The following is a 56,362-nucleotide window of genomic DNA, read 5'->3' as shown; positions in this document are numbered from 1 at the left end:
AACTCGTCCACGAAGCCGCGCATCAGCTCGGTCGGCTGTCCGTCGGTCGCCGGTTCGGCGGGCCGAGTCGGCTTGCGCCGGCGAGCACGGTGACGGGCGGTCTCCTGCGCGTGGTCGGCCAGGTACGCGCTGGGCGCGCCGTTGCGTGTCACCTCGCGGCTGATTGTGGACGTCGGCCTGCCGAGTCGTCGTCCGATCTCGGCGTACCCGAGCCCGTCGGCCAGCCAGGCCGCGATCAGCCGGCGGTCCTCGTGGGTCAACCTGCCTCCTGGCACCGGCGCACCTCCTCCTTTTGCGTTCATCAACATACATTGCAACGGCCGATAGGGAGAGTTGCATTCACCCACAATGTCATTGCAACGAATGCGCTGTTCAGAGCCCTTTCAGGGTCGTCATTTCATTGACGCATGTTGAAACGCAACGTAGCTTTCTCTCGTCGGAAAGAGGAGGAACGCTGATGATGCATGTGATGGCCATGTCGACCGTCTCGGACGAAGGCAAGTTCTGGAGCGGCTTGAAGAAGGCCCACGCCAAGCTCCCCAAGGGCGCCGAGTGGAAGGTGGCGGTCGCGAGCAAGGACGGGACCAGGGCGGTGAACATCATCACCTACGACTCGATCGACGGTGTTCGGGACTTCTTCGAGGTGCACGGCGGCGCCTACGCCACGACGGAGTACTTCGAAGCGGATGCCGCGAACGCGGTCGGTCTCCCGCGATGACGCTCGACGTGCCGCGGATCCAGGCCCGGGTCCGCGGGCTCCTGGCGGAGTACGGCATCCCGGGCGCCTCGATCGGTGTGCTCCGCGAGGGGAAGCCGGCCGAGTTCGCGGTCGGCGTCAAGAACGTGGAAACGCGGGAGCCCGCGACCGTGGACACCGTCTACCAGTGCGGCTCCATGACCAAGACCTGGACCGCGCTGGCTTTCATGCAGCTCGTCGACGAAGGCAAAGTCGGCTTGGACGAGCCGGTGCGGACCTACCTGCCCGGTTTCACGGTCGCCGACCCCGAGGCAAGCGCCGAGGTCACCCCTCGTCACCTGCTGTGCCACACCGACGGCATCGAGGAAGCCTACGGGGATCCCGGCGAAGGCGACGACGTCTACGAGCGCTTGGTCGAGAACCTCGCCGACGCACCCCAGGTTTTTCCGCTGGGCCACACACACGGTTACAGCGCGGCGCTCGGTTACGCGATTCTCGCGCGGATCCTGGAGGTGCACGACGGCAAACGCTGGGACGACCTCATGCGGGATCGTCTCTTCGACCCCATGGGCCTGACCAGCACGAGCAGTTGGCGTGAGCAGGTGGATGAATCCCGGGCCGCGACCGGACACCTGATCCGCTCTCCGGAAGAGGGCCCCGTCGTCACACCGGTGGACTACCTGCCGCGTGTCTTCGGCCCAGGCGGCAACATCACCTCGACGACCCGGGAGGTGCTCGCAATGGCACACGTCCTCCTCAACGAAGGCAGGGCGCCAACCGGAAGGCGAATGGTCTCGGCGGAAAGTGTCCGAGAGATGACGCGTTCACGTGTGCCCATACCGGATCCGTACATGTTCGGCCCGGAATGGGCGCTCGGTCTCATCGTGTGTGACTGGCACGGCGAAACCGTCTACGCGACCGATGGCAGCACGATCGGCCAGAACGCCCGGCTTCGGCTCCTGCCGGACTCGGACACCGCCATAGTGATGCTGACGAACGGCGGGCCACGGGAGAGCTTCTACCGCAGAGTATTCCGAGAGATCCTGGCCGGCCTGGGCACGGTCACCATCCCGGACCTGCCCGTACCGGATGTGACGCTGAACCTCGACCTGTCCGCATACGAAGGCGTCTACGAGCGGCCCGGCGCACGGTACGAGGTGTCAGCCGAAGGCGGAAAGCTGTACCTGACCTTGGACATCGACCCGATGCAGGCAGAGTTTCTCCAGAAACCGGACCGCATCGGATACGAGTTGCTTCCCGTGAGCAAGACGCATTTCCTGATGCCGCCGGCGGATCCGTCGGAGGACACCCAGACGGTCGCCATCTACGACTTCACGAACGGCGCTGCCCGCTACCTTCACACCAACTGCCGGGTGAACCCGCGATCAGAGTGACCGTGTGAACAGCCGTGCAGACGTCGACGCCGCCGGATCACCTCAGTGCCCGGCGGCAGCCGGCGAGACAACGAGGATGCGGCGACGAGCCCGGATCGCTCCCGCTGCGCCACCGTTGTTCACCCGGCGCCGTAGACGCTCAGCTCGCCGTGCTCGGCGAAGAGGCCGGGAAGGTCCGCCGGCCGGCCGCGAAGCTCGGCGTCGAGGAAGCCGATCGTCAACTCGGCGATGATGCGGTTGCCTTCGGTGCGCCCGAGGGTGCCCACCAGCGACGGCACCGGCGGCATCCACAGGGGCGCGTCGGTGAAGGCCGGGTGGGTCATCCCGGGGATGGTGAGCATGTAGCCGGTCGTCGTGCTGAGTTTGAGCATCCGCTCCAGAGCGGGGAGATATCTGGGATTGTCCTCCAGCCCGATCTTCTGGGTCAGCGCCAGCACTGGCTGGTCGTACGACCCGGGATCGCCGTCGTAGGGAAAGCCGTCGAGGGCGATCACCGCGGAGAAGCGCTCATCGGTGCGGGCCGCTTGGAAGGCACCGCCCACGCCGGCCGACATGCCGACGACCGCGGCGCGGTCGGTGTCCAGCCGGCCGGCGAGGACGCTCTTCACCTTGCCGCTGTCGAAGCGGCCGAGGTGGGTGAGGGCCGAACTGAGATCGCGGGCCTTCACCGCCGCCAACTCCTCGCCCAACCGGTAGCCTTCGGCGTCGGAGCTGACCCTGTGCTTCGCCCTGCGAACCGTCCGGCCGTCGGCGAACACGACCGCGGCCGTGTCGTAGGGGTGGTCGAGCGCGGCGACCACGTAGCCGTGGCTGGCCAACTCCTCGGCCCAGGCGGTGTTCGTGGTGCGCCCGACGCCCATACCCGGCGTGAACAGCACCACCGGGAATTGCTCCTTGCCGGAGGCGGCCGGGGCGTCGGGCACCGCGTTGGTGCGGGCCGTCACGGAGCCGTCCAAGATGAACCGGGGGAACCCGAGGTAGTCCGCCTCGGCGTCGGCGGCGGCGTTCGCCTCGGCCTCCGAGCGGCCCATGTACCGCGCTCGCTCCACCTCGTCCGGACTCGCCTCGGCCGGGTACCAGATCTGGGCCTGCAGCGCACGCACGTCGTCGGGATCGGTCGTCCACGTCTCGGGCCGATCGGAATCGGTCCACTCGACGACGGAGGTGCCGACCGCGTACTTGCCGGTCGGCGCGGGGAAGTCCGGGACGGGGAAGGCGATCGCCGCGCCCACGCCGGCGACGATCGACAGGACGCCGGCGGCCGAACCCGGTCCGGCCAGCCACCAGCGGACCCGCCGACCGCCGGGCTTCCCCAGCATCGTCCGGGCCGTGAAGGGCAGCACCACCACGACCGCCGCCAGCACCGGGACCATCTGCCAGCGAAGACCGACCACCGCGAGCACCGCCGCTGACGCCGACGACACAGCGGCGGCGCCGATGGCGGCCCGGCGCCGGAAGCGCGGTGGCAGCCAGCGGGCCGACACCAGCGCGAGTGCGCCCACGACCAGGACCGCTTCGATCGGCGTCATGCCTATGCCGCTGATCATCTCGTTCACAGAGGCGGCGGCAAGGGAGGCCGGGTGACTACTGCTGCTCGATGCTTGCATGACGGCTCCAGAGCGTGCGGCGTCGAGGGCCGCCCGGGTAGGGGTTCTGTGGTGGAAGCCCAGCGCCTGGGCGACCATGGGTGGTGGGCCTGGAGGAAGTGCCGGCACCGCGCGGCGGTCCGTCCGCCCTCATACGGGGCGGACGAGCCGGGTCTCGTAGGCGAAGACCACGGCCTGCACCCGGTCGCGCAGCTCCAACTTCGTCAGGATCCGGTTGAGATGGGTCTTGACGGTGGCCTCGGCGAGGTGGAGCGCGGCGGCGATCTCGACGTTCGACAGGCCGCCCGCCACCTCGATGAGCACTTCGCGCTCGCGTGCCGTAAGCCTCTCCAGCCGGTCGTCCTCCACCGTGCGGCGATCGGCGGGCAGTTGGTGGGCGAAGTTCTCCAGCAGACGGCGTGTGATCCGCGGGGAGACCACCGCGTCCCCCGCGGCGACGCTGCGGATCGCCGCGAGCAGCTCCTCGGGCAGTGCGTTCTTCAGGAGGAAGCCCGATGCCCCGGACTTGAGCCCCGTGAAGGCGTGTTCGTCGAGGTCGAAGGTGGTGAGGATGAGCACCCGGGCCTGTCGGCAGTCCCGGGTGATGCGTGCTGTCGCCTCGATTCCGTCGGTGCCGGGCATGCGTACGTCCATCAGCACGACATCGGGGTTCAACTGCCGTGCCAGGCGTACGGCTTCGGCGCCGTCACCGGCCTCGCCGACCGGTTCCATGTCCGGCTGTGCCTCCAGCACCATCGTGAACGCCATGCGCAGCAGCGGTTCGTCATCGGCGAGCAGGATGCGGATCGTCACGCGGTGCCGCCTCCCGTCGTGCCGAGGCCGGGCGTCGTGCCGAGGCCGAGGCGGGCCGACACCCGCCAACCACCGCCATGCGGGAGAGGGCCCGCCTCCAACGTCGCCCCGTACGCGGCCGCGCGCTCCCTCATGCCGGGTATCCCGTGCCCGGATCCTGGGTCGCCGGGGTGCGGGGCGGTGCGGTCGGTGCAGGTGCCGTCGTCGGTGACCTCGACGGCGACCGCCTCTGCGGAGCACCGGACCCGGACTTCGGCGCGAGTGCCTACCGGTGTGTGCTGGAGAGTGTTGGTCAACGCCTCCTGCACGAGGCGGTAGACGGTGAGCTGCGCGGCGGCGGAGACGGGAGACGGATCGCCCGTCTGATCGAGGCGGGTCGGCAGTCCGGCGGCGCGCACCTGATCGGCGAGGGACTCCAACTGCGCGATGCCGGGCATCGGATGCCGCAGGGCGTCCGGTTCGTCCGCCCGCAGGACTCCGAGGAACCGCCGCATGTCGGTGAGGGCTTGCCGTCCCGTACCGGAGATCTGCCGCATGGCGGCGGTCGTCGTATCGGGGGAGCGGAACTGGGCGAAGACCGCGCCGTCGGCGAGCGCGACCATCACGGACAGGTTGTGGCTGACGATGTCGTGCATCTCGCGGGCGATACGGGCCCGTTCGTCCGCGACCGCGAGCCGGGCCCGCTGGTCGCGTTCGCGCTCCAGACGTACGGCTCGGTTCTCCACGGACGCGAGGTAGGCGCGCCTGGTCCGGGCGCTCGTACCGATGACGGCGGCGGCGACGGCCATGGCGGTGAGGCTGATGATGTCGCCGACGACTCCGTCCTCGGGCGCCCAGCTCAGGGAGTTCAACACGATGCCCAGTTCGAGAACGGCACCGGCCAGCAATGTGCGGCGCCGGTCGCAGTACGCGGCCACCGTGTAGAGGGCGATCAACAGCGCTACGTCAGCCGAGAGTTGAACGTCGGCGAGCCACTGGACGAATGCCGTGGTGGCCACCGCACCGAACACTGCCAGCGGCGCCCGCCGACGCCACACCAAGGGAACCAGCAGCCCCGCCTGGAGGGCCAGGAACCATGGATGGTCGCTGAGGTCGTCGCGGATGACGACGGCGGCCGGGACGAAGAGCACGGCAACCAGCAGCGCGTCCACCGCCGTCGGCGACAGCCGGGCACGCGCCCGCAGCAGCGGAAGACATCCGGTCAGGGCGCCCCGCGACTGTACGGGCGGTATTGCCACCTTCATCACGCGTCCCGCCGTTTCAGCGCCACGGCGGCTGCGGCGAGCGCCACGGCCGCGTACAGGCACAAGACCGCGAAGCCGGTCCACGGGGCCAGCGAAGCGGGCCCCGGATCAAGGACGGCGACGGAGCGTCCGGCGTTGTTCGGCAGGTACTTGCCGATGCTCTCGGCCCAGGTGGCCGGGAGAGTCCTGACGACTTCCGGCACGACCAGCAGCATGGCGAAGACGGTGGTCGTGCCGCCCGCCGTATTGCGGATCAGCGCGCCGATGCCGACGCTCAGCAACCCCAGCATCGTCAGATACAGACCGTTGCCGAGGACGACACGGGCGACACCGGGATCGCCCAGTGAGGCCCCGATGCCCGTGGATTCGAGCAGGTCCTGGCTGACCAGGAAGGCCGCCAGGGACGCGGCAGTCATCAGGACCCAGACCACCGTTCCGTACACGGCGGCCTTGGCCCACAGGACCGGAAGACGGCGCGGCACCGCGGAGAGCGTGGCACGGATCATTCCGGTCGAGTACTCGCCCGTGATCACGAGAACACCCAGTACGCCGACTGCGAGTTGGGCCAGGTAGTAGCCGACCAGGCTCAGTGCGGCCGGTTCGTAGGCTGCCCGCTCGGCCGCGGTCAGGTCCGGCCAGCGGCCGGCGGTGACGGACGCGAAGAGAGGCCCCAGACCGGTCATCGCAATCGTCGCGGCGAACAGCGTCAAGAACGTCGAGCGCACGGAGCGGAGTTTGACCCATTCCGAAATCAGAACCCGGGCCTGCGTCACATGGCCGTGTGCGGCCCGGGGACGGGGGAGGACATCGGTGCTCATGCCGCACGTCCTCCGGTTCCGTTCCGGTCGGCCGCGCCCACCGGAACGGGCCGGGCAGCCGCGTACTCGACGGCGTCGCGGGTGAGTTCCATGAACGCCTCCTCCAACGACGCCCGCCTTGGCGTCAGTTCGGCGAGAGCGATCCCGTTGTCGGCGGCGATCCGGCCGATCCGCTCGCCGCTCAGGCCGGTCACTTCCAGCGCCCCGCGCTCCTGCGAGGTGACGACCACATCCGGACCTGCCAGCAAGGCACGCAGCCGGTCCGTCTCACCGGTGTGCACGTGCACCGAATTGCGCGCCGCCTTCCGCGTGAACTCCTCGACCGAGGTGTCCGCGATCAGCCGCCCCCGCCCCACCACGACGAGATGCTCGGCAGTCAGCGCCATCTCACTCATCAGATGCGAGGAGACCAGCACCGTGCGGCCCTCGGCTGCCAGCCTCTTGAGGAGGTTGCGGATCCACAGGATGCCCTCGGGGTCGAGGCCGTTCACCGGCTCGTCCAGGACCAGGGTTGCCGGGTCGCCGAGCAGGGCGCTCGCGATGCCGAGCCGCTGGCCCATGCCCAGCGAGAAGCCGCCGGCCCGCCTGCCGGCCGCCTCCCGCAGGCCCACGATGTCGATGACCTCCTCCACCCGGCTACGGGGTATGCCCGTGGTGGCCGCCAGGGAGAGCAGGTGATGGAACGCCGAACGGCCGGTGTGGACCGAGCGTGCCTCCAGCATCGCGCCGACCTCGTGCAGCGGTGCCCGGTGCGCGGCGTAGTGCTTTCCGTTGACCGTGACGTGACCCGCGGTCGGGGCGTCCAGGCCGAGGATCATCCGCATCGTGGTGGACTTCCCGGCGCCGTTCGGCCCGAGGAAGCCGGTGACGGCGCCGGGCCGTACGGTGAAGCTGAGATCGGCGACGGCGGTCTTGTCTCCGTAGCGCTTGGTGAGCGCGTGAGCTTCGATCATTGGATTCCTCGTCGAGGGTGGGAGCTGGACGACTCCCAAGCTAGATTTCGCAGCCCGACGAGCGCGTGAGCCCACAGACCGGACTCCCCATCGACAACGTGCATCCACAGGTGGATGCGGCTACGCCTTGAGGCGCAGCCGCAGCCGCAGCGCACCGACGGCTCACCTCCCTCGCCGTCCTCTGTGCACTCCGTCGACCCGGCGCGGCGTCACCCTGCCTGCTGCTCGATCACTTCGCCTCGGCGAGCCGGATCGCGTCGGGGCCGGCAGGGAATCGCAGCCGGTCGGTCGTGTCGTGCACGGCAAGCCACACGGTCTCGGCCACGTCGCTCTCCCTGGTGAACAGATCCTGGTTCATGAAACCGCTCATGACCTTCTCCGCCCAGGGAAGGTAGGGCTCCGGGACGGCCTCTTCCAGGGAGTCGCCGTCGAGCGCGGTCTCGCCGAAGTTCGTGGTCAGGCAGGCGCCCGGCTCGACGGTCTTCGCCTGCACTCCGAAGGCCGCGAGTTCGAGCGCGAGGGACGCGGTGAACCCCTCGACGGCCATCTTGCTCGCCTTGTAGACGGCGGTGAGCGGCATGTGGCCCAGCACCACGCTGGACGTCACGTTGACGACCACGCCGGAGCCGCGCTCACGGAACTGGGGCAGCACGGCCCGGGTCGTCGCCATCACGCCGAACGTGTTGGTCTCGAAGACCTCCCGCACCCGGGCCATGGACGTCCCCTCGAAAACGCCGATCGAGGGAACGCCCGCGTTGTTGACGAGCACGTCGACGGGCCCGGCCGCCTCCAGCGCCCCTTCGATGGTCTCGGGCCTCGTCACGTCGAGTTCGAGGACGCGGAGCCGGTCCGACTCCGGGAGGACGCCGGGACGCGGAGTCCGCATCGTCGCGATGACGTTCCACCCCTGTTCATGGAAGTAGCGGGCGGTCTCCCGGCCGTATCCGGACGACGTACCGGTGATCAGAACGGTCTTCATGGTGTGATCCTCGCGTTGTGGTCGGATCCACGAAGCGGCATCTTCCTGCTCCGCAGAAGAACTCCTGATCCCAGTGAACCGCTCTGACCTGCGCAAATGATAGAAGGATCCTCGCTCGCCCTTGCACAATCCTCCTTCTCCACTCGTCCTCGCTCCGCCTCGCCGCTGCACGCCCCGCTCAGGTCAGGACGCCCGCCGGAGTGCGTGCCGTGTTCCGCAGGCGGGCGGCGTCCCGGCTCGGGGGTTCGCCGAACTGGCGGCGGTACTCGCGGCTGAACTGCGAGGGGTTGTCGTAGCCGACACGGTGACCCACCCCCGTCACGTCGCCCGGGTGGGTGGCGAGCAGCAGCCGTGCCTCCTGGAGCCGGATCTGCTTCTGGAACTGGATGGGGCTCATGGCGGTCACCGCCTGGAAGTTGCGGTAGAAGGCGGAGACGCTCATCCCGGACAGGCGTGCCACGTCCTCGACCCGGAAGGGCTCGGCGTAGTGCTCGCGAATCCACCGCACGGCCCGGGAGACATGACTGAGGCCGCTGTCGGCAAGGCCGAGCTGGCGCACCGCCGCGCCCTGCTCGCCGGTGACCAGGCGCCACAGGATCTCGCGCTTGATCAGAGGGGCCAGTACGGCGCGGTCGCGGGGCTCGTCGAGCAGCCGAAGCAGGCGGACCACCGCGTCGAGCATCGCGGGCGGGGCGTCGCTGACGGCGATCCCCGACGGTGCACCGGTGCCGGAGCGGGGGATGTCTCCGGGACCGGCCTGAAGCAGCAACTCGGCGACGGCGGACGGTTCCAGCACGAGACCGAAGCCCAGCGCCGGCTGCTCCGGGGCGGCCTGGAGGAACTGCCCGGTGACGGGCAGGTCGACGGAGGCGACCAGGTACTGCCCGGCCCCGTACTCGTAGACCCGGTCGCCCAGTGCGAGGTGCTTGGCGCCCTGCGCGATGACCGCAAGCACAGTCCCGGACATGGAGGGCTCCGGAGGGTCCGGACGGTCGACCTTCGAGATCAGGACGCCGTCGATGGCGGTGGTCCAGTCGGGGCGGACATGCCTGGCCAGCAGCGTGCGTAGCTCATCGAGGTACATGCCTCCAGTGCAGCAGACATCCGGACCAGTGCTCCCCATACTGCGAGGATCGTGCAAGTGCCCGCGAGTGCAGCGAGTGGGGTGGCTCGGGCATGTATCCGGGTCTACGAGGTGCCGGGCGGACCTCGTAGACCCGGCTGGACGGGGCGGACCTCTCGACGGTCGACGATGTGACCGTGGAGCACGGTGAGTTCGGAGTTCCAGCGGCTGCGACTGGCGGTGAACTTCAGCTGGCCGGTGTGGTTCTGGTGTTCACTGCCGCGCTTGCCGGCGTGATGCTCCGGTACTCCCGTCGTAGGTCGTCATGTGACCTGGTCCTGGGGTGTCAGCCGCCGGCGGATATTCCGGTGGCCTCAGCGCACCGTCTGACTAGAGTCGGCCCGTGCCCGAGCTGAAGCGGCTGCATGCTGCGCATGCCCCAGCGGTGCTGGCCTTCGAGCTGGCGAATCGCGCCTACTTCGCTGCCTCGGTCCCCGACCGTGGCGACGAGTTCTACGCCCAGTACGCCGACCGGCACAGCGCCTTGCTGGCTGAACAGGAGGCCGGCATCTGCGCTTTCTACGTGCTCGTCGTCGATGATGGCTCGGTTCTGGGCCGGTTCAACCTGTACGACTTCGAAGACGGCGCTGCCGAACTCGGTTACCGGGTTGCGCAGCACGTCACCGGCCGCGGCGTGGCGACCGCGACCGTCCGGGAGTTGTGCCGGCTTGCCGCGGCGCGGCACGGGCTGCGCACACTGCGGGCGGCCACCTCCCGCGAGAATGCCGCGTCCCAGAAGGTGCTGACCAAGGCCGGGTTCGTCCCGGTCGGTCCGGCCGGCCCGGCCGACCTCGGCGGTGAGCCAGGCACCTGGTACCAGCGTGACCTGGGTGTTGCAGGTCATGACGTCGTGGCCGCCGGGGCCGGCACGTAAGGGGCAGGTCCCCGGGCGGCAGGATGAGAACTGCCAAGTCACCCGACCACGTTGCGGATCGTCAATCGGTCCGGGTGCGGAGGCTCCGCGCCATGGTGGGGATCATCACCGCCGCAGGGACGAGGTGCAACGCGACGAGGGCGGTGATGGTGGCGGTGTTCGCCGCGGAGAGGAAGGGCGGGACCAAGGAGATCGCGGTCAGCGACACTGCCGTCCACACGAATCGCTCGGCGGGGCGAGCGCTCCAACGAAGCAGAGCGGCGGCAATGACGATGCCCACGACGGAGAAGAAGCCGGTCACGACGGCGAACCCGGACAGCGGGATCGTCTCGCCACCATCGGGGACCTCGAAGTCGACGCCGACGGCCTGGGCGAGGGCAGCGCCGAGGGTGGTGGCCACGACCGCTGCGAGCGTGGCGATGAAGCCGGTGACGGCGAGCCCGCGGAGTCGGCGGGTGTGGCTGGTCCGGCCCGATGCCGGGCCTGCCACGACCCTGTCGTCATTGCTGTTCATGTCGGTCCTCCATTTTTCGGTGACTGGCGTGCGGGGTGCGCCGACTGTCATGTGACGGTCGGCCCTGGGGGTGATGACGAGCACTCTCGCCGTGTGACGGCCGGGGTTCCGCAGGGCGCGGACGCCGGTGCCGCGGAGCCAGAACCCGGCGTCGCGTCCGAGGACGGGCCCGGGTTCGCCGTCGCGCAGCTCCAGCTCCACCCGCCCGCGGGTGACGACGCCGAACGCGTCGCACCACTCCTCCGCGACCACCGCGACACGCGCGCCGGCGCGCAGCGCGAGCGTCCACACCGGGACTACTCCGTGCCCTCCGGCGGCAGGCGTTCCGGCAGCCCGAGCCGCGGGAACTGGTCGTCGTGGAAGGTCACGATCTCGGTGATCGCACCGCCGGTGACGCGCAGGACGTCGATCGTCAGCGGCAGGTACGCGCCCCTGTCCTTCCGCCAGAGGTAGAAGGCGACGGCGGGCTGCCGGTTCACCGCGGTCCGGACGGCGCGCAGTCCCGTCATGCCCTCGAAGCCGTCCTCGACCCAGCTGTTCACGACCGTGTCGCGGCCGATGTACAGCCCAGGGGTGGGTGGCATCGAGCAGCGGACGTCGTCGCGCAGCATCGAGGCGAGCGCCGGGATGTCCGTGGCGACGCTGGCGTCGGTGAAGCGGCGCACCAGCTCCCGCGTCCCGGCGTCCTCCTCGCCGCCGGTCCAGTCCTGCCGCTCGGCGGGCAGGTGCTCCCGCATGCCGGCGCGGGCCCGCTGCAGCGCGCTGTTCACGGAGTTGACGGAGTCCCCGAGGAGCTCCGCGACGTCCTTCGCCTGCCAGCCGAGCACGTCCCGCAGGATCAGCACAGCCCGCGGGCGCGGCGCGAGGTGCTGGACCGCGACCAGGTACGCCAGCTCGATCGTCTCCCGCGCTACGGCGACGGTCTCCGGCTCGTCCGCGTCACCCGCGGGCAACTCGTCGAGCAGCCGGTCCGGGTAGGGCTGCAGCCACAGCACCTCGCCGCCGGTTGCGGGCTCCGGGCGGCGCTTGGCCAGCAGGTCGAGGCAGGCGTTGGTGGCGATCCGGTACAGCCAGGCCCGGAACGTCGACCGCCCCTCGAACGTCTCCCGCCGCCGCCAGGCACGAAGGAACGTCTCCTGCACGGTGTCCTCGGCATCCTCGAACGACCCGAGCATCCGGTAGCAGTGCACGTGCAGCTCCCGCCGGTGCCGCTCCGCCAGCCCGGAGAACGCCGACTCGTCGACCTCGCCCGGCCCGTTCATGCCCGGCCCGCTCACGCCCAGCTCTTCCCGCCGCGTGTCCGCACTCATCACGTCATCCTTCCGCCTCGTCGCATCCCGTCGTAGGTGTGACGGGTACGGGCGCGACAACTCATCACCAGGGCCGGCCGGCCCTGGTGTGCAGCCGTGCACAGCCGGACCCGGGGCCCGCCGGCGCGGAGGTCCGTCGAGGCCTGTTCGCGGTGGGGCGTCGCCTCAAGGCCGCCGGTCGGTTGAGTCGATCCGGGCATGACCGGTGGCGTCCCGACAACGGTGCAAACGGCTCGGGGTGCAGGGGGCGGGTGCGTGGCCTCCTCGATCGCGCCGTGCGGCCGGTGAACTTCCCGGGCCCCGGTCGGACGGGCCGATCAGCGCAGTCCGGCGAAGAGGTCGTTCTCGGGTACGGCCGCGCCTGTGGCGTCCTTGACCCGTACGAAGGTCTCCATGCCCATCAGCTCGCCGAACCTCTCCTTGCCCATCTTGAGGAAGAAGATGTTCTCGCCCTGACTGGCGTGCGCGGCCAGCGCATCGAACTTCTGGCTGCTGAATGCGGTGGTGTCCACCCACGTGGTGATCTCGTCGTCGGGGAGGCCGATCTCGGCCATCGCGGCGGCCTCGGCAGGATCCGGCTCCGGGACGTCCTCCTGGAACTCGCGCATGGTCTCCCCGAACCGCTGCATCATCGAGCGGGGCACCGTCGTCCAGTACACCTTCGGCGTCAGCTCGGTCATCTCCAGCGCCGCCATCGTGATGCGGTGGGCCTGGATGTGGTCGGGGTGGCCGTAGAAGCCGTTCTCGTCGTAGGTGACGACCACATCGGGCCGGTAGTGCCGCATGAGTTCCGCAAGCCGGGCGGCGCCTTCCTCCACAGGGGTCCGCCAGAAGGAACCGCGGGCGTCGTTGCTCGGCCAGCCGGTCATCCCGGAGTCGGCATAGTCCAGCATCTCCAGATCACTGATCTTCAGGACGTCGCAGCTCGCCTTGAGTTCTTCACGGCGCATCAAGGCGACGGCCGCCGGATCGTGCTCGGGATCGCCCGGCTTGACACCTCCCGGTCCGTCACCGCAACCGCCGTCGGTACACGTCACGAGAACCGTGCGGATGCCCTCCGCCGCGTACCGCGCGAGGACCCCTCCGGTTCCGGTGGCCTCGTCGTCGGGGTGGGCGTGTACTGCCATGAGCGTCAAGGGCCGGTCAGTCACGAAACTGTCCTCCTGCAGAAGTACATCTTGGTCCGATTGAGCGGCGGGTGTGCCGCTGTCCCGGGGCCGGGATCCCGGTCGGGCGGACGACCTCGTGGTCTCCGTGCTCCCGTCCGTGCGGCGCCGGCCCCTCCGTGGATGCAACCGCGTCGACTGGGCCGGCTGTTCCCGGCGCGTCAGGCCGGCGGTCAGGCCCCCCAGCTGGCGGCGCGCGTCCCAGCGGTTCAGGACGGCGCAAAGCCCCGCCTGTGCGCCAGACGCCAGACGCCAGACGGTGGCGGTGGCCTTGAGCTCTTCGAGTACATCCACCCCGAAGCGATCGAGCCGGAGCCCGCTCGTCCCGACGAGATCGGGAGCGATATCGTCGACCCGTCTCCTGTGCTCTGCAGGCCCTGCGGTGGGCGTGGAGCCGTACGCACTGGGCCTCCTGGAGGCAGGAAGGGTGTGGCTCACCGCCCGAGCCCGGGTACCCCATGACGGAAAAGATCGACTTCAAGAAGACCCTCGACAGCTACCGGGCGAAACGAGGCGAGTTCCGGGTCGTGGACCTGCCCGCCATGCGGTACCTGATGGTTGACGGTCACGGCGATCCGAACACCTCACCGGCCTTCGTCGAGGCGCTCGGCGCGCTGTATCCGGTGGCGTACAAGTTGAAGTTCGCCAGCAAGCGGGAGCTCGGCCGGGACTACGTCGTCCCGCCCCTGGAGGGGCTGTGGTGGGCCGAGGACATGGACACCTTCACGGCTTCGCGTGACAAGTCCCGGTGGGACTGGACGATGATGCTCCTGGTCCCTGACTGGATCGACCAGGACATGTTCCGAGGTGCCGTCGAGCTGGCCGGAGCCAAGGCCCCTCCCGTACGTCTCGGCGACGTCCGCCTTGAGCGTCTGTCCGAGGGCCGGTGCGTGCAGACGCTGCACATCGGGTCGTTCGACGACGAAGCCGCGGTCCTCGAGCGCATGCACCACGAGTTCATCCCCGACCACGGTCTTCGCATGGACGGCAAGCATCACGAGATCTACCTCAGCGACTTCCGCAAAGTCGGACCTGAGCGTCTGCGCACCATCCTCAGGCAGCCCGTTCTTCCCCGAACGGCAGCGGCCACCGCCCGCGCTCAGGAATGACCACGTTCTTCGACGATCTCGACCTCGAAATCATCGGTCAGCGGCTCGAACCGGATCGCGCGGTGCTGACGTGCCGGGGCGTTGCGGCCCGACCAGTGACGTCGTCGCTGCGGAGGGGAAGGCACATCGCGGACACCGTCGTTCCTCGTCGACCACGATGCGCAGCCTCGCAGCCCTCTCCCCGCCTGCACTGCCACAGGCGCTGCCACTACGACGGCAAGACCTTCACCGGCCGACGGGCCCCCGACATCGACCACATGGTGCCTCTCGGCGAAGCCTGGGCGTCCGTAGCCTCGAAATCGCCGGCGGAGCCGTCGTCACGGTGCGCGGGGCCTGTCACCTCCGATACCGCTGTGCCACTGCGGTGAAGGCGGCTTTGGGTTCCCATTCCATGTCGGGGTAGGTCTGCCCCCGGCGCCCTTCGAGGAGTTTGACGATGCCGAGGCCGGCCCGGTCCAGGTCGTCCCTGGGGTCGCCGTCAGGGCGGTGCGGGTAGCCAGGCAAGGCGAACAAGAACACGAACGCGCTGTCCACACCCTCGGTCTCGAAGATCTCCAGCAGATCGCTCAGATACGCGGCCTGGCCGGCCTCGTCGCGCTCGTACATGCCGTTCAGCCGTAGGGGGGCCCTGGTCTCCGGGTCGTACTCGACCACGTCCAGCACCCGCCCACCGCGGTCTCCCGCGCCGCAGTAGGCCGCGGTGCCGAACCCCGTGATGGCCAGCGGTTTCGGGCCTCGGGCCAGGGTGCGCACCGCCTCCCGGAACCGGTCGGCGACCTCGGCGGAGCGGATCAACTCGAACGTCACAATGTCGAAGGGAGCCCAGTCGACCTGCTCGAACTGGATGGATGCATAGGTGAGCTTTCCTTGGAAGCGCTCGCGGATCGCGGCCGCGGCGTCGCGGAGGAATGCGTTGATGCGCACGCCGAGTTCGTGCATTGCGTCGGCCCGCCGCTCGGGTTGGCTCATCAGCTGCTCGACCCGCTCCTCGGGGCTCTCTCCGGGCAGGAACCCGCGGTTCATCACGCTCAGCTCGACCCCTGCGACGAACACGACTGTGGCCCCCTCCTGCCGGAGCCGTTCCGCTCGCTCGGCGCAGTCGCGGAAGAGCGTGTGGATCTGCTCCGTATCCAGCTCCAGCGGATACGGGGAGAACCAGACCTCCATGCCGAGTTCGGCGGCGGCACCTGCGGCCAGCTCCAGTCGGTCCGGGTCGCCGCCGATGATCTGGACCGCGTTGCAGTGCAGGTCGTCGCGGATGACGGCGAGTTCGCGCCGCACCACCGCGGGGTCGAAGTGCTCGCGGGACAGCTGGCCGTGCACGACGAATCCGGTGTCGTAGGTCATTCCTCTTGCTCGCATGGTGACGTCCTCTCATCCGGTCTCGGTCTCGGGAAGTTCGAGACTGACAGGAAAAGTGCGTGTACGCAAGTTTGCGTGCACGCAGTTCCGTGTGGGACGCTGACACCGTGACGACACGAGCACCAGGACTGCGGGAGCGGAAGAAGCAGGCCACACGCGAGGCGCTGCGCGAGGCGGCCCTGCGCCTGGCCGTGGAGCGCGGACCGGACCAGGTGCGGGTCGAGGACATCGCCGAGGCGGCCGGGGTCTCGCCGCGCACCTACAACAACTACTTCGCCAGCCGCGAGCAGGCGATCGTCTCCGCTGTCACCGCGGACCGGGAGGCGCAGATCGCGGCAGCGGTCGCCGTCCGGCCCGCAAGAGTGCGCCTGGCCGACGCCGTCACCGAAGCAGTGGTCGAGCAGTACACGAACGCCGGTGAGCGCGAACGCGAGGCGCTGCTGCTGATCACCACTCAGGCCGCGCTGCGCGACGCGTTCCTCGATGCCACCGCCGGCATCGAGCCCCCTCTTGCGGCGGTGCTCGCCGAGCGCCTGGGTGACGCCGGAGCGCACACGGCCCGCGTCCTCGCAGCGAGTGTGGCGGCGGCGGTTCGCATCGCGTTGGAAGGCTGGCTCAAACCGGCCGGGAACGCAGGGGCCGCCGGGAAGTTCGCCGCCGGAGGACTGGTCGTGCCCTCCGGCTCACTGCCCGACCAGCTCCGCGCGGCGCTGGCGCCGCTCGCACCCGCCTTCGACGCTGCCGAGTGCTAGGGCACGTCGTTTGGATCTTCGCGGGCTCGCGACGCCCGGCCCGCCCATCTGCTGCGTTGTCGGAGTCGCCCGAGTACGCCCAGTACGAGGGCGATCCTCCGCCTGGCATCTGGACGCACCGGACGCCGCTCGCCGACCCACGAAGATCCAAACGACGCACCCTAGACCCAGCCGTGAAGCCGGCCCAGCCGGAGCATCCGCCCAGTAGATCCGGAACGACCGTGCACCTGCCGCCGTCATCGTCCTCGTCAGCCGGCTCAACATCGGTGACGCCGTGTCAGGGCGCGATCTGCGACTGCGGATCGTGCGATGTCCCTGCAGGACACAAAAGTTGTCCGGGCTGGCAGGTCAGGGTGCACCTGTGGGGATGCGGGCATGGGGCGAAAGCCGTATCCAAGCGACAACCCGGACGCGCCTCTACCAGAGACGGTCTTGACGCCGCTCTTCGCGGGCTGGAATCGGCACAGCCGACGGCCGCCACTCCCGCCTGAGCAATCCGAACACCCACGAGTCGGATACCTCGCCGTTCACGACGCAGTCTTCCCGCAACGTCCCTTCACGCACGAATCCGATCTTCTCCAGGACCCGGGCAGATGCCACGTTGCGCGTATCGGCCTCGGCCTGAACACGATTCAGGTCCAGCGCGTCGAATGCCCACTGCAGCAAGGCATGCGCGGCCTCCGTCGCGTAACCGTGGCCCCACATCGCATCGTCGAGGCAGTAGCCCAACGACGCGCTGCGGTAGTCCGGGTTCCATCCGGTCAGACTGCACCAGCCGACGAAGGCCCCGTCGGGAACACGGTCGATGGCCACCCGCGCCCCGGTGCCTTCGTCCGCCATCTTCCGGCACTTTGCGATGAAGCGCTCGGCGCGGGCTCGTTCGGTCCACGGCGGGGAGTCCCAGTAGCGCATCACGTAGGTGCTGCTGTGCAGCGTGAAGAGGAGGTCGGCGTCGGCGTCGGTGAAGGGGCGCAATCGCAGGCGGGCGGTGTGCAGTATGGGGGTGTCCAAAGACATGCGCGCCATCTTGCCTCGTCATGAGGGCGGTCGGAGCGCCGAACACCGGTCCCGGTCCCGTGAACGTCACCCGCAGCCGCCTCGACCGCCGAGGCTTCCTCACCCGACTCGGACGCGCCTCTAGCAGAGACGGACCTGACGACCTCTGAGACGTCACACTGTCGGCCCGGCGGGAATCGAATCAATGCCCCCCTGACCCCAGAAGATCGAGGGTGGCCGAATCCGCAGGTGTGTGGTCCCGGAGTGGTCCCAACCTTCCCCGGGTCGCGTGCCGTTCAGACCAGTGCCCGACAACTCGCGCCGTTCCGCGTGGGGCGCGCGCATACGGAATCGATCCGATCCGCACACCCCACGCGGATTGGCGTTACTTGCCCGAGTTGGCGCCGCGGCGCATCAGGAGCACGCCGGCCGCTGCCAAGGCGGCGAGGACGGCCGCCGCGATGACGAACCAGACGGCAGCGGGCAGCCCGCCCTCATCTTTCGCAGCTGCCGGCTCAGCACGCTGTTCGGCCGGGGGTGACTGTGCGCCGTCGCTACTGGAAGGGGCCGCGCTCTCAGGCGAGGCGCCGGACTCGGCCGGTGCCAGCTTCAGCACCGGAGCGGGTGTCTCTGGTTCCGCCTTGCCCTCCTGCGGCACTTCGATCCACCGGTCGACCCGGCCGTCGTCGTAGCTCTGCAGTGTCTTGAAGGCCAGTTCCTCGGCGTCCGGCAGTTGACGGACGGAGATCGAGTAGGACGCGTTCTGCCCCACTCCGACCTTGGGGCCTTCCACGGTGTATCCCTCGTCCGAGGGCTTCAGCTTCCAGCCGTCGGGACCTTCCTTGTAGGTGACGTCCTTCGCGTCGATGCCTTCAGGCAGAACGACTTCGAGTTTGGTGATTCCGGCGCTGTCGGACTCCGATTCAGCGTCGAAGGAGACAGTGACGTTCTTCGCGAGGGCACGGGCGCCCTCGGACTCGACCTCGACGTGCGCGGCGGCCGCGCCGGTTGCCGCTATCACCAGCGCCATGGCGGCAACCGTGGGGACACCGACGCGACTTGCGAGGGTCAGTCTGGATGTGCGGGACATGAATTTGCTCCAAGCATGTGGTGGAAAGGGGAGGCGTCGGCCGCCCCGTGGGGTTCAGGCGGTCTCGAACCCGTGCGGGGGACCGCGGCGTACCACCACATCCGCGAGCACCGAGAGTTTCGGTGGTGATCGCTCCAGGCCGATGCTCGGCCGCCGGTCCGGTTCCGGCCGGCACCGGGCCGAAGACCATCTCCAGGCCGAGAACATTCGGCCGATCCCGGCCACGACGAGAGTCAGTGGGCTCGCACCGCTCGTCGCCATGGACCAGTACCGCGCGTCCGCGCGGTGCATCACGACGGCGATGGCCAGCGCCACCAGTACGTGCGCCACCGTCATGGTGGCCGAGTGCTGCAATCTCACATGCCAGGCGTCGTGCGCGCCGAGCAGCCCCTCGTCGACAGCCACAGGGGGCGCACCACGGGCGTGGCCAGGCATGCCCACGGCGGAGTGCGTGACATGGAGCCCGCCCAGAGCCTCGTGCAGTCCGGCTTGTGCAGCCAGGCACGCAGCCGCGATCGTCGCCAGGGAACGCCGACGCCTCGCGCCGAGAAGACCGGCGGCGAACAGCAGTCCTGCCGCGGCGCCCACCCTCAGCCACGGCACCGCCTGCCCGGACAGCAGATGATGGGCCCCCACTCCCAGCGCCAGGCTGGTCAGGGCGAACAGTCCCGCCCGTGCAGCGACCAGGGGAGCCCCGCCCGGCAGGTCAATGGCCTGCGGTTCGGGAGTCGCTCGGCGCGTACGTGGCATGGCCGCCCATCATCGACCATGACCCCCGGTACCGGAAGGCGAACCGGTGACCTCGACGTGGCTCAGGCTCGCAACGAGGGCGGGTTCCGATTGTGGGGGAGCGGGCGCGTGGACGACCAGCGCAACTGATACCCCCCGAGGGTAATTGCGACTGTATTGCAGCTGGTCAGAGTAGGTATGACGGCTGTGGCCGCAATGGTATCTGTGTGCCACGGTGTCCGTCATGGAGGGGAAACAGCACGACCACACCACCGACCATCACCACGATCACGGCAACGCGAACCGCTCCTGGAGGGCGCGACTGCGATACCAGCTTGCGCACGTCGTCACGCCACACAGCCACGAAGCAACCGACAAGGTGGATGCGGCGATGGAGACATCCCGGGAGGGGATGCGCACGCTGTGGATCTCCCTTGCCGTCCTCGGGCTGACCACTGCCGTTCAGGCGGTGATCGTGGCTCTGTCCGGCTCGGTCGCCCTGCTCGGGGACACGATCCACAACGCCGCGGACGCACTGACTGCTGTGCCGCTGGGCATCGCGTTCATGCTCGGGCGGCGAGCGGCCAACCGCCGCTACACCTACGGCTACGGCCGCGCCGAAGACCTGGCCGGCATCCTCATCGTCCTCACCATCGCTGCCTCCGCGGCCCTCGCCGCCTGGGCTGCACTGGACCGGCTGCTCAACCCTCGTGACGTCACCCATCTGTGGGCTGTCGCCGCCGCGGCCCTTTCGGGATTCGCGGGCAATGAGTGGGTCGCCCGCTACCGCATCCGCACCGGACGGCGCATCGGATCAGCCGCTCTGGTCGCCGACGGCCTGCACGCCCGCACCGACGGCTTCACCTCCCTCGCCGTCCTCTTGGGCGCCGGCGGCGCAGCCCTCGGCTGGCGATACGCGGACCCGGTCATCGGTCTGCTCATCACCGCAGCGATCCTGTTCGTCCTCAAGGACGCCGCAAGGGAGGTGTATCGGCGGCTGATGGACTCCGTCGACCCGCACCTTGTGGAACGGGCAGAGGAAGCAATGCGAGGGGTGGACGGCATTCGAGGCGTGGGGCAGGTGCGAATGCGCTGGATCGGCCATGCCCTGCGTGCAGAGGCGGACATCATCGTCGACCCGAGCCTGACCGTCGTGGCCGCGCACCAGTTGGCCGTCGAAGCTGAACACGCGCTGATCCACGCGGTGCCACGACTGACCGCCGCCACAGTCCACACCGACCACAGCCCGACCGGCAGCGACCCGCACGCGGCCCTCGGCCATCACCACGCTCGGCTGATGAGCCGATGACGACGAGCTGGGGAGCTGCCAGTGCCTGATGACACCATCAGCCCGATGAGCCAGTCCACCGCCAGCGACTCAGATTTCTCCCACTGATGTCGTAGCAGGTCGCAGCAGCAGTGAGGGGCGGTCTCTCGAATTCGAGAGACCGCCCCTCACCTGCGAAACTTCTGTCGGGACGGCGGGATTTGAACCCACGACCCCTTGACCCCCAGCAGATCGCGGTGGAGATATGTGCAGGTCAGGACTCTGACGGCGCACGCTGGCTCGTTCGGTTGAACTGGGATTGTTCAGCGGCACGCACAGCGTGTGGCCCCCAAGTGGTCCCCACAATCTCGGGCGCCCTATGAGGACGACACAAGCCCTCAGCGTCGATCGCCATGTGTGTGCCTCTGGTGTGAGTGCTTCCCTTCGCGCCGTCCTGGTGCTCAACCCGGGGTGGGGGGTGAGGGCTGATCGACGTGGAAGGTAAGCCCGGTGATTCGGCCTGATTGGATGACGGGACCGTGCTGAACGCCGCCGTTGATGTCGTTGTGCACGATGTCACGACGTGTGGCTGAGGTGGCGGCGAGTTGCTGCAGCGAGGTGAGCAGAACACGTAGGTCGTCGCTGGTGATTGCCCCGACTTCGACGAGCTGTTGTAGGTGGGCGTGCCACTGGTTTCTGACCTCGGAGGCGGTCTGTTCGTCCATCGTGCCGTCGCCGGTGAGCAGCCGAGTCCTTGCGTTGTCCAGGTCGGGGAGTGCGGCGGTGTCCGAACCAGTACGTGCCAGGAGGCGTCCGACAAGTTCACGGGCATGTGTCCATGAGTCGGTGACCATGAGGGAGACCAGTGTGGTTGCTCCCGAGGATGCGAGAATGGCCAACTCGCTGTCCATAGCCTTCTCCTAAGTGCGTGCGGACGTGGACGTCTCGTCGGTCGCGTCGTCGTCAGAAGTCGGCCCCTCAGGGTCGTTCTGGGTGGAGGCAGTCGGTGGATCGAATCGGCGTAACAGGCCTTCGGCTGTCTCGTGTTGGTTCTGTTTCGTGATGATGTTGGAGATCTGTTTGGCCAGCATCCCCCGCCGAATGTCTCCCTCGGTGAAGCCCATGGAGTCGAAGAAGCCGGAGAGGTGATCTTCCGCCGTCCGTGCTTGCGACTTGGGCTCGGGCTCTACCTCTGCGTTCTCTGGCATGGCCGACTCGCTTGGGGGCTCTGACAGGAGGTTCTGAAGTCGCTCGGGTATGTCAGTGTCGTTGGCTGCGGAGGTGAGCTGCGCAAGTAGAGGGAGGTCTGCCACCGTCCTTTCCACGTGCTCTTCGTTTTTGGCGAGCCACCAGACCACCGCACTGCCGGTGTCCTTCAGTACGTCTTCACCGAGGTACTGGCGCTTGCTCTGCTCGTACTTGCGTTGGTGTTCCCAGACCGCGCCTTCCTTCCGTACTTCAGCAAGTCTCTCCAAACGCTCCTGGTCCTGTTGGGGCAAGGAAAGGTTGATGTTTTCCGCCATGGCCTGAAGATGTCCTGTCGGTTCCGGGCTCATACGACTCAGAGCACCGCTGAGCTCATGTTGAATGAGTGAGGCTTGGGTCGGCTCACGCTTCTCGGTGATGCTGCGGGCACGGCTCAGGACTGCCTCGACGGCGAGTCCTGCCGGGTTCAACACGGGCATGGTTTCAGGTGATTTGATGAGATGCCAGCGTACGGTCGCCGAGAAGACGAAGCGGTAGTCGTCCCAGAGACTGGGGAGCGCTACGTGGCTGACGTGGTGTTCCGTACGTTCGACGGGCGGAGCCGTGAGTTGTTCTTCGAAGCTCACCGGAATGGATCCGCGGCGCAGTGAAGCGATCCGGAACGCCGCTGCGGGAACAACGAGGAGAAGCACGGCCAACGTCGGCCATGTCCATGTGGGCCACCGGTTTGTCAGGCCGGCAATGGTGAGCAGAAGGCCGCATAGAAGGGTGAGGAAGACGGTTGTCGTCTTTCTTGCGGTAGTCATGATCGAGTCCCCCCGGTTGATGCTGGTGGTGTAGCTGGCTCCAGACCCTGAGCAACGTTGATCTTGTGGAGTAGCAGTTCGGTGGTTTCTATGGAGCGCGCGAGGCTTCCCGGAGCAGTGCGCTCGGCTTGGCGGGCGCTTGCGTACAGTGCGGCGAAGACTTCGCCCCGCGATTCCTCGCACTGCTCCGCAGCGTTGACGAGGAGATCGAGCAGGACCTCACCGCGGTGTCCGGTGTCGAGGGCGGCGCGGTGGAGCCAGCTTTCTGCGTGCGGCCCCCACGTTGCCCGCGGTAGTTCGGCCAGTACCGCGTGCCAGCCGATGGTGAGGGAGCGCTGCACACCCTTCTCTTCCACCAGCGCCCGTGTGGTGTCAGGGGAGTCCGTCAGCTGCACCGGCTCGCAGGCTCGCAGGAAGATGTCGAGGTCAGGCAGCGAGAGGTGGGAGCGTGCCAGGCGGTCGAGCAGCCTTCGGCGCAGTCGGCGACTGATGGCCGCCAGGTCGCACAATGCTTGTAGGGCACGAGCTGAGCCGCGCTCGCGCCGGGCCAGGTAGTAGAGCCTGAGCAGGGCCTGGTCCGGATGGCTCGCTGCGATGACATCAGCGCAGACCCTGACCAGCACCTGTGCGAACTCTCCTCTCAGCTGCCGGTAGGCACACCACTGATAGATGCGTTCGCGAAATTCTCTGGCGTGAGCAGGATCGTTTAGAGCGCACGTGAGCGCTTGTACTGCGGCTTCCAGTCGTGACCGGCTGGCCGCGCCGGAACTCCATTGCTCGGCGAGGGACGCCAGATTGTCCCCGCGCCCGGTCCGTAGGTACTCGCCGGCCAGGCGTGTCACGAGGCCGTCGCGGGCCGGAGGGTCGACGTGCGGGTGGTTGAGTTCTACGACGTCTGCTGCCCAGGCGCCTAGGTGAGGGCGCAGGTCCGGCATGTGGTCCCAGAAGTGTGTGAGTACGGCGGAGTCGTAGTCGAGCTTGGTGTACCGCACCTTTCCGCCTGACCCGACAGTGGCTGAGATCTCTTCAAGCCGTTGGGCGAGGTCTTTGTGCTGTAGCAGCGGGGCTTCCTCCGACGGGGGCCCGACCGTGCGCAGCAGAAGCTGCGTCGCCTTGTGGATGACGTCAGCGTGCGCTCCGTGCAGCGTGGCGACAACGATCAGCAGAGCCCGTTGAGGAGCCTCGCTCAGTGTGGCGACCTTTTCGGCGACGTCCTTTCGGTAATCGTTCAGTGCCCCCCTGGCGGTCTCACACCACTGCGCGAAGTGCTCCCCGGGTTGAGCGGACTCCCTGGCGCGACGCACTAAGTCGGCGAAGTCCGCGACCTCTTGCATCGGCCTGTTCTCATTAAGGAATTCGGTGACGATGCTGTCGGATTGAGCGTATTGCTCGTGCGGTATGCCGTGCATGCGTAAGTGCTGCCTGAAAACGTCAAGGCGGTTGGGGGGCTTGATTTCGATGCGGTAGTGCTGCAGGTCGGGGTCGAGAGTGCCGCCGTGCGGCATGACGACGACGAGGTGAGCGTGTTGTTCTTGCACGGTATTGCGGAGGGCGGAAAGGTCGGCTCGGGCGGTATTCCACTGCTGGCCGTCGGCGGCGGACATGTCCAGCAGCAACTGGTCGCCGTTTTCGACCAGAGCGGGGTCGTGGAGGTGGAGTCCGTCCTCCTCACCCGGTAGCAGTTCGTGAAAGACGCCGCTGTCGCCGTGGTGTTCGCGCAGGAGTACGCGGGCTGTGGAGGTACGACCGCTGCCTGGTGCACCGTCCAGAATTACAGTGCCGGTGTCGGCGAGGAGGGCGCGGGCGTCGCCCATGCCGGGTGGAGCGACCAGCACACGTCGCAGGCGGACGAGTTGGTCTTCGGCGAGGCGCCGAAAGGACGGTTTGTCCGATTCTTGTAGTTGGGGGCCGACGTTGAAGTGGATGTCGCCGGTGCCGGTGTGCACGAATCCTTGCGGGTTCTCGATGCGTGTACTGCTGTGCTGATTCACCGGCCTTCGTCCTCACCGCTGTCTGATTCGTTGAACCGGTGCTGGACGTTCCCGTGATTGTCGCCTTCGAAATACGTCATCCCGTTCCCCGAGAACTGCCGGTCACCCGACACATGGCGGGAGTTCTGATAGATGTGGCCGTTGCCCGCGTGGACAGGGCCCTGAGCACCCTTCACGACGGTGCCGCCGACGTCTCCGGTGAATTCACGGCTCTGTACTGCGGTTCCGCTCACTTCGCGGATCGAGTTCGTCACGGTGTCCGGCGCGGGCGACTTCTCATAGGCTTGGTCGGTCGAGTCGTTCAGCCAGGGAACTAGTTCGGCTACCACATCACCGATTCGCTTGACGCCGGCTTCGGTGTCGTGTGTGTCGAACGGGAGGGACTGGAGGTCGGCTAGCCGCGCCAGTTCAGGTGGCAGGTCGGCCTTGCTGAGCCGATCTGTCTTCCGGCCGTCCAGGATCGGCAGGACTGACAGTTGATGGGAGAAGGCCAGCTCGATCTCCCTGCGCACCCAATCTTTCGGGTTGTGCAGCTGGCTGCGGAAGCTCGTCCAGGCTGGCCCTACCACGACTAGAAGCAGGGAGCTTCGTCGCAGCGCGGTCAGGAGGTTGTCGGGGTAGAGCTCACTGGGAGGGATGGACTTCGAGGCGCGGAAGACGGACTTCTTACCGAATCGACGGGACAACTCCTGATCGAGGAGAGCGGCAGTCTTCTCGCCGTCGCCCGTGCGGTAGTTGATGAAAACCTCGGTCACAGCGGTCTCTCCTTCAGGAATTGGATAAGCGCGATAACGTGCTGAGACGCGGCCCCAGCTGGCGGACCGAAGGGTGATTCGAATAGCGGGTGAGAACCCTGGCGAGGCGTCGCAGGTCAGTCGTGACGGTTGCTGAGCGCACTGTTGCCACGCCGTCGAGCAGGGGTGCAGCCAGTGCACATGCGTGGTCGATCTCGCCGGCCGATGCGTAGGCGATTGCACGGCGCACGCCGTAGCGGACCTGGGTACGCAGTGCGTTCTCGCCGACCAAGGCGAGTTGGCGATCGAGCTCCTCGCTCGCTTCCCGCGGCCGACCGAGATCGACTAGGCACCATCCCGTGACCATGCCGACAGGGTCAGGAAGGTGCATGCTGCCGATCACTGGTTCGTCGGAGCCGTCGTCCTTACGGGCGAGGAAGGTACGAGCGCGGTCCAGTGCCCGCAGGCAGGCACGGGGATCGCCCGCAAGTGCGTGCCCCTGGGCTTCGCGTTGTGCGGCCAGCCCCCGGATCCGTGGGGGCAGTGCGCCGCTCTGTGCGCGACGTGCCAAGGCCACCGTCTCCTGAGCGTCGTCCCGGTACATCGTGACTAGAGCTCTACGGACCAGTGCGTAGCCAGCTAGCGCCTGGTCACCGCCGGCCGCTGCCAAATCGACTGCGCGCTGTGTCCACCACAGCGCCCCACGGTCGTCCCCTGTTTCCTGCACCAGCCAGCCGACGTACTCGGCGTACCGGGAGCCGAGCGACAGCAGTTGCTGACGAGTGCTGGTGTCGCTTTGAGCGGACAGCTCCCGCAGAGTGTGCGTCTGCGCGATCAGGACCGGCAGGAGCACACTGGGCTCCACGCTCTGGCCGAGTCGCCTGTAGTGCGTGAACAGCGAGCGGGAGGCTTCCAGCATGCCAACCCCCGCAGCCGGAGAGAGCGAACCCGATGCACCCGATCCCCATGTCATCGCCGAGGCGACGCCGACGCTCATCACCTGCCGCCGGCCCATGGGCTGGAACCGGTTCAGACCGTCCGGAGATAAGCGCATGATCCAGTCCTCCTCGTTGACTTGGCCGAACGTTGCTTCGGTAGGTTTGTCAGGAGCGGCTTGAGCGATCAGGGCAAGCAGCGCTCCGTCGGCACCGAGTGCCCCGTCACACAGCCGTACTAGGTCATGGCTGGGCGCCTTGATGCCTCGCTCGACTTTGCTCAGCTGGGCCTTGCTGTAGTGCACGGCGCCCGACAGGGCCGTGAGGCTCAAGCCGGCCTCCAAGCGCCGCTTTCTCAGCTCCTCGCCGAACTCGGTGGACGGCTGTGGCACGGAAACCTCCCAAGCCCATCCGTTCAGGCCGAGGTGTTGCTGCACGAAAGACTGCGGCAACCTCTCCCAAATGGACAAGGCGCTCGATGCTGTTTCCCGTTTCCTTCTCCGACGGTCGGGTGCAGCATGCGCGGGGGCTGAAACTCGTGCCTGTCACACAGGCACAGGCAGCCCTGCTTCACCCCAATCATGGCCAGCCGAGTCGCAAGGCTCTTCGCTGGCAGACCGGACCCGCCTGTGCCCAGCAGGATTCGAATCTGCGCCGCCGGCACGGGGTCCCTGAGCTGGGCGTTCGCATTTTTCATCAAGCCCCCGGCATAAGCCCGTCGCTGACCGTGCCTTTCCCGAGTGAGGCCGGCTGGTGTCGCCGACCGGCGGGCATGGATTGTGCGGCAGATCCACGCGCCCCAGGCGAGCTTCAGTGTCTTGTTGTTTGGTAGGGGGAGTGGTCTTCCCAGGGCTCGCAACGAGCCCGAACCGGGAGCCCTCCAAAGGGGTACTGGCTGCTCAGCGGGCCGGGGGGAGACCGGGTGACAGCGACGTGATGGCAGTCGCACCATCAACGCCATGGTCCGCCAGCTCCCGCGCGGGAGCCGGGAGCCCAGATGGTGGGGTCATCCGATACCCACTGGAGGTGACCATCGTGGCTCCTCATTCGTCCAAGCGCGGCCGTGTGTACCGACGTTGCGGCTGCCGGCGTTCCGACGGCCGGCAGTTCGGTGCCAGCTGCCCGAAGCTCAAGTTCCGATCCCGGCACGGCTCTTGGGCTTTCGCCGTCGATCTCCCCACTGCCGATGGCACGCGTGGTGCGCACTGCCGCAGCGGCTTTCCCACCCGCAAAACCGCGCATGCCGCACTCGAGCGCACCCTGGAATCGGAGCGCACGGGTGTGCAGTGCGTCGAGGCCCTCACGGTCGCTGCCTACCTGACTGAGTGGCTTAGTGAGAAGGAGGAGCCTCAAGCCGACCACCTTCGTGCGCTACCGGGATCACGTCCCCGGTGACCTGATCCCCGGCTTCGGGCGCATGGCGTTGGGTCACCTGAGGCCACGTCACCTCACCGCCTGGACGAAGGCCGAACTGGCCCGCGGTCGCGGGCGGACAACCGTCTACCGGATCACCGCCACTCTCTCCAGCGCGATGGGCTCTGCAGAGCGGACCCGACTGATCCGGGAAAACCCGTGCCGGTTCGCGATGATGCCGCGTCCGGCCGCGCCGGAGCGGATCTGCTGGAACCCCAGCCAGGCAGCGGCTTTCCTGCGGCACAACCACACCCACTACCGTGACCAGCTGGCGGACATGTTCGAACTGCTCCTGGGGACCGGGATGCGGCGCGGTGAGGCCCTCGGGCTGCACTGGGCGGACGTGCACCTCGCCGAGAAGATCCTGCTGGTGCGCTGGAACCTCACCGCCGTGGACAACAACCATCTCTACCTCGGCCACCCCAAGACCAGGGCCAGCCGCAACTGGGTAAGTCTCTCCCCGCGGGTCCTGGCCGCTCTCACCCGCCGGGCCGCCCACGCCCGGCGTGAACAACCCGAGGGCGCACCGCTGGAGGGTCTGGTCTTCTGCTGCCGCGACGGCTCCCCGCTGCGTCCCCAAGGCGTTCTACAGGAGCTGCGCCGGCGAGGCGCGGAGATCGACCTGCCCAGGATCGCTCTGCACGACCTGCGGCACACCGCCGCCTCGATCATGATCAGCTCGCAGGTGCCGCTGGCCCTGGTCTCCAAGACTCTGCGCCACTCGACCCTCGCGACAACGGTCAATCTCTACGGCCGTCTGCTGCCCCACACCGCGCGAGAAGCCGTCACCGCCGTCGACGACGCCCTGGAGTGCGCCGACCGCAAGCAGCAGAGCGAGACCCCCGGTTCCTCGGACGATCGCACGGCCTGAGATTCTTGACCTGGTGACCGAATCCGGTCCGAAGGGGAGACGGACACGCGAGTCATCACGTCGCCGTCACGCGTCACACGAACGTACTCAGCGGGTCTGCCATCTCCGGCAGACCCGCTGGTCACAATGTCGGGACGGCGGGATTTGAACCCACGACCCCTTGACCCCCAGTCAAGTGCGCTACCAAACTGCGCCACGTCCCGGTGCTCGTCGGTTTGGGGGCTTCGCCCCTCCCCGCTCGCGCACAAAGAACAATACATGACGTCCGAGGGTGCTCGCGCACCCCTTTCGTGGCCGGTGGGAGGCCGGGCGGCAGCGGGTTTGGTGACTGGGGCCGAGGGAACTGCGAGCAGGGTCCGCGTAGGTCCCCGAGGTCTGGAGAACCGCCGTGAGCCGGTCCCGCATAGTCATCGTCGGAGCTGGATTCGCCGGCTATCAGGCAGCACGGACGCTTTCGCGCAGGTACCGCGGAGCGGCAGAGATCGTCCTGGTGAATCCGAACGATTACTTTCTGTATCTCCCCCTGCTGCCCGAGGTCTCAGCCGGCGTGCTGGAGCCACGGCGGGTCTCCGTGTCACTGGCCGGGACATTGCGTGGGGTTCGCCTGGTACTCGGTGAGGTCGACGGTGTCGACCTCACGTCGAGGAAGATCACATACGTCGACCCGGAGGGCCAGGGCGGCGAACTGCGGTACGACCGCCTCGTGCTGACCGTCGGCAGCGTGAACAAGCTGCTGCCCATCCCCGGTGTCGCCGAGCACGCGCACGGTTTCCGGGGCATGCCGGAGGCGCTGTATCTGCGTGATCACATCTCGCGCCAGATCACCATGGCCGCGTCGGCCGACGACCCCGCCGAGCGGGACGCGCGATGCACCTTCGTGGTGGTCGGAGCGGGATACACGGGCACCGAAGTCGCCGCGCACGGCAAGCTGTTCACCGATTCGCTCGCCAGGCAGCACCGTCGGGCCGGGAACGGGCTGCCCGGTGACAAGCAGCCGCGGTGGATGCTGCTGGACATCGCGCCGCGCGTGCTCCCCGAGCTCGATGAGCGGTTGTCGAAGACTGCGCAACGGGTGCTGACGAAACGCGGCGTGGACGTGCGTACAGGCATGTCCGTGAAGGAGGCCACGAGCGAGGGGGTGCTCCTCGACGACGGGGAGTTCGTCAGGACGCAGTCCTTGATCTGGTGCGTGGGCGTACGGCCGGACCCGCTGGTGGAGGAGATGGGGCTGCCCTCCGAGAAGGGCCGGCTGTGCGTGGACGAATACCTCCAAGTGCCCGGCCACCCCGAGGTTTTCGCATGCGGGGACGCCGCCGCGGTTCCGGACCTCACGAAGCCGGGCGAGTACACGCCGATGACCGCGCAGCACGCGGTGCGGCAGGGCAAGGCCGTGGCGCGGAACGTCGCCGCTTCGTACGGTTACGGCGAGCGACGCCCTTACAAGCACCACGACTTGGGCTTCACGGTCGACCTCGGCGGGCTCCAGGCGGCGGCCAACCCGCTCGGGGTCCCGCTGTCGGGACCGCTGGCCAATGCGGTGACGCGCGGATACCACCTGGCGTCGCTGCCGGGCAACAGGGTGCGTGTCGCGGCTGACTGGCTGCTGGACGCGGTACTGCCGCGGCAGGCGGTTCAGCTGGGGCTGGTGCGGTCCTGGTCGGTGCCGCTGGAGTCGGCGTCGCCGGAGCTGGCGACGCATACGCAGGAACCGCGGGCGGGAGGCACGGGAGCTGCCGCCCGGTCCGCGTAGCGGGCCCTGAGCTGCCCGGGAACGCATGTCGCCGCAGAGGCCGCCGGGGAACGAAGCTGGGATGCCACGCAGGGGTGAGCGAGTTGTACACAGACCTCGACTTCTCCACAGAAAGTAAGCATTCGCAACGCAAAGTGATGGAGGCGGGCTAGCTTCTTCACGACGCCTGGCGAGAGCCGCCGGTGTGTTGGAGAAGGGGGATGCCCATGCACGGGGGACTGCCCGTCATCGGGGTCAGCGTGCTGGTGTACGGGCTCGTGGGCGCCGTAGTCATAGGGCGTGACGCTCTGAACCGGTGTCTGCGGAGGCAGGGACGCCGGAGCCGTGGTGACGGGCGAGGGGTGGGGACATGCGCCGCAGCGTCACAGTGATCGTTCCGGCCCACGACGAGGAGGAGGGGCTGCCCGCCACTCTGCGGTCGGTGCTCGGCCAGACGGTCCCGCCGGAGCAGGTGATCGTCGTCGACGACGCCTCAGGCGATCGCACAGGCGACGTGGCACGCAGCTACGGCGTACAGGTCCTGCGTCCGCCGCGGAACCTGGGCAGCAAGGCACGGGCGCAGAACTATGCCCTCCCGCACTGCACTTCGGACCTCGTCCTCGCCGTCGACGCGGACACCGTCCTGGCCGAGGATTACATCGAGCGGATCGTTCCGGCATTCGAGGATCCCGCCGTAGTAGTCGCGGCGGGGAACGTGCAGACGCGTTTCACCCGGACGGTCTGGGAGCGGGGCCGTTCCGTGGAGTACCTTTTCGGGTTCCACTGGCACCGCCCGATCCAGCAGCGGGCCGACAGCCCCATGGTGTGCTCGGGCTGTTGCTCGGTCTTCCGCAGAGAGGCGCTGGTCGGCTTCGGTGGATTTCCCGAGCGGACGATCGTCGAGGACATGGACTTCACCTGGTCCCAGCAGATCGCCGGGCGGCGCGCGCGTTACGTCGGCGAGGCGGTCGCATGGGCGGCGGACCCGGAGACCTTGCTGTATCTGCGCAAGCAGGTGTGGCGGTGGATGGCGGGCTTCTGTCAGAACGTGCGCTTGCACACGGGGCAGTTGATCCGGCGCAAACCGATACTCGCAGTGTGGGTGCTGCTGGCGATGCTGGAGATTCTGACCGCACCGCTTTGGTGGAGCGCGCCCATCCTGATGACGGTCTGGCTGGGGCACGGGGTGGTGCCCACTCTGCTGTGGTGGCTGGGCGCGGAACTGGTCTTCACGCTGCCTCCGCTCGTGTATGCGGCCCGAAAACGCAAACTCCGGCTGAGAGATGTGCTGCTCGACATCCCCTGCGTCTATCCGGCCAAGGTCGTGAACCTCTGGTACGCGTGGAAGGCCGTCGCCGTCGAGCTCGTTCTCGTCCCGCTGCGCCTCTCGAAGGGGCTGACCGTCTACGAGAAGGGACGCGGGCCGGCGGTGCCGTCGCTGGGTCCGTCGAGCAGGGCGAGTCCCGCGTAGTTCTCCGCGAGTTCGGCGGCTGCGGTGCTGGAGGAGGCGATGCGCTCCAGCTGGGCGAGCTGGAGACGGGTGTCGAAGGGGGACTGGTCCGGGGCGGTGTGCAACGTCGTCGTCATGAAGTAGGAGAAGTGTTCGGCACGCCACACGCGGCGGAGCCGGCCGGCGGAGTAGTTCTCGAGAGCTTCGGTGTCGCCGGTGGCATGGTGGCGGGCGAACGCGTCGGCCAGCACCGCGACGTCGGCCACGGCGAGGTTGAGGCCCTTGGCGCCGGTGGGCGGCACGATGTGCGCCGCGTCCCCGGCGAGGAAGAGCCGTCCGTACTGCATGGGTTCAGTGACGCTGCTGCGCATCGGGAGCACAGCCTTGGAGGTGATGGGCCCGCGGTTCAGCCGCCATCCCCGGCTGCTCTCGAGGGCGAACCGGGCGTCGAGTTCGTCCCAGATCCGGTCGTCGGACCACTCCTCGGGGTCCGTCCCGTTCGGCACCTGGAGGTAGAGGCGGCTGACCGTAGGGGAGCGCATGCTGTGGAGGGCGAATCCGCGGGGCGAGTGGGCGTAGATCAGCTCATCGCAGGCAGGCGGAGCCTCGGCGAGGACACCGAGCCAGGAATGGGGGTATTCGCGTTCATAGGTGCGGGCGACGGAGGCGGGAAGCGCGCCACGTGAGACACCGTGGAAGCCGTCACAGCCGACGACGAACTGGCAGTGCAGGACGCGTTCCTGGCCCTCATGGGTGTAATGCACGGTGGGCTGCGCGGGGCTGCCGGGGGGAACCGCTCCGTCCTCTTGGCGGTCAGGGGCGTCCGCTGCCGTGCTCGTACCGATGCCGTTGACGGCGTGTACCTCTGCACCGAACAGCAGGGGCGAGGTTCCCGAAAGGTGAGCGAGGTGAAGGGAGATGAGATCTTTGACGATCTCGGTCTGAGCGTAGATGGTCACCCGGCGGCCGTCGGCGAGCGTGGGGAAGTCGATGTGATGTGCCCGGCCGGCGAAGCGCAGCTCGATGCCGTCGTGCACGAGCCCTTCCCGGTCCATCCGCTCGCCCGCTCCACACTGCCGGAGGACGTCGACCGTCGTCTGCTCCAGCATGCCCGCCCGCTGTCGCTGCTCCGCGTACACGCGGTCACGGCTCTCCAGGACCACGCTGTCGATCCCGGCCTGGTGCAGCAGCCGAGCGAGCAGCAGTCCGGCAGGTCCGCCGCCGATGATGCCGACGGTGGTCTCGTGCGGTACTTGTACGGGAGCGGTCGGCGTCGTTCCGTCCGTCATGAGAGGACAGCTCGTGCCGGGGTGAGCGCGTCGATCCAGCTGAGGTGTTCGCGGTGCATGCGGTGATCGTCTCAAGGGGAGGACGGTCTGGCCAGAGTCCTTACGGAACGCTGACACACGGGGCGGAACGGGCTGTCGCAGCGGGTCACGACCGTAGCGTGGCCCCATGCGCGTACTGGTCACAGGTGGAGCGGGTTTCATCGGTTCGCACGTCGTCTCCGTGCTGGAGGCGGCAGGCCATGAGCCGGTCGTCCTCGACACGGCACCGACGGGGAAGGGGATCGTCGCAGACGTACGGGACGGGAAAGCGGTGGGCCGGGCCCTCAAGGGGGTCGACGCCGTGTGCCACCAGGCGGCAATGGTCGGCCTGGGTAAGGGGTTCACCGACGCAGCCGCGTATGTCAGCTGCAACGACCTCGGCACGGCTGTGCTCCTCGAGGCGATGGCCGAGGCCGGTGTGCACGGTCTCGTGCTGGCCGGGTCGATGGTGGTGTACGGCGAAGGCCGGTACAGCTGTCCCCTTCACGGGCTGGTACGGCCCGGTCCCCGGTCCGTACGGGACCTGGACAGCGGCCGCTTCGAACCGCCGTGTCCGCGCTGTGGCGCGGCGCTGGAACCCGGGCTGGTCGGTGAGGACGCGCCTGTCGATCCGCGGAACGTCTACGCGACGACGAAGCTCGCCCAGGAGCACCTTGCGGCCGCTTGGGCGCGTGCGACCGGCGGCCGGGTCCTCAGCCTGCGCTACCACAACGTCTACGGCGACGGCATGCCGCGGGACACCCCTTACGCGGGCGTGGCCTCCTTCTTCCGTTCGGCGCTGGAGCGGGGCGAAGCTCCGCGAGTGTTCGAGGACGGTGCACAGCGCAGGGACTTCGTCCACGTCGACGATGTGGCCGCGGCAAATCTCGTGGCACTGGAGGCGCTGGGGGAGAGGCCGGCCGGGCAGCTGCACTCGTACAACACGGGCAGCGGCTCGCCGCACACCGTGGGAGAGATGGCCTGTCGGCTGGCGGAGGCCTTCGGGGGGCCCGAGCCGGTGGTGACGGGGGAGTACCGGCTGGGGGACGTCCGCCACATCACCGCGTCCTCCGAGCGGTTCCTGAGGGACCTGGGGTGGCGCGCCCAGGTGGGCTTCGCGGAGGGGATGACACGGTTCGCCAAGGCCGAACTCGGGGCGTCGTCGGCTCCGGTTCCGGCTCGCTGACCGGTCCCGACCACCGAGCTCCGAACGGCAGTTCAGCGAGCAGCGGGAAGAGTGACCTCGAAGCGGCAGCCTCCCGGCACATTGCGTACCGCCGCCCGTCCCCGGTGCGCCTCGACGATGCCGCGCACGATGGCCAGTCCCAGTCCGGCGCCTTCGGTGGGCGTGCGCGCGTCGGTTCCGCGCCAGCCGGTGTCGAACACCCGGGGAAGATCGTGCGTGGGTATGCCGCCGCACTGATCGGTGACCGACAGCACCACGGCCCCGGCTTCCTGCCGCGCGGCGACAGCCACCGTCCCGTCCGCGGGCGTGCGGTGGATCGCGTTGACGAGGAGATTGGCGAGTACCCGCGTCATCTCCCGGCCGTCCACTTGCACGGGCACCTGCTCGACTCCTTCCTCGGCGAGGCGCACGCCACGTTCGACAGCCAGCGCGTCCGCCCCGGCGATGGCGTCGCTGACGAGGTCGTAGACGGACATGCGGGTGGGGGAGAGGGTGAGAGATCCGGCCTGGATGCGTGAGAGTTCGAACAGGTCGCCGACCATGCCGGTCAGTCGTTCCACTTCGCCGCGGATCTGCCGGTGGTAGCGGGACGGGTCCTCCGCGATGCCGTCCTCGAGGGCTTCGGCCATGGCCCGCAGGCCGGCGAGCGGTGAACGCAGGTCGTGTGAGATCCAGGCGACGAGTTCGCGCCGTGATGCCTCCAGTGCCCGTTCGCGTTCGCGGGATGCCGCGAGACGGTTGCTCGTGTCTGCCAACTGCCGGGAGAGCGAGGCCAGTTCGGCGGGCATGGGAGTGGCCGGTGGCACGTAACCCCCGCCACGGGGCAGGGGGTTCGTGTGGACGCGGCCCGAGGCACGGACGTGCGGCGAAACCGCTTCGCCCCCGGGCGGACTGTGATCGCCGGGATCCTCGCCGTCGGCGCCGAGGACGCCCTCGTCACCGGCATCGCCCAGGGCGCGTGCCGCCTGCTCCAGGGCGCGATGCCCGCCGATCACCCAGCGTCCGAGGAGCAGAGCCGTGACTGTCGCCGTAACGGCGGCCATGGCGCACACCGTCGTCACCACGCCGAGGTCGTGCTTGTTCAGCAGCATCGCCCATGCCACCGACATCGTTCCCGCCAGCATCGAACCGACCGCCACAGCGGTCAGCACCGCCAGCGAGACGGCGACCGACCTGCGTCGCAGTGCCCGTAGCGCCACCAGACCCGCCAGTCCCACGGCTGCAGCGCCCAGCGCCGCGTACAGAGCAATGAGCAGGAGATCACGCACCGCTGCCTCCGCTGCCTGAGCTGTGTCCCGAACCGTCCGAACCGTCCGACGTGCGCCCCTCGTCCGGGGCGTCGAAGCGGTAGCCGACGCCCCACACCGTGGTGATCAGACGCGGACGGGCGGCATCGGCTTCGACTTTGTGCCGCAGCCGTCGCACATGCACGGTCACTGTCGACAGGTCGCCGAAGTCCCAGCCCCACACCTCCGCCATCAACTCCTCCCGGCTGAAGGCCCGCCCCGGATGCCGCAGGAAGTGCGCCAGCAGATCGAACTCACGCAACGTCAGCGCGAGAGGGCCGCGTGCGTCCGAGACCGTACGGGCGGCGGGGTCGAGTGTGATGCCACCTCCGCTCAGCAGCGGACCGTCCGCGGGCTGCGCGGCTGCACGGCGCAGCACCGATTCGACGCGCAGTACCAGTTCACGCGGGCTGAAGGGTTTCGTGACGTAGTCGTCGGCGCCCACCTCGAGGCCGAGGATGCGGTCCTCCTCGTCCCCGCGCGCCGTCAGCATCACCACGGGGACGGGCCGTTCCTCGCGGAGCTTCCGGCACACTTGCAGACCGTCCAGGCCGGGCAGCATCAGGTCCAGCACGACGAGGTCGGGCGGTGCGGCCTGCGCGCGGGCGAGTGCGTCCGGCCCGTCGGCGGCGCGGTCGACCACGAATCCGGACCTGTCGAGGTACCCGGCGACCACTTCCGTCACTGTCGGGTCGTCATCGACGACCAGGACCCGGCGGGGCCGCGGGATGGGCTTCGTTCGCATGTCGCGAGTCTGGCACCGGCAAGGGCCGGCGGGGGTGCCGCGGACGTGGTCAGGGCGCGGACGTCAGCCTTCTGTAAGGTGCGTCGGTCCCTTATGCCCGTTCTGGGTTCGTAGGGTGAGGCAGATGACTAACTCCCAGCCCTGGCAGGGAGACATCGTTCTCCCCTGTCTCAACGAGGCCGAGGCACTGCCCTGGGTCCTGAAGCGGATCCCGGCGGGATGGCGTGCCGTCGTCGTGGACAACGGTTCGACGGACGGGTCCGCCGCCGTCGCCCGCGCACACGGGGCGACGGTCGTGAACGAGGAACGCCGTGGCTTCGGAGCCGCCTGCCACGCCGGACTGCTCGCGGCCCGGGCCGAGTTCGTCGCCTTCTGCGACTGCGACGCGACCCTCGATCCCGGTGCGCTCCCGCGCGTCTCCGCCCCGGTACGGGCGGGCTCCGCGGACCTGGTGCTGGCACGCCGGCGCCCCGTGCAGCGTGGCGCGTGGCCGGTGCACGCGCGATTCGGCAACCGGGCCCTCTCACAGATGGTGCGACGCCGCACGGGAGTACGCCTGAACGATCTGGGGCCGATGCGCGTGGCACGGCGCGAGGCGCTGCTGGACCTGGAACTGAGCGACCGGCGCAGTGGTTACCCCTTGCAGATGGTGGTCCGCGCGGCCGACGCGGGCTGGCGGATCCTCGAGACCGAGGTCGACTACCTGCCGCGTACGGGGAAGTCGAAGGTGACCGGCACCTGGCGTGGGACCTGGCATGCAGTTCGCGACATGCAGGCGGTGCTGCGATGAGCGGAGCTCCCCGACCCGGCCGAGGCCCCGCAGACGGGGTTCCGGCACCGGCGCCGCTGAGGCATCCCGGTACGGATTCGGGATCTGCCGCTCGCGCAGCCGAAGCCGCCTGGGGTCCCCGCGTTGCCGCACGTTCCTCGACGACCGTTCTCGTCATCGCGAAAGAACCGGTGCCCGGCAGGGTCAAGACACGTCTGACCCCGCCGCACAGTCCTCAGGAGGCCGCGCAGCTCGCGGAAGCGGCACTCCGCGACACCCTGCGGACAGTCGCACGCACGCCTGCGCGCAGACGCGTTCTGGTGCTGGACGGAAGCCCGGGACAGTGGCTCCCCGACGGGTTCGAGGTCGTACCGCAGTGCCGGGGCGGACTGGACGAGCGGATCGCATCGGCCTTCGCACAGTGCGACGGTCCGGCCCTGCTGATCGGTATGGACACACCTCAGATCACCGCCGGACTGCTGGCCCCTGCCACCGGCCCGCATGCGTGGGACGAGTGCGACGCGTGGTTCGGACCGGCCATGGACGGTGGTTTCTGGGCGCTCGGGCTCGCCCGCCCCCGTCCTGCCCTTGTCCGCGGAGTGCCGATGTCCACCGACCGTACGGGCGAGGTGCAGCGGCAGCGACTCGTGGATGCGGGCCTGACCGTACGGGACCTGCCTGCACTGCGCGATGTGGACACCGCTGCCGACGCCGCGCAGATCGCCGTGCACTGCTCCGGAGACTTCGCTGCAGTGCACGCGAACCTCAGCCGGGCGGTGGCACCGTGAGCGCACCGGCGCCTCCGTGGTGTGCCGATGCTGACCCCTATGCCGACGCACTGCGCGCGGGCACAGGTCCTCTCTTCCTGCGCCGCGCCGACGGATGGCTGCTGCCACTGGAGGTGGAGCGGTGGTGTGCGGGCGCCGACTCCGCGGACATGAGCGTCCTCCGGCGCTGTGAGGGTGCCGTACTCGACATCGGCTGCGGCCCGGGACGTCTGGTGACGGCGGCGTCCCGCATGGGGCTGCCCGTCCTGGGCGTCGACACGTCCCCCGCTGCTGTCACCCGTACGAGACGGTCCGGCGGCGCAGCTCTGAAGCGGTCCGTCTTCGCCCCTCTGCCCGGGGAAGGACGGTGGCAGAGCGCACTGCTGCTGGACGGCAACATCGGCATCGGCGGCGACCCGGTGGCCTTGCTGAACCGGGTGCGCGAACTCCTCGCGCCGGACGGACTGTTGTACGTCGAGGCGGCATCCGCGGAGGTGGAGGAGCGGATAGAGGTCCGGCTGGACGACGGCACCGGTGGACAGGGGCCCGCGTTCCTGTGGGCACGTCTGGGCCGGGCCGCTCTGCGTGAGCAGGCTGCCGGCGCGGGGTGGAGCGTCGTCGAGGAATGGCAGTGCCACGAGCGGCCGTTCCTCTGTCTGCGAGCTCTCGGCGCGATGCGCACCGTGGTCGGAAGACCAGCCCGAGCAGTGCAGAGCACCGCAACGGGAAGAGCCGGTGTCCGGGCCGACGGATAGGCCGGCCCGGCGCCCAGGGCTCGTCCTGCTGTCACCACCCCGTGATCAGCAGATGGTTGACCGTCAGCGCCAGCCCGGCCTGCGCCCCGAGCCACAACCGCATCGAACGCAGAGGCAGCAGTGCGGTCGCAGGCAGCAGCCACAGTGTGAACGGCAACCAGATGCGTTCTGTCTCGCCCTTGCTCATCCCTGAAAGGTCCGCGGCCAGCAGACAGCACACCCCCGCTGCGACGAGCACTCTCAGCGCGCCCAGCCGCCGCGCGCGGTCGACGGCCGTACGCAGCACGCTCGTCCGGCGCAGCGCAGCCACCACTGCCGGGCCGACGACGGCGACCTGGGCCGCCAGATTGCCCCACACGAAGTAGGCGTACGGGCGGACGCGCGCCGCCCCCTGGTAGTAGCGCTCGACGAGGGTGAAGTATCCCTCGAACCACCAGAATCCGGCTGCGGTGAAGACGGCGAACCAGGGGATCATTCCCAGCAGCACGAACGGGACGGGGCGCACAGTACGCGCCGTGACCAGCACGCCCAGGGCGATGATCCCCATCAGGACGAGGCCGTACGACAGGTAGCACGTCAGGCCGAACAGCAGACCGGAGCACAGTGCCACGGTGCGCGGTGCCCGTACTGTCCGTGTCGCCGACAGTGCAAGCAGAGCGACGGCCCAGGCACTCACCGCGGTGAAGTACCCGTCCGCCGACACCCCCATCCACACCGCTGCCGGAGCGAGCATCACGAACGGCGCACACCTGCGGGCGGCATCCTCCGTCACGAGAGTCCGCACAGTCACCAGCGCCGCTGCCGCAGCCGAGGCTCCCACAGTGATCGCGAAGGCCGCGGCCCAGCCGCCGCCGCTCAGCCCCAGCCGGTCGAGGCCGACGAAAGTGAGCAGAGCGGCGGGGGGATGGCCGGCGACATGCGGGGGCCAGTTGTCCGGGGCGTCCATGAGGATGCGGCTGGTGAACTCGCGAAGCGTCGTAGCGACGTCGTCCACTTCTCCGACCGACTGCAGGTACTCGTACTTGGCAGCCAGCCGATGGGCGACACCCCTGTGCCAGCCGTCGACCAGGGCGAGCGACCAGCTCCACGCCATGGCAGCCGACCAGCAGCCGAGCAGCAGCATGCGCCATGGCACTGTCCGGGCGAGCGAAGGACCGTAGGCGACCACCAGTACGGCGAAAGTGAGCGCGGCAAACGTGCCCGGCCCCCAGTGCGGCAGCCAGTAGGCGGACATCGGGGGCCAGCGCAGCCGCAGCGTCTCCTTGCTGTCGGGGTAAGAGCGGCCCACGATGGCGGCGGCGGTGAACAGCAGCGCAGCCGCTGTGACGGCACACAGGTCGAACAGCGTGCCGCGGCGACTCGTGAGGGGGCTGTCGTGTGCGGCTTCGGTGCGATTCCGGCCGTCGTACCGGGTGCCCTGCTGAATGTCCTGTGCGGGGTCGCCGGCGTCGTCGGCCTGCTGTTCCGTGGCGCGGGGAGGAGTGCTCACAGTCTCACCGTAGAGCGCTGACCAGTGCACTCCCTGTCGCCGGCGGCATGCGTAATGGAGATGTCAGATCCGGCCTGCGACGGCATGCCCGGGCGGTCGTCAGGCAGCGGCCCTCAGCCCGTCCGGTCCGTTCCCTTCTCCGGCGCGGCTGCCACAGGCGGAAGGTATTCGCGCACCAGCGTGCGGTGCCACCAGTCGCCCGTCTCGCGCCGCTCCTGCCAGGTCGTGAACCGGTACCGGTACAGCAGCGCCCGTACGTGTGCGGGCGGCGACTGCGGAAACGGGTTGTGGCGCAACAGCCGCAGCGTGTCAGGGTCGCCTTCGAGGAGGCGTGCGACGAACGGTTCGAACCAGCCGAGCGCATAGCCCGGTGAGAGAGCGGCGAACCACATCTGCCAGTCCAGCCGCAGATGGTACGGCGCGAACTGGCGAGGCAGCCGCCGCACGTCGCCCGGCTTGCCCTTGAACTCGTACTCCTTCCAGCGCGTCTCCTCAGTGAGACGTTCCTCGTCGGTCCCCTCGATCACGATCTCGTGGCGCAGCTTGGTGACGCTGCCGAACGCCCCGTAGGTGTTGGCCAGGTGGAGCGTGTTGAAGGAGGCGTTCATCTGCTGGCGGCGGCTGATCATGTTGCGTGCGGGCCAGTAGCTGAGCACCAGCATCACCGCGGCGACGGCGCAGACCAGAAGGACGAACCACAGGGGCGACTCGTCGTACGACGGCGGAGCGGCGAAGGGAGAACTGTCCACGGCGGCGAGGGCCAGGACGATCGTCAGCCAGTTCAGCCACGAGAAGTTCCCCGACAGCACCAGCCACAGCTGCGTGACGATGACGGCGGCCGCTGCGACTGTGGCGACGGGCTGCGGCAGCAGAAGTCCGAAGGGCACGACGAGTTGGGCCACATGGTTCGCCGCCACCTCGACGCGGTGGAGCGGCTTCGGCAGCCGGTGGAAGAACCAGCTGAGCGGGCCCGGCATCGGCTGAGTCTCGTGGTGGTAGTCCAGACACGTCAGCTCCCGCCAGCACCTGTCGCCGCGCCACTTGATGAGCCCCGCCCCGAATTCGACGCGGAAGAGCAGCCAGCGAAGCAGCCAGAGAACCAGCACAGGCGGCGCCGTCCGTGCATTGCCGAGGAAGATCGCCAGGAAACCGGCCTCCAGCAGCAGCGATTCCCAGCCGAAGCTGTACCAGAGCTGCCCGACGTTGACGACCGAGAGGTAGAGCAGCCACAGCGCGGCCCACATCAGCACCGAGAGCCACAGTGGCACCGCGTCCGCGGCGCCCGCCGCGACTGATGCAGCGAGCGCCGCACCTGCCCAGCAGCAGACCGCGAACAGCCGGTCGGAGTACCGCCAGTGGAACAGGCTCGGCGAAGCACGGAAAGGTACGCGCCGCACGAACAGGGGGACGGGCGTCAAACCGCGCGAACCGATCAGGGCGCGGAACTGCAGTGCCGCCGAGACGAACGCGACCAGATAGATGCCGGCCAGCGCGCGCTGCAGCACGAGCCGGCTCAGCCAGTAGTCGGATGCCGCAAACCAGTCCATGAAGCACGGATACCACCCGCAGCCGGTCCCAAGAGCGCCGTGCGCAGCGAACCGCCGCTTCCGCAGCGCCATGCGATGCTGTGGCCTGCCGTTACGCACGTGTGAGGGGGAAGACATGCCGTTGACGGACATGCCGCTGGAAGTGCTTCGTGCTTACCGGCCCTCGGTCCCGGAACCGGAGGACTTCGACGACTTCTGGACCAGGACGCTCACCGCCGCGCGGGAAGCCGGACGGACAGCAACGCCCGCGGAATTCCGGCGCTTGACGGACTCTCCGCTGCGCACGGTGGACGCCTACGACGTCCGGTTTCCCGGCTGGGGCGGTCAGCCCGTCGCTGCCTGGCTGCTGCTGCCGCGGGGCGCCGACGGCCCGCTGCCCGCAGTCGTCAGCTACATCGGCTACAGCGGCGGCAGAGGACTGCACACCGACCATCTGCTGTGGAGCGCGGCAGGTTATGCCCATCTCGTCGTCGACAGCCGCGGTCAAGGCCACGACACTCCGGACCCGGACCCGGTACCGGGCCCGCAGTACGTCGGGGGCTTCATGACGCGCGGCATCGACGGCCCGGCGCATCACTACTACCGTCGCCTGATCACCGACGCTGCGCGGGCTGTCGATGCCCTGCGGACGTACCCGGCCGTCGACCCGGCCCGTATCGCCGTCACCGGGCACAGCCAGGGCGGGGGACTGGCGCTGGCGGTGGCGGGGCTGCTCGGCACAGAGGTGGCTGCCTGCCTGCCGGATGTGCCGTTCCTGTCCCACATCCGCCGCGGCGTCGAACTCGCCGCTGCGGGGCCGTATCCGGAGATCGCCCACTACCTCGGCGTGCACATGCGCGTCGACCCCGAGAAGGTCTTCACCACCCTCAACTATTTCGACGGACTGCACTTCGCCCGACGGGCCGCCGTCCCCGCGCTCTTCAGCGTGGCGCTCATGGACCCCGTCTGCCCTCCGTCGACCGGGTTCGCCGCGTACAACGCCTACGAAGGCGCCGACAAGGAAGTCGTCGTGTGGCAGTTCGGCGACCACGGAGGGGGACGGGGTTCGCAGACCCCCGAGGCGTTGCGCTGGCTCGACTCCCATGGCCTGGCGCCCGGTCCGCTCGACGGTTCCGGCACCCGCGGCTGACAGCGCCGTCGTCGCTCGTCAGCCGGCCGGGGAGCGCTCGCCACTCCCCGGTTTCCGCCACGCTGCACGCGAAGCTGCCGCGCATCCGGAGGAGCGGCGCCCGTCACGCCTCGACCGGGCGCCCCCGGGCAGCGCCTGCCTGCGCCGGAGGCCCCTGTCGGTGCCTAGTCCGCCCGGTTTCCCACCTTGTCCGAGGCCGCGCCCACCGCCACGCCGAGGACGACAAGGACGCAGGCGGCGAAGATCTCGTAGCCCTGGAGGAACCCGACGCGGTTGATCAGGCCCCAGCCGTCGAACCAGCCGGAGAAATAGTGGACGACGCCGCCGACACCCTGCACGATCAGGACGAAACTGATGAAGCCAAGAATCTTGTTCATGGCCGCACGCTAAGAGCGCTGCTGCCGCCGCGCTGTCGGCCGAAGGCAGCTGCCTCCCCGACTTAGGTAGCAGGAGAGACAGCGCAGAGCCGCATCCCGTCCCGAGCGTTCACAATCACACCGTTCCCGCCCGGCCCGGCTCGGGCAGCACGAGGTCCCTCTTGAGGACCTTGCCCATGTCGTTGCGCGGCAGGGCCTTCAGGCAGTGCACGGTGCGCGGCCGCTTGTACGGAGCCAGCTGCGCCGACACGAACTCCGTCAACTCCTCTGCGGACGGCGGATCCGAGGGGTCCGTGGCCACGATCCACGCCACGACGTGCTCCCCGAGGTCCGGATCCGGAGCCCCCGTCACCGCGACCTCGGCGACCCCCGGGTGTTCCAGCAGCACGTTCTCGATCTCTCCCGCCCCGATCTTGTAGCCGCCGCTCTTGATGAGGTCGGTGCCCTTGCGGCCCACCAGGCGTACGTGGCCCTCGCGGTCCAGCGTCGCCATGTCCCCCGTACGGAACCAGCCGCCGTCGAAGGCATCGGTGGTCGCGTCCGGGCGGTTGAGGTACTCGGTGAAGAGGTTGGGTCCCCGTACCTGCACCTCTCCGACGACGTCCACGCTCTCCCCGTCTCCGGAGCCCACGCGCTGCCCCGACTCGTCGACGAGTCGAAGATCCACATCGGCCAGGGGCACTCCCACCGTCCCCGGCCGTGGTTCACCGTCGGCGCGCACGCTGGTGTTGATCAGCGTTTCGGACATCCCGTACCGCTCGACGACGTGACGCCCCGTCGCGGCAGTGATGCGCTCGTGGTCGGACAGCGGCAGCGGAGCCGAGCCGGAGACCAGCAGCCTCGCTCCGGACAGGGCCGGCACCAGGCCCGGTTCGCTCTCCAGCGCCTCCGCGAGCCGGTGGTACATCGTCGGCACGCCGAAGAGCATCGTGCCGCCGGCCGACAGGGCCGCCGCCACGCCCCCGGGTGAGAACTTCCCCAGGTGGTGCAGCGTGCCACCGCGGCGCAGCGGTCCGAGGACTCCGAGGATCAGGCCGTGCACGTGGAAGAGGGGCAGGCCGTGCACGAGCACGTCGTCCTCGGTCCACTGCCATGCGTCGGCCAGGGCGTCCAGGTTGCTGGCGATCGCACGGCGGGAGAGAACAACGCCCTTCGGCGGTCCTGTGGTGCCCGAGGTGTAGACGATGAGACCCGCCGATTCGGGATCCGGACCGGGGGCGAGGGCCCACTGCGCGGTGTCGCCTTCGGCGACCGTGGCGATGTCGGCGTGCGGCAGTCCGCCCAGAGTCTCCGGCAGTGGGGTGTCCGCCTCCGCGAGCACCAGCGAGGGCGAACTGTCGGCGACGATGTGCGCGAGTTCCCGCTCCCCGCTGCGAGGATTGACAGGCACTGCGGGGACGCCGGCCAGTAGCGCGGCCACAACGGCGACGGCCGTCTCGAGAGCCGGGGCCGCCCACACCAGTACCCGGTTCGCGTTGCCCAGGCGGGTGGCCGTCTCCCCTGCTGCGGCAGCGAGTTGGCTGTAGCTGAGCGTACGGTCGCCGAAGCGCAGCGCTGTGCGGTCGGGCGCGGCGTTCAGCGCGGGGAAGAGCGAGGACACCCCGGCTCCCTCCTTCGTGATCCGGATTCGGGAACCGTCAGCATCTCATTCACCTGCGGCGTTGCCACCAGGCGTGCGTGGGGCACTCCGGCGCGGCCGTCATCCTCTCGTCGAGCGGGGGAAGAGCGAGGTGAACGCGTCCATGGGGTCGGTCAGGCCCCGCGAGAAGGGCGAGTCGAACCGCCAGACGAGGAAGAGCAGGAACGCGATGAGCGCCGTGAACAGTCCCGCCAGCAGCAGCTCCCTGGCCGAACGCTGGATCTGCAGGGCGAAGAGCATCCCGACCGACACCACCGCGCCCGCGAAGAGGCCGACCCAGACCACCCCCGGAAGGGTCGGTTCAGCGCTCCCCTCCCGCTCCGTACGGGCGGCGTCGACGGCGGCGACCCGGTCGGCCATCGCCGCGTACGCCTGTTCCTCGCGAGTGGTGCGGGGCCGGTAGTCCAGGACGTCCTCCCGCAGTTCGGTGAGCAACTGCCCGCCGCGGACCGTGAGTTCGCCGCTCTTCTTCATGTGCGGCCATTCGGTGCTGACGGTGTGGCGCACGTAGTCGTCGACGTCCGACCTGATGCGGTCGCGTTCGGCGGAGGGAAGGACCTGCGCCCGCTCGTACACCTCGTGCAGCGCCTGCGCCTCGTCGGCCACCACCTCGTCGGCGACGTTGCGGGCCTCCCAGACGCCGGCGATGGCCAGCCCGAGCACGATGGCGTAGACCACGCCGGTCATCATCGTCATGTACTCGATCACGTCCGGCGTCTCGGACGGATCGTCGTCGGTGGACCGCCGTTGCCGCAGCACGACGAGGCTCACCACGACCGCGCAGGCCATGAGGATGCCGAGGACCAGGACCAGCCATTCGGGCATGGGTATCTCCCGTGTGGTGTCGGAGGCGGTACGTGAGCGCAAGCGGACGGAGAGGCGAAGAGCGGGCAGAGGCGGCTGAACGGCAGGCCGGCCGGGTCAGCCGGGTCAGCCGGAGAACGGGGACGAGCCGGATGCGGCGCCGTTGCCGGACGAGGAAGTGGAGCGGCTGCTGCGGGAACGCAGTGCCGCCGCGGCCAGCACGGCCGGAGCCACGATGAGCAGGGTCCGGGTGACCAGCGGCAGCCTGCCTTCGGACGGCGGCTGGATGGGAGTGAGCCGTGCGGGTACCGCCGGGCGGGACGTTCTCGGTGACGGTGACGGTGACGGTGACGGTGACGGCGGCGGCTCCGCCTCCGGCTTGCGGGCGGGGGCCGGTGAGGGACTGGGTGCCGGCCCGGGCGGTTTCGGCCGGTGCACCACAGGAGCGGGAGCGGCCGGTGGGCTGCTGGAGGGCGGCGGCTCGGGTGCTGGCGTCGGCGGGGGTGCGGCCGGCGGAGGAGGAGGCGTGGGCGGTACGGGCTTCGGCGGGGGAGCGGGCTGCGGCGCTTCCGGGACGCAGGGACGACCCGCCACCAGCCACACCCGTACGCCCCCGGCGACGACCACGAGCCGGGCCCAGCGGCATCGTCCCTGATGTGCCGTCAGCTCGATCCGGACGGCATCGTCCGCTTCGGCCGAGCGACGCGGACCACCCGGTGAGGAGTGACCGTTCGTGTCCGCCGACGGGCGGGGCTCGTGCGGCTCTTGCGGCCCGGGACTGCTGCCGCCGGTGCCCGGTGAGGGTATGCCGGTGCGTTCCGCTCCGGGCGGGGGCTGGGACCAGGCCGCCGCCGGGGCGACACAGCTCAGGGCAAGTGCCGTGCCGGACAGGAGCGTTGCCGCTGCGCCATGCCGTCTCTGCCATCGGTGCCGTCGTGTCACAGGGTCGAGCATGTGTGGGCGCGCGGGGACAGTGCGGTGGCATCCGTCTGTCTTTCGCCCGAAGTGCTGAATTCTCCGGTGTGGTCGATTAGCGGCCGATACGGCTCGTTCCGTGCGCTCAGCGTGCGGCGGCGTACGGCAGCGGGTCGCTCAGCACCGTTCGTACGACGGAGTGCGCCGCACCGAGTGACGGGCCCTCGCTTCCGATCACGGACACGGCCAGCTCGGGCACTGCGCCGGGCGCCGCTGTGCGCCGCTGCAGCTCTGCTTCGAGCGCGGGCAGCAGCCACGGCGCGAGGCCGGCGAGTGCGCCGCCCAGCACCACTGCCCGGGGGTCGAGAAGGTTCACGGCCGCCGCGAGGGCGATACCGAGCGCCCTGCCTGCCCGGCGCAGAGCCGCCAGTGCGCCGGGGTCGCCGCGCTCGGCCCGGGCACGCAGTTCCGCGAGTGCCGCGCTGCGGCCGCCCGCGCCGTGCGTTTCGACGCCTGCGGCACTGAGCACGGCAGCCTCGCCCGCGTACTGCTCCAGGCAGCCCGACCCGCCGCACGCGCAGTCCGGACCGTCGGGTTCCACGGGCACGTGGCCCAGCTCACCGGCGAACCCGCGTCTGCCGCGCAGCAGTTCGCCGTCGAGCACGACGGCGGCCCCGATCCCGACCTCGGCGGACACGTGGATGAAGTCGCCAGGCGCGCCGTCCGCCTCTCGCTGCCAGAGCTCGGCCAGGGCACCGAAGTTGGCCTCGTTGTCCACGGTCAGCGGGCGTGGACCGGACAAGTGCTCGGCGACGTCGGTGTCGTGCCAGTCCAGGTTCGGGGCGCGCACCACAGTCGTGGAGGAACGGGTGACCAGCCCCGGCACGGCGACGGCCAGTCCCGCCGGCCGCAGTCCCGCCGCACCGGCGTCGACCGTGACCCGCTCGACGAGTGATCCGAGCCGGTCCAGCACGGCTGCCGGGCTCGCCCCCCGGTTCGGTGCCTCCTCCGTCTGGCGGGCACGCACCTGGCCGCGCAGATCGACCGCGCACACAGTGAGGTGGTCCACGCCGATCTCCGCGCCGATGCCGCAGGGTCCGAGGTCGGTGAGTGCCAGCGCGTTGCCCGGTCTGCCCACGCCCCCGGAGCGGCCGGGACCCAGCTCCACCAGGAAGCCTGCTCGCAGCAGCTCCTCGACGAGGGTGGAGACCGACGCCCTGGTCAGCCCGATCCGCGCCGCCACAGTGGCACGTGAGACGTGACCGGCCCCTGCGACGGCGTACAGCACCCGGGACAGATTGCGCTGCCGCATCTCCCGCTGTGAACTGGGTGCGGGGATCGCCATCAAGGTCCCATCCTCCGGGGCGTGCCGAAATGTCGCGAGGGGCTGCGGCTCAGGACCGCCGCAGCAGCGTATCCGCGCCTGAGAGGGTGTCCGCGATCCGGGTCAGCCCGGCCTCGTCGCGGGGGACGGCCTCGTAGTAGGGGCCTTCTGCGGTGCCCCAGCGGCGTGCCACTGCCGCAGGGTCCTCCTCCAGCAGCAGACCCGCGGCCTGGGCCGCCGCGCCCAGCGCCACCAACTCCTCGGCGCGCGGCACCTGTACGGGTCTGCCGGACAGACGCCGCACCGTCTCGCGCCACGCCGTGCCCTTCGCTCCGCCGCCGATGAGCAGCAGCGGCGTGTCCGGCGGGTTGCCGTCCCCGAGGACCTGGTCGAGGGCGCGCAGCAGCGAGAAGACGGCACCGTCGTAGGCGGCCTGCAGAACCTGGCCGGCTGTGGTGTCGTGCCGCAGGCCGCTCAACAGCCCTGAGGCGTACGGAAGGTTGGGAGTGCGCTCGCCGTCCAGGAAGGGCAGCAGCGCGAGCTCTCCTCCGCTCTCCACTGCTTCCCTGTCGAGGGAGAGCAGAGCGGCGACGCGGTCGACAGCGAGCGTGCAGTTGAGCGTGCACGCCAGCGGCAGCCAGTCGCCGCGCGCGTCGGCGAACCCGGCGACCGTGCCGGTGGGATCGGCCGGCCTCGCCTGGGAGACGGCGTAGACGGTGCCCGAGGTGCCGAGGCTCAGCACGGGTCGGCCAGGCCTCAGGCCGAGCCCGAGGGCGGCGGCCATGTTGTCGCCCGTGCCCGCGGCGACGAGCGCGCCCGCCGGCAGGGGCAGCCCCGAACGTACGGTGCCGGCCGCCTCGCCCGGTGCGAGTACGCGGGGCAGCAACTCGGGGGAGAGACCGACCAGTTCCAGCATTCCTTCGTCGTAGGACTCTTCGGCACCCGCCCACCAGCCGGTGCCGGAGGCGTCACCGCGGTCGGTGGTGCCCGCTCCGGTGAGCTGTCCGGTCAGATAGTCGTGCGGCAGCCGGACAGCCGCCGTGGCTGCTGCCGCGTCCGGTTCGTTCTCGCACAGCCACGCCCACTTGGTGACGGTGAATGCCGGTGCGGGGACGCTCCCGATCCGTTCCGCCCACTGCTGAGGGCCGCCGAGCTGATCGATGAGCCTGTCGCGCTGCGGCGCGGACCGTACGTCGTTCCACAGCAGCGCAGGACGTACCGGGCGGCCGTCCGCGTCGAGGGTGACGAGTCCGTGCTGCTGGCCGCCCACGGAGACCGCCGCCGCCTCCTGCACGACCCGGCCGCACTGATCGAGGGCCGCCTCCAGCGCGCTCCACCACTCCTCCGGGTCGCTCTCGTGTCCAGGGCCCGGGGTGACGGTGTGGGGCGCCTGGCCACGGGCGACGACCTGGCCTGTGGCGGCGTCGACGACGAGTGCCTTGGTCGACTGCGTCGAGCTGTCCACGCCGACGACGAGTGGTCCCTCTGGTGCGGACATGAACCTCTCAGCTCCCTCTCCCACGTCTTCCCACGGGTGCGGCCCTGGGCGCATACTAATTTGTCAACGGTCATGACGAATAGGGGTTGCGCACTGTGCCACCGCGCTCGGAGCGCACCCGGAGAGAGGCGACGGGATGAACTACCAGCCGACACCGGACGACAAGTTCAGCTTCGGTCTGTGGACCGTGGGCTGGCTGGGACGCGACCCTTTCGGCGAGGCGACCCGCACCCCGCTCGATCCGGTGGAGGCAGTGCAGCGGCTGGCTGAACTCGGCGCCTACGGCATCACGTTCCACGACGACGACCTCATCCCCTTCGGCACACCGCACGCCGAGCGCCAAGCGCACGTCAAGCGGTTCCGGCAGGCGCTGGACTCCACCGGCATGACCGTCCCTATGGCGACGACCAACCTCTTCTCGCACCCCGTGTTCAAGGACGGCGCCTTCACCGCCAACGACCGCGACGTACGCCGCTACGCCCTGCGCAAGACGATGCGCAACATCGACCTCGCAGCTGAACTGGGCGCGAGGACCTACGTGGCCTGGGGCGGCCGTGAGGGCGCCGAATCGGGGGCCGCGAAGGACGTACGCGCAGCGCTCGACCGGATGAAGGAGGCCTTCGACTTCCTCGCCCAGTACGTCACCGAGCAGGGCTACGACCTGCGTTTCGCCATCGAACCGAAACCGAACGAGCCGCGCGGCGACATCCTGCTCCCCACAGTCGGACATGCCCTCGCCTTCATCGACCGTCTGGAGCGGCCCGAACTCTTCGGTGTCAACCCGGAAGTGGGGCACGAGCAGATGGCGGGCCTGAACTTCCCGCACGGGATCGCGCAGGCCATGTGGTCGGGCAAGCTCATCCACCTCGACCTCAACGGACAGTCGGGAATCAAGTACGACCAGGATCTCCGCTTCGGGGCGGGCGACCTGCGTGCCGCCTTCTGGACAGTCGACCTGCTGGAGAGCGGAGGCTACGAAGGTCCGCGGCACTTCGACTTCAAACCACCGCGCACCGAGGACTACGACGGCGTATGGGCGTCTGCCGCAGGCTGCATGCGCAACTACCTGGTCCTCCGCGAACGGGCTGCCGCCTTCCGCGCCGACCCCGCAGTCCAGGAAGCCCTGCGCGCCGCACGGCTCGACCAGCTCGCCCGGCCCACACTCGGACCGGGGGAGACGCCGGCCCAACTGCTCGCGGACACCACGGCCTTCGAAGAGTTCGACGTCGATGCCGCTGCCCAGCGCGGTATGGCGTTCGAACGCCTCGACCAGCTGGCGATGGACCATCTGCTGCGGGCGTGAGCCGCCCCGGCCCTGCCTTCCGTGTCACACCGCCGCCCGCCGCCGTACCTGCTCAGTGCCGGGGGGCGTCCAGAGGCACCGACTCCGGGAGGCCGAACTTGCGGAAGAGGTCGTCGCCGAAGAAAGCGGTCACCCGCTGGACGTGCTCGCCGTCCAGCGTGAGGACGTGCAGCTGGAACGGGAGGTAGTCCCCGCCCTCGTGCCGGCTGTAGAGCGCGAAGGCGGGCTGCCCGTTGGCGGCGGTGGGCAGCATGAGTCCCTCGCCGGGACCTATAGGGCACTGTGCGCCGATCAGCCGCGCTATGGCGTCGCGGCCGCGGAACCACTCGGGGAACGGCGGCATCTCCCAGACCGAGTCCTCCTTGAACAGCTGCACGATCGCTGTCACGTCGGAGTTCTCGAATGCCTTGGCGTAGCGGTCGAGCAGCTCGCGCTGCGCCGGGTCGGTGGGTTCGGAGAGCTCGTCCTCCGTGAGCTCCGCCGACTGCAGTTGCGCGCGTGCACGCTGCAGGGCGCTGTTGACGCTCGCCGTGGTGGTCTCCAGCAGCTCCGCGACCTCGGCCGCACGCCACTTCAGCACCTCACGCAGCAGCAGTACGGCCCGCTGCCGGGGCGGGAGGTGCTGAAGCGCGGCTACGAGGGCGAGTCTCATGCTGGAGCGTGAGACGACGACCGAGGCGGGGTCCGAAGGCTGCTCGCCCCGGAACATCGCATCGGGCACCGGCTCCAGCCACGGCACGTCCGGAGCTTCGACCACGGGGCGTTCCGGGTCGTCACTGGGTGCGCCGAGGCCGGAGGGCAGCGGGCGGCGGCCCCGGCTCTCGATGGCGGTCAGACAGGCGTTCGTGGCGATCCGGTAGAGCCAGGTGCGCAGGGAGGAACGTCCCTCGAAACGGTCTGCCGCGCGCCAGGCCCGCAGATAGGTGTCCTGCACCAGGTCCTCGGCGTCGTGCACCGAGCCCATCATGCGGTAGCAGTGCGCCAGCAGTTCACGCCTGTACGGCTGCGCCCGGTCGAGCAGGTCGTCGCGGCCGAGCGGGGCGTCAGCGGCAGGCGCCGTGAGGGAATCGCCGAGGGTGCCGTCTGTCATCGTTTCGCCTTTCGCCTTTTCCGAGCTGCCGGAGAGCCTGCCAGGTGCGGCACGAGTATGTCGCATGAATGTGCGAATACATTAGGGAGGCTCTGCTCATAGCGCTACCGATATGGACATTCTCCGCCCATATGGTGCCGGATCGAAATGGGGTCGGCGGTAAAGAAGCGCTGTGCGGGCGTCCTCGCGGCGGATCCGCGGTGGCGACGGAGGGGCCTGCTGTGCTCCCGCCGGCTCCAGGTGTGCGAATGCGGCGACGTGGCGGACGGGAGCTCGGCGGCCACTCCGTCGCCCGCTGGCGGCGGGTTCAGCTGTCCTTGCCGCGCCGCCGCTTGCGCTCCCTTCGGCGGCTCTTGCTGAAGAACCATCCCGCCGGCGGCTCGTCGGCCCGCCAGAGCTGGGGCTCGGGCGGCCGGTCGCGCCAGCGCTCCTGCAGCATCCTCGTCCGTGCGGCAGGCTCCTTCGACTGCGCGCTGCGTATGAACTCCTCGTCCAGAACGAGTTCGTCGTCCCAGTCGCCCTTCCTCTCTCCGTCGTCTGTGCTGCCGTGCCCCGGCTTGTTCTCCATGGAGCTGCCTCCGTCCGGTGTCCCGCCGGTCCCGCCCGCCGGGATCTATTCGGGGAACGCCTTCCCCGTCACAGGCGTTCCGCCGCACCGCGTCTGCGGGAGTGGGCGGGCGCGCAGATGGCCGGAGGTGGGTGCGGAGGAGGAGTGGAGGGGGCGTGTGGGCGTGTGAGGACGCGGGTGGGCCGTATGCGTCGTTTCCGAGGATCACTCCGCGGATGCCCGACCCCGCTCGGGAGGCATCCGCTCGCTGTCGGTGATGAGACACGGGTCACCTTGACCGGTCCCTCGGTGCGGGTTTCTAGTGGCCCACTGACTCTGACTGCGGAGTGATTTCGCGCAGAAGCCTTCGAATGAAGCGCAGAGCGCGATTTCACCCAGGGAACTGAAGGAACGAAAGATGGGCGTGCGAGCGTCGAATGTGACAGAGAGTGCCGACGCGGAGCACTCCGGGCACCCGCCTTCTCCGGAGGGCTCCGCGGAGCAGGGTGCCCTGAAGGCCGGGCTGAAGAACCGGCACCTGTCGATGATCGCGATCGGCGGAGTCATCGGAGCCGGGCTCTTCGTCGGCTCGGGAGCGGGCATCGCCAAGGCCGGGCCGGGAATCCTCGTCTCCTACGTGCTGGCCGGACTGCTGGTCGTCCTCGTCATGCGGATGCTGGGCGAGATGGCTGCGGCGAATCCCTCGTCGGGTTCCTTCTCCACCTATGCCGACCGCGCCCTCGGACGCTGGGCCGGTTTCACCATCGGCTGGCTCTACTGGTTCTTCTGGGTCGTCGTCCTCGCTGTCGAGGCGACGGCTGCCGCCACCATCCTCACCGGGTGGCTCCCCGCCGTCCCGCAGTGGGCCTGGGCGCTGATCGTGATGGTGCTGCTGACCGCGACCAACCTCACCTCGGTCGGCTCCTACGGCGAGTTCGAGTTCTGGTTCGCAGGAATCAAGGTCGTCGCGATCACCGCCTTCATCGTGATCGCCGGCCTCGCCGTCCTCGGGCTGCTCCCCGGCTCCGAGGCCACCGGTACCGCGAACCTGACCGAGCACGGCGGCTTCCTGCCGAACGGCCCGGGAGCGATCCTCTCCGGCATGCTGCTCGTCGTCTTCTCGTTCATGGGCAGTGAGATCGTGACCCTCGCCGCGGGCGAATCCGCCCACCCGGAGAAGATGGTGCGCCGTGCGACGAACAGCGTGATCTGGCGCATCGGCAGCTTCTACCTCGGGTCCATCCTCCTCGTCGTCATGCTGCTGCCGTGGAACTCCAAGGCAGTGGTCGACGAGGGACCGTACGTCGCCGCGCTCAACGAGATCGGCATTCCGCACGCGGGGACGATCATGGACGTGATCGTGGTGACCGCGGTGCTCTCCTGTCTCAACTCCGGCCTCTACACCGCCTCGCGCATGGCCTTCTCGCTGGGCCGGCGCGGGGATGCGCCCAAGTCCTTCTCGCGGGTGGACAGGCGGGGTGTGCCGATGATCGCGATCTGCTCCTCGGTGGCCTTCGGGTTCGTCGCCGTGATCTTCAACTACACCTCGCCGGACACCGTCTTCCAGTTCCTGCTCAACTCCTCCGGAGCCGTGGCGCTGTTCGTGTGGCTCGTCATCTGCCTCTCGCAGCTGCGGATGCGGCCGATGATCGAACGGGACACCCCGGAGCGGCACACGGTACGCATGTGGCTCTACCCGTATCTGACGTACGCGACCATCGGGCTGATCCTCTTCGTCATCGGCTACATGTTCTACGACGAGGAAGGACGGGAGCAGATGGTGATGTCCGTCGCCGTCGGGGCGGTCGTCCTCGCTCTCGGCATCTGGCTGCAGCGCAAGCACGGGGGCGGCGAGAAGGCGGCCGAGGCACAGCAGGCGGCGAAGCGCTGACGTCCGCCGGACTTGTCATCCGTCATCCGTCATTCGTCGGCTGACGGCTGACGGCTGGCAGCCGTCAGCGGGAGGACGAGCGAACGGCGGGCGTCCCGGTGGAGCGGCCACCGGGACGCCCGCCGCTGTCCGTCAGCGTTCGGTGACCGCGCCGTCCTCCTCGCTCGTCCGACCGCCGGCGACGGTGAGGACGAGCAGCCCGAGGAGTACGAGGCCGGTCCCCAGCCACCCCCGCCCGCCGAGCCGTTCACCGACGACGACCACACCCAGTACCGCGGCCACGACCGGTTCGAAGAGCGACAGTGTCGTCGCCGCGCCCGCCGAGAGCCGGGTCAGCCCTGATCCGAAGAGCACGTACGCGAGGCACATCGGCACCACCGCCAGGTAGGCGCCCACCACCAGCCCCCGCGTCTCGCTCAGCAGTGGTCCGCCCGTCACTGCCAGGACGGGCAGCAGCACCAGGGCGCCGAGCCCGAAGAGCGTGCCCATGGTCGCCCGCGAGGAGTGGCCTGACCGGATGATGCGGGCGCCGCAGCAGGTGAACACGGCGTACGCCGCTCCTGCCAGGAGCGCGAGAGCGAGCCCGCGGGGGACCTCGCCGGCGGACGCCGGACTCTCCGGACCGGTCAGCGTCAGCATCGCGCACCCCGTACCGGCGCACAGCGTGGCCGTCAGCCAGCGGAAGGTGAGCGGGACTCCGAGCAGCAGCCGTTCGAGCAGGGCTGCGAAGACAGGGGAGCAGCCGATGGTCACGACCGTCCCGGTGGCCACTCCGGCGTCGGCCATGGAGCTGTAGAACGCCAGCGGGTAGACGGCGACGGAGACGCCTCCCAGCAGCGCCCACAAGAGCACGGAACGGCCCGCGCGCAGGACGTGAAGTACGGAGCGTCCCGCGAGCAGGAAGGTCAGCAGGCCGCCGACGCCCATGGTGGCTGCCCCGACGGACAGCGGCGAGGCCTCGGCTGGAGCGTAACTCGCGGCCGTGCCGGTGGTGCCCCACAGGGCGGCCGCAGCGAGTACGAGAAGGGGTCCGCGCGGGCCGTGGTGCTGGGCCGTGGCGGGGCGGGCGTCTGTGCGGGCGGGGGAAGGCGCGCAGGAGCGGGCAGCGGACGGTGCTGAGGAAGATGACACGGTGTGCGTCCTGATCCGTTGAAGGCCGGTGTTGACGGTCATCGGAAGGGCGCAGCTCGAAAGGGCAGCCGGCCGGCTCTCAGGGCCGGAACGCTGTGAGCGTGGCTCCGCGTAGGGAGCGGAATCGTGGCTGCCGGAACGCAGGCGGTGGGAAACCGCCGACGGGAAAGTGCGCCCTCAGAGGGACGCGGGGGGCGGTGTGACCGTGTGCCGGTACGTGCTGTCCATACGCGACAGCCTAACCGGAGCCCGAAGCCCCGGGACGTGCGGATGCGGGACGCCCGCCGCCGAGGCACGCGGCGGAGCCGCCCCCTGCCGGGTGCCGGTGTACGTGGGGCCTACGCCCGGACGGATTCCGTGACGTTCCCGCCCGCGCTGATCCGGGGCGTCGGCGGTTGCGGCGGTGACTGCGGCGATCAGTAGTGCGTGGTGCAGCGTGAACAGGTCAGCTCCGCCCACACGGCGTGGCCCCGTGAAGGTCCGCTGCACAGAGTGCCGGGGCGGATGCCCCAGTCGTCGGCGAGGACGCTGACGAGCAGCAGACCGCGTCCACTCTCGCCGTCGGCGTCCACGGCGTCGTTCGCACGCGGCTCCTTGGGATGCGGCCCGCCGCCCTGGTCCGTGACTTCGAGACACAACCGCCGTCCCACGAGCCACAGTTCGCAGCTGACCTTCCGGCTTGCGGTGTGCCGTACGGCGTTGGTGAACAGTTCCGAGACCAGCAACTGAGCGTCGTCGCAGGTCTCTTCATCGACATGCCAGTCGTGCAGGCGGTCGAGGACTCGTCTGCGCGCTTGCGCGACGGAGGTGTCCAGCGCGGGCAGACGGAACGCGTCGCGCAGTGGTCGAGCCGACACAACGGGGGGCCGATCTTCTAATGAGAGGGCGTCATGGGGGGAAGCCACAGCTCCACTATGGTCTGTGCGCTCACACCTGGCAAGGATCAGTATGC

At 69.1% G+C, this 56,362-nt stretch carries 51 protein-coding genes and 1 tRNA gene (1 of these 52 only partly in view); 17 read left to right on the top strand and 35 right to left on the bottom strand.

All coding sequences use genetic code 11. The features are described 5' to 3' along the window. On the bottom strand, positions 1–275 hold the 5' portion of the coding sequence (locus ACFPA8_RS13770; protein WP_465270236.1) for a GbsR/MarR family transcriptional regulator. Its footprint begins 649 nt before the window's first position; only the first 275 of its 924 coding nucleotides appear in the window; the start codon lies at positions 273–275; the stop codon falls past the left edge of the window. A 182-nt stretch (positions 276–457) separates the two neighbouring features. Between ACFPA8_RS13770 and ACFPA8_RS13765 the strand changes: the two genes are divergently transcribed. Together ACFPA8_RS13765 and ACFPA8_RS13760 are read left to right on the top strand one after the other, a co-directional pair. Next, positions 458–718 (top strand): hypothetical protein, encoded by a 261-nt coding sequence (locus ACFPA8_RS13765; protein WP_386447568.1) that lies wholly within the window; start codon positions 458–460, stop codon positions 716–718. Next, complete coding sequence (locus tag ACFPA8_RS13760; protein WP_386447565.1) at positions 715–2,091, top strand: serine hydrolase; 1,377 nt, start codon at positions 715–717, stop codon at positions 2,089–2,091. Before ACFPA8_RS13765 ends, ACFPA8_RS13760 begins: the two co-directional genes overlap by 4 nt. A 119-nt stretch (positions 2,092–2,210) precedes the next feature. Here the strand turns inward: ACFPA8_RS13760 and ACFPA8_RS13755 are convergent, their stop codons facing one another. From ACFPA8_RS13755 to ACFPA8_RS13725, 7 genes are all read right to left on the bottom strand, one after another. Then, positions 2,211–3,698: an alpha/beta hydrolase family protein gene (locus ACFPA8_RS13755; RefSeq protein WP_386447562.1), complete on the bottom strand. Its 1,488-nt coding sequence runs from the start codon at positions 3,696–3,698 to the stop codon at positions 2,211–2,213. 129 nt (positions 3,699–3,827) lie between these two features. Then, the gene (locus tag ACFPA8_RS13750; RefSeq protein ID WP_386447559.1) at positions 3,828–4,490 is read right to left on the bottom strand and encodes a response regulator; all 663 of its coding nucleotides are present in this window, start codon (positions 4,488–4,490) and stop codon (positions 3,828–3,830) included. Continuing rightward, positions 4,487–5,734 carry a sensor histidine kinase gene (locus ACFPA8_RS13745; protein WP_386447556.1) on the bottom strand — a complete coding sequence of 416 codons (1,248 nt, stop codon included), beginning with the start codon at positions 5,732–5,734 and terminating at the stop codon, positions 4,487–4,489. Before ACFPA8_RS13745 ends, ACFPA8_RS13750 begins: the two co-directional genes overlap by 4 nt. Continuing rightward, complete coding sequence (locus ACFPA8_RS13740) at positions 5,734–6,552, bottom strand: ABC transporter permease (protein WP_386447553.1); 819 nt, start codon at positions 6,550–6,552, stop codon at positions 5,734–5,736. Before ACFPA8_RS13740 ends, ACFPA8_RS13745 begins: the two co-directional genes overlap by 1 nt. Then, the gene (locus tag ACFPA8_RS13735) at positions 6,549–7,505 is read right to left on the bottom strand and encodes an ATP-binding cassette domain-containing protein (RefSeq protein ID WP_386447550.1); all 957 of its coding nucleotides are present in this window, start codon (positions 7,503–7,505) and stop codon (positions 6,549–6,551) included. Before ACFPA8_RS13735 ends, ACFPA8_RS13740 begins: the two co-directional genes overlap by 4 nt. Before the next feature lie 229 nt (positions 7,506–7,734). Continuing rightward, on the bottom strand, positions 7,735–8,484 hold the full coding sequence (locus tag ACFPA8_RS13730; protein ID WP_386447548.1) for an SDR family oxidoreductase: 750 nt from the start codon (positions 8,482–8,484) through the stop codon (positions 7,735–7,737). Between the two features lie 178 nt (positions 8,485–8,662). After that, positions 8,663–9,568 carry an AraC family transcriptional regulator gene (locus ACFPA8_RS13725; RefSeq protein ID WP_386447545.1) on the bottom strand — a complete coding sequence of 302 codons (906 nt, stop codon included), beginning with the start codon at positions 9,566–9,568 and terminating at the stop codon, positions 8,663–8,665. 382 nt (positions 9,569–9,950) lie between these two features. Between ACFPA8_RS13725 and ACFPA8_RS13720 the strand changes: the two genes are divergently transcribed. Then, positions 9,951–10,481: a GNAT family N-acetyltransferase gene (locus tag ACFPA8_RS13720; RefSeq protein ID WP_386447542.1), complete on the top strand. Its 531-nt coding sequence runs from the start codon at positions 9,951–9,953 to the stop codon at positions 10,479–10,481. A gap of 61 nt (positions 10,482–10,542) precedes the next feature. Here the strand turns inward: ACFPA8_RS13720 and ACFPA8_RS13715 are convergent, their stop codons facing one another. The 3 genes from ACFPA8_RS13715 to ACFPA8_RS13705 all read right to left on the bottom strand — a co-directional run bounded on the left by ACFPA8_RS13715 (position 10,543) and on the right by ACFPA8_RS13705 (position 13,456). Further along, entirely contained in the window at positions 10,543–11,286 is a 744-nt protein-coding gene (locus ACFPA8_RS13715; RefSeq protein WP_386447540.1) for a DUF6069 family protein, read from the bottom strand. Positions 11,287–11,291: 5 nt separating this feature from the next. Beyond that, on the bottom strand, positions 11,292–12,305 hold the full coding sequence (locus ACFPA8_RS13710) for an RNA polymerase subunit sigma-70 (protein ID WP_386447537.1): 1,014 nt from the start codon (positions 12,303–12,305) through the stop codon (positions 11,292–11,294). Positions 12,306–12,622: 317 nt separating this feature from the next. Beyond that, complete coding sequence (locus ACFPA8_RS13705) at positions 12,623–13,456, bottom strand: PIG-L family deacetylase (protein WP_386447534.1); 834 nt, start codon at positions 13,454–13,456, stop codon at positions 12,623–12,625. Positions 13,457–13,929: 473 nt separating this feature from the next. On the opposite strand from ACFPA8_RS13705, the gene ACFPA8_RS13700 reads away from it, so the two are divergent. Next, entirely contained in the window at positions 13,930–14,580 is a 651-nt protein-coding gene (locus ACFPA8_RS13700) for a GyrI-like domain-containing protein (RefSeq protein WP_386447531.1), read from the top strand. 336 nt (positions 14,581–14,916) lie between these two features. Here ACFPA8_RS13700 and ACFPA8_RS13695 read toward each other — a convergent pair whose 3' ends face one another. Then, complete coding sequence (locus tag ACFPA8_RS13695) at positions 14,917–15,927, bottom strand: hypothetical protein (RefSeq protein WP_386447675.1); 1,011 nt, start codon at positions 15,925–15,927, stop codon at positions 14,917–14,919. Between the two features lie 122 nt (positions 15,928–16,049). On the opposite strand from ACFPA8_RS13695, the gene ACFPA8_RS13690 reads away from it, so the two are divergent. Then, entirely contained in the window at positions 16,050–16,694 is a 645-nt protein-coding gene (locus ACFPA8_RS13690) for a TetR/AcrR family transcriptional regulator (protein WP_386447528.1), read from the top strand. A gap of 417 nt (positions 16,695–17,111) precedes the next feature. Here the strand turns inward: ACFPA8_RS13690 and ACFPA8_RS13685 are convergent, their stop codons facing one another. The 3 genes from ACFPA8_RS13685 to ACFPA8_RS13675 form a co-directional block, all read right to left on the bottom strand. Beyond that, complete coding sequence (locus ACFPA8_RS13685; protein ID WP_386447525.1) at positions 17,112–17,711, bottom strand: GNAT family N-acetyltransferase; 600 nt, start codon at positions 17,709–17,711, stop codon at positions 17,112–17,114. A gap of 364 nt (positions 17,712–18,075) precedes the next feature. Beyond that, positions 18,076–18,780, bottom strand: a complete 705-nt coding sequence (locus ACFPA8_RS13680; protein ID WP_386447522.1) for a DUF1775 domain-containing protein — start codon at positions 18,778–18,780, stop codon at positions 18,076–18,078. A 54-nt stretch (positions 18,781–18,834) separates the two neighbouring features. Then, positions 18,835–19,530: a hypothetical protein gene (locus ACFPA8_RS13675; protein ID WP_386447519.1), complete on the bottom strand. Its 696-nt coding sequence runs from the start codon at positions 19,528–19,530 to the stop codon at positions 18,835–18,837. Positions 19,531–19,753: 223 nt separating this feature from the next. On the opposite strand from ACFPA8_RS13675, the gene ACFPA8_RS13670 reads away from it, so the two are divergent. Then, on the top strand, positions 19,754–20,818 hold the full coding sequence (locus ACFPA8_RS13670) for a cation diffusion facilitator family transporter (RefSeq protein WP_386447516.1): 1,065 nt from the start codon (positions 19,754–19,756) through the stop codon (positions 20,816–20,818). A 419-nt stretch (positions 20,819–21,237) separates the two neighbouring features. Here the strand turns inward: ACFPA8_RS13670 and ACFPA8_RS13665 are convergent, their stop codons facing one another. From ACFPA8_RS13665 to ACFPA8_RS13645, 5 genes are read right to left on the bottom strand one after another with little or no spacing between them, the layout of a single operon-like run. Further along, the gene (locus ACFPA8_RS13665; RefSeq protein WP_386447513.1) at positions 21,238–21,687 is read right to left on the bottom strand and encodes a hypothetical protein; all 450 of its coding nucleotides are present in this window, start codon (positions 21,685–21,687) and stop codon (positions 21,238–21,240) included. 9 nt (positions 21,688–21,696) lie between these two features. Further along, positions 21,697–22,788 carry a hypothetical protein gene (locus ACFPA8_RS13660; protein WP_386447510.1) on the bottom strand — a complete coding sequence of 364 codons (1,092 nt, stop codon included), beginning with the start codon at positions 22,786–22,788 and terminating at the stop codon, positions 21,697–21,699. Continuing rightward, complete coding sequence (locus ACFPA8_RS13655) at positions 22,785–24,779, bottom strand: hypothetical protein (RefSeq protein ID WP_386447507.1); 1,995 nt, start codon at positions 24,777–24,779, stop codon at positions 22,785–22,787. The genes ACFPA8_RS13660 and ACFPA8_RS13655 overlap by 4 nt, the downstream gene beginning before the upstream one ends. Then, complete coding sequence (locus ACFPA8_RS13650) at positions 24,776–25,534, bottom strand: toll/interleukin-1 receptor domain-containing protein (RefSeq protein WP_386447505.1); 759 nt, start codon at positions 25,532–25,534, stop codon at positions 24,776–24,778. The genes ACFPA8_RS13655 and ACFPA8_RS13650 overlap by 4 nt, the downstream gene beginning before the upstream one ends. Positions 25,535–25,547: 13 nt before the next feature. Beyond that, positions 25,548–26,840 (bottom strand): helix-turn-helix domain-containing protein, encoded by a 1,293-nt coding sequence (locus ACFPA8_RS13645; RefSeq protein ID WP_386447502.1) that lies wholly within the window; start codon positions 26,838–26,840, stop codon positions 25,548–25,550. A 941-nt stretch (positions 26,841–27,781) separates the two neighbouring features. Here ACFPA8_RS13645 and ACFPA8_RS13640 point away from each other — a divergent pair. Next, on the top strand, positions 27,782–28,732 hold the full coding sequence (locus ACFPA8_RS13640) for a tyrosine-type recombinase/integrase (RefSeq protein ID WP_386447499.1): 951 nt from the start codon (positions 27,782–27,784) through the stop codon (positions 28,730–28,732). Positions 28,733–28,861: 129 nt separating this feature from the next. Here ACFPA8_RS13640 and ACFPA8_RS13635 read toward each other — a convergent pair. Further along, a tRNA-Pro gene (locus ACFPA8_RS13635) sits at positions 28,862–28,935 on the bottom strand. A gap of 185 nt (positions 28,936–29,120) precedes the next feature. On the opposite strand from ACFPA8_RS13635, the gene ACFPA8_RS13630 reads away from it, so the two are divergent. Both ACFPA8_RS13630 and ACFPA8_RS13625 read left to right on the top strand, forming a co-directional pair. Continuing rightward, on the top strand, positions 29,121–30,482 hold the full coding sequence (locus tag ACFPA8_RS13630) for an NAD(P)/FAD-dependent oxidoreductase (protein ID WP_386447496.1): 1,362 nt from the start codon (positions 29,121–29,123) through the stop codon (positions 30,480–30,482). 349 nt (positions 30,483–30,831) lie between these two features. Continuing rightward, positions 30,832–31,932 (top strand): glycosyltransferase family 2 protein, encoded by a 1,101-nt coding sequence (locus ACFPA8_RS13625; protein ID WP_386447493.1) that lies wholly within the window; start codon positions 30,832–30,834, stop codon positions 31,930–31,932. On the opposite strand, the gene ACFPA8_RS13620 is transcribed toward ACFPA8_RS13625, so the two are convergent. Next, positions 31,866–33,200 carry a 4-hydroxybenzoate 3-monooxygenase gene (locus ACFPA8_RS13620; RefSeq protein WP_386447490.1) on the bottom strand — a complete coding sequence of 445 codons (1,335 nt, stop codon included), beginning with the start codon at positions 33,198–33,200 and terminating at the stop codon, positions 31,866–31,868. The two genes, ACFPA8_RS13625 and ACFPA8_RS13620, sit on opposite strands and share 67 nt — an antisense overlap. A gap of 166 nt (positions 33,201–33,366) precedes the next feature. Between ACFPA8_RS13620 and ACFPA8_RS13615 the strand changes: the two genes are divergently transcribed. Beyond that, the gene (locus tag ACFPA8_RS13615; protein WP_386447487.1) at positions 33,367–34,404 is read left to right on the top strand and encodes an NAD-dependent epimerase/dehydratase family protein; all 1,038 of its coding nucleotides are present in this window, start codon (positions 33,367–33,369) and stop codon (positions 34,402–34,404) included. 32 nt (positions 34,405–34,436) lie between these two features. Here ACFPA8_RS13615 and ACFPA8_RS13610 read toward each other — a convergent pair whose 3' ends face one another. Both ACFPA8_RS13610 and ACFPA8_RS13605 read right to left on the bottom strand, forming a co-directional pair. Further along, positions 34,437–35,672, bottom strand: a complete 1,236-nt coding sequence (locus ACFPA8_RS13610; RefSeq protein ID WP_386447484.1) for a sensor histidine kinase — start codon at positions 35,670–35,672, stop codon at positions 34,437–34,439. After that, the gene (locus tag ACFPA8_RS13605) at positions 35,665–36,435 is read right to left on the bottom strand and encodes a response regulator transcription factor (RefSeq protein WP_386447481.1); all 771 of its coding nucleotides are present in this window, start codon (positions 36,433–36,435) and stop codon (positions 35,665–35,667) included. Before ACFPA8_RS13605 ends, ACFPA8_RS13610 begins: the two co-directional genes overlap by 8 nt. Positions 36,436–36,559: 124 nt before the next feature. Between ACFPA8_RS13605 and ACFPA8_RS13600 the strand changes: the two genes are divergently transcribed. From ACFPA8_RS13600 to ACFPA8_RS13590, 3 genes are all read left to right on the top strand, one after another. Further along, entirely contained in the window at positions 36,560–37,225 is a 666-nt protein-coding gene (locus ACFPA8_RS13600) for a glycosyltransferase family 2 protein (RefSeq protein ID WP_386447478.1), read from the top strand. 170 nt (positions 37,226–37,395) lie between these two features. Next, positions 37,396–37,992: a TIGR04282 family arsenosugar biosynthesis glycosyltransferase gene (locus ACFPA8_RS13595; RefSeq protein WP_386447475.1), complete on the top strand. Its 597-nt coding sequence runs from the start codon at positions 37,396–37,398 to the stop codon at positions 37,990–37,992. Then, positions 37,989–38,726, top strand: a complete 738-nt coding sequence (locus tag ACFPA8_RS13590; protein ID WP_386447472.1) for a methyltransferase domain-containing protein — start codon at positions 37,989–37,991, stop codon at positions 38,724–38,726. The genes ACFPA8_RS13595 and ACFPA8_RS13590 overlap by 4 nt, the downstream gene beginning before the upstream one ends. Before the next feature lie 31 nt (positions 38,727–38,757). On the opposite strand, the gene ACFPA8_RS13585 is transcribed toward ACFPA8_RS13590, so the two are convergent. Both ACFPA8_RS13585 and ACFPA8_RS13580 read right to left on the bottom strand, forming a co-directional pair. After that, positions 38,758–40,215 (bottom strand): hypothetical protein, encoded by a 1,458-nt coding sequence (locus ACFPA8_RS13585; RefSeq protein ID WP_386447469.1) that lies wholly within the window; start codon positions 40,213–40,215, stop codon positions 38,758–38,760. Positions 40,216–40,328: 113 nt separating this feature from the next. Then, positions 40,329–41,762, bottom strand: a complete 1,434-nt coding sequence (locus ACFPA8_RS13580) for a lipase maturation factor family protein (protein WP_386447467.1) — start codon at positions 41,760–41,762, stop codon at positions 40,329–40,331. Positions 41,763–41,877: 115 nt separating this feature from the next. Here ACFPA8_RS13580 and ACFPA8_RS13575 point away from each other — a divergent pair, with 115 nt between their 5' ends. Beyond that, positions 41,878–42,891, top strand: coding sequence for an acetylxylan esterase (locus ACFPA8_RS13575; protein ID WP_386447464.1), 1,014 nt, complete (start codon positions 41,878–41,880; stop codon positions 42,889–42,891). A 164-nt stretch (positions 42,892–43,055) separates the two neighbouring features. Here the strand turns inward: ACFPA8_RS13575 and ACFPA8_RS13570 are convergent, their stop codons facing one another. The 3 genes from ACFPA8_RS13570 to ACFPA8_RS13560 form a co-directional block, all read right to left on the bottom strand. After that, entirely contained in the window at positions 43,056–43,268 is a 213-nt protein-coding gene (locus ACFPA8_RS13570) for a hypothetical protein (RefSeq protein WP_386447462.1), read from the bottom strand. Between the two features lie 115 nt (positions 43,269–43,383). After that, positions 43,384–44,868 (bottom strand): acyl-CoA synthetase, encoded by a 1,485-nt coding sequence (locus ACFPA8_RS13565; RefSeq protein ID WP_386447459.1) that lies wholly within the window; start codon positions 44,866–44,868, stop codon positions 43,384–43,386. 99 nt (positions 44,869–44,967) lie between these two features. Then, positions 44,968–45,732, bottom strand: coding sequence for a bestrophin-like domain (locus tag ACFPA8_RS13560; protein WP_386447457.1), 765 nt, complete (start codon positions 45,730–45,732; stop codon positions 44,968–44,970). Between the two features lie 142 nt (positions 45,733–45,874). Between ACFPA8_RS13560 and ACFPA8_RS13555 the strand changes: the two genes are divergently transcribed. Then, on the top strand, positions 45,875–46,366 hold the full coding sequence (locus tag ACFPA8_RS13555) for a hypothetical protein (RefSeq protein WP_386447454.1): 492 nt from the start codon (positions 45,875–45,877) through the stop codon (positions 46,364–46,366). Positions 46,367–46,771: 405 nt separating this feature from the next. Here the strand turns inward: ACFPA8_RS13555 and ACFPA8_RS13550 are convergent, their stop codons facing one another. Both ACFPA8_RS13550 and xylB read right to left on the bottom strand, forming a co-directional pair. Beyond that, positions 46,772–47,971 (bottom strand): ROK family protein, encoded by a 1,200-nt coding sequence (locus ACFPA8_RS13550; RefSeq protein ID WP_386447451.1) that lies wholly within the window; start codon positions 47,969–47,971, stop codon positions 46,772–46,774. Positions 47,972–48,020: 49 nt separating this feature from the next. Then, positions 48,021–49,448 (bottom strand): xylulokinase, encoded by a 1,428-nt coding sequence (gene xylB, locus ACFPA8_RS13545; protein WP_386447448.1) that lies wholly within the window; start codon positions 49,446–49,448, stop codon positions 48,021–48,023. Positions 49,449–49,584: 136 nt separating this feature from the next. On the opposite strand from xylB, the gene xylA reads away from it, so the two are divergent. After that, the gene (gene xylA / locus ACFPA8_RS13540; RefSeq protein WP_386447445.1) at positions 49,585–50,751 is read left to right on the top strand and encodes a xylose isomerase; all 1,167 of its coding nucleotides are present in this window, start codon (positions 49,585–49,587) and stop codon (positions 50,749–50,751) included. 52 nt (positions 50,752–50,803) lie between these two features. On the opposite strand, the gene ACFPA8_RS13535 is transcribed toward xylA, so the two are convergent. Continuing rightward, complete coding sequence (locus ACFPA8_RS13535; protein WP_386447443.1) at positions 50,804–51,841, bottom strand: sigma-70 family RNA polymerase sigma factor; 1,038 nt, start codon at positions 51,839–51,841, stop codon at positions 50,804–50,806. A 307-nt stretch (positions 51,842–52,148) separates the two neighbouring features. Then, positions 52,149–52,409 carry an SGM_3592 family protein gene (locus ACFPA8_RS13530; RefSeq protein ID WP_386447440.1) on the bottom strand — a complete coding sequence of 87 codons (261 nt, stop codon included), beginning with the start codon at positions 52,407–52,409 and terminating at the stop codon, positions 52,149–52,151. Positions 52,410–52,806: 397 nt separating this feature from the next. On the opposite strand from ACFPA8_RS13530, the gene ACFPA8_RS13525 reads away from it, so the two are divergent. Beyond that, positions 52,807–54,279, top strand: a complete 1,473-nt coding sequence (locus ACFPA8_RS13525; RefSeq protein WP_386447438.1) for an amino acid permease — start codon at positions 52,807–52,809, stop codon at positions 54,277–54,279. Between the two features lie 132 nt (positions 54,280–54,411). Here ACFPA8_RS13525 and ACFPA8_RS13520 read toward each other — a convergent pair whose 3' ends face one another. Both ACFPA8_RS13520 and ACFPA8_RS13515 read right to left on the bottom strand, forming a co-directional pair. Next, positions 54,412–55,410 carry an EamA family transporter gene (locus ACFPA8_RS13520; RefSeq protein ID WP_386447435.1) on the bottom strand — a complete coding sequence of 333 codons (999 nt, stop codon included), beginning with the start codon at positions 55,408–55,410 and terminating at the stop codon, positions 54,412–54,414. A 416-nt stretch (positions 55,411–55,826) separates the two neighbouring features. Further along, a complete protein-coding gene (locus ACFPA8_RS13515; protein ID WP_386447433.1) occupies positions 55,827–56,267 on the bottom strand; it encodes an ATP-binding protein in 441 nt (146 codons plus the stop codon). Positions 56,268–56,362: the final 95 nt, after the last annotated feature.

Origin of the sequence: Streptomyces ovatisporus (genome assembly GCF_042653885.1) — a bacterium.
Classification (GTDB): Bacteria; Actinomycetota; Actinomycetes; order Streptomycetales; family Streptomycetaceae; genus Streptomyces; species Streptomyces ovatisporus.
Note: the sequence above shows the minus strand (reverse complement) of the source record. Positions and strands in the feature narration are given on the sequence as shown.

Bases quoted from the DNA above. Each gene is read 5' to 3' on its own strand.
- ACFPA8_RS13765 (WP_386447568.1), top strand. From the start codon at position 458: ATGATGCATGTGATGGCCATGTCGACCGTCTCGGACGAAGGCAAGTTC.
- ACFPA8_RS13760 (WP_386447565.1), top strand. From the start codon at position 715: ATGACGCTCGACGTGCCGCGGATCCAGGCCCGGGTCCGCGGGCTCCTG.
- ACFPA8_RS13755 (WP_386447562.1), bottom strand. From the start codon at position 3,698: ATGCAAGCATCGAGCAGCAGTAGTCACCCGGCCTCCCTTGCCGCCGCC.
- ACFPA8_RS13745 (WP_386447556.1), bottom strand. From the start codon at position 5,734: ATGAAGGTGGCAATACCGCCCGTACAGTCGCGGGGCGCCCTGACCGGA.
- ACFPA8_RS13740 (WP_386447553.1), bottom strand. From the start codon at position 6,552: ATGAGCACCGATGTCCTCCCCCGTCCCCGGGCCGCACACGGCCATGTG.
- ACFPA8_RS13735 (WP_386447550.1), bottom strand. From the start codon at position 7,505: ATGATCGAAGCTCACGCGCTCACCAAGCGCTACGGAGACAAGACCGCC.
- ACFPA8_RS13730 (WP_386447548.1), bottom strand. From the start codon at position 8,484: ATGAAGACCGTTCTGATCACCGGTACGTCGTCCGGATACGGCCGGGAG.
- ACFPA8_RS13725 (WP_386447545.1), bottom strand. From the start codon at position 9,568: ATGTACCTCGATGAGCTACGCACGCTGCTGGCCAGGCATGTCCGCCCC.
- ACFPA8_RS13710 (WP_386447537.1), bottom strand. From the start codon at position 12,305: ATGAGTGCGGACACGCGGCGGGAAGAGCTGGGCGTGAGCGGGCCGGGC.
- ACFPA8_RS13700 (WP_386447531.1), top strand. From the start codon at position 13,930: ATGACGGAAAAGATCGACTTCAAGAAGACCCTCGACAGCTACCGGGCG.
- ACFPA8_RS13695 (WP_386447675.1), bottom strand. From the start codon at position 15,927: ATGACCTACGACACCGGATTCGTCGTGCACGGCCAGCTGTCCCGCGAG.
- ACFPA8_RS13685 (WP_386447525.1), bottom strand. From the start codon at position 17,711: ATGTCTTTGGACACCCCCATACTGCACACCGCCCGCCTGCGATTGCGC.
- ACFPA8_RS13680 (WP_386447522.1), bottom strand. From the start codon at position 18,780: ATGTCCCGCACATCCAGACTGACCCTCGCAAGTCGCGTCGGTGTCCCC.
- ACFPA8_RS13675 (WP_386447519.1), bottom strand. From the start codon at position 19,530: ATGCCACGTACGCGCCGAGCGACTCCCGAACCGCAGGCCATTGACCTG.
- ACFPA8_RS13670 (WP_386447516.1), top strand. From the start codon at position 19,754: ATGGAGGGGAAACAGCACGACCACACCACCGACCATCACCACGATCAC.
- ACFPA8_RS13665 (WP_386447513.1), bottom strand. From the start codon at position 21,687: ATGGACAGCGAGTTGGCCATTCTCGCATCCTCGGGAGCAACCACACTG.
- ACFPA8_RS13660 (WP_386447510.1), bottom strand. From the start codon at position 22,788: ATGACTACCGCAAGAAAGACGACAACCGTCTTCCTCACCCTTCTATGC.
- ACFPA8_RS13625 (WP_386447493.1), top strand. From the start codon at position 30,832: ATGCGCCGCAGCGTCACAGTGATCGTTCCGGCCCACGACGAGGAGGAG.
- ACFPA8_RS13620 (WP_386447490.1), bottom strand. From the start codon at position 33,200: ATGACGGACGGAACGACGCCGACCGCTCCCGTACAAGTACCGCACGAG.
- ACFPA8_RS13615 (WP_386447487.1), top strand. From the start codon at position 33,367: ATGCGCGTACTGGTCACAGGTGGAGCGGGTTTCATCGGTTCGCACGTC.
- ACFPA8_RS13605 (WP_386447481.1), bottom strand. From the start codon at position 36,435: ATGCGAACGAAGCCCATCCCGCGGCCCCGCCGGGTCCTGGTCGTCGAT.
- ACFPA8_RS13600 (WP_386447478.1), top strand. From the start codon at position 36,560: ATGACTAACTCCCAGCCCTGGCAGGGAGACATCGTTCTCCCCTGTCTC.
- ACFPA8_RS13580 (WP_386447467.1), bottom strand. From the start codon at position 41,762: ATGGACTGGTTTGCGGCATCCGACTACTGGCTGAGCCGGCTCGTGCTG.
- ACFPA8_RS13575 (WP_386447464.1), top strand. From the start codon at position 41,878: ATGCCGTTGACGGACATGCCGCTGGAAGTGCTTCGTGCTTACCGGCCC.
- ACFPA8_RS13570 (WP_386447462.1), bottom strand. From the start codon at position 43,268: ATGAACAAGATTCTTGGCTTCATCAGTTTCGTCCTGATCGTGCAGGGT.
- ACFPA8_RS13560 (WP_386447457.1), bottom strand. From the start codon at position 45,732: ATGCCCGAATGGCTGGTCCTGGTCCTCGGCATCCTCATGGCCTGCGCG.
- ACFPA8_RS13550 (WP_386447451.1), bottom strand. From the start codon at position 47,971: ATGGCGATCCCCGCACCCAGTTCACAGCGGGAGATGCGGCAGCGCAAT.
- xylB (WP_386447448.1), bottom strand. From the start codon at position 49,448: ATGTCCGCACCAGAGGGACCACTCGTCGTCGGCGTGGACAGCTCGACG.
- xylA (WP_386447445.1), top strand. From the start codon at position 49,585: ATGAACTACCAGCCGACACCGGACGACAAGTTCAGCTTCGGTCTGTGG.
- ACFPA8_RS13535 (WP_386447443.1), bottom strand. From the start codon at position 51,841: ATGACAGACGGCACCCTCGGCGATTCCCTCACGGCGCCTGCCGCTGAC.
- ACFPA8_RS13530 (WP_386447440.1), bottom strand. From the start codon at position 52,409: ATGGAGAACAAGCCGGGGCACGGCAGCACAGACGACGGAGAGAGGAAG.
- ACFPA8_RS13525 (WP_386447438.1), top strand. From the start codon at position 52,807: ATGGGCGTGCGAGCGTCGAATGTGACAGAGAGTGCCGACGCGGAGCAC.